At 66.4% G+C, this 42,778-nt stretch carries 42 protein-coding genes, 1 tRNA gene and 1 pseudogene; 20 read left to right on the plus strand and 24 right to left on the minus strand.

Annotation, left to right across the window (positions count from 1 at the left end):
• Nucleotides 1–273: 273 nt before the first annotated feature.
• The 3 genes from AC5P5R_RS20720 to AC5P5R_RS20730 all read right to left on the minus strand — a co-directional run bounded on the left by AC5P5R_RS20720 (nt 274) and on the right by AC5P5R_RS20730 (nt 2,701).
• On the minus strand, nt 274–1,005 hold the full coding sequence (locus AC5P5R_RS20720) for a hypothetical protein (protein ID WP_111118657.1): 732 nt from the start codon (nt 1,003–1,005) through the stop codon (nt 274–276).
• The gene (locus AC5P5R_RS20725) at nt 1,005–2,528 is read right to left on the minus strand and encodes a DUF6538 domain-containing protein (RefSeq protein ID WP_164281727.1); all 1,524 of its coding nucleotides are present in this window, start codon (nt 2,526–2,528) and stop codon (nt 1,005–1,007) included. The genes AC5P5R_RS20720 and AC5P5R_RS20725 overlap by 1 nt, the downstream gene beginning before the upstream one ends.
• Nucleotides 2,529–2,611: 83 nt before the next feature.
• Nucleotides 2,612–2,701: transfer RNA gene (locus AC5P5R_RS20730), tRNA-Ser, on the minus strand.
• Between the two features lie 124 nt (nt 2,702–2,825).
• Here AC5P5R_RS20730 and AC5P5R_RS20735 point away from each other — a divergent pair.
• Complete coding sequence (locus AC5P5R_RS20735; RefSeq protein ID WP_099484032.1) at nt 2,826–3,896, plus strand: DUF4241 domain-containing protein; 1,071 nt, start codon at nt 2,826–2,828, stop codon at nt 3,894–3,896.
• An 81-nt stretch (nt 3,897–3,977) separates the two neighbouring features.
• Here the strand turns inward: AC5P5R_RS20735 and AC5P5R_RS20740 are convergent, their stop codons facing one another.
• The gene (locus tag AC5P5R_RS20740; protein WP_005410175.1) at nt 3,978–4,970 is read right to left on the minus strand and encodes a LysR family transcriptional regulator; all 993 of its coding nucleotides are present in this window, start codon (nt 4,968–4,970) and stop codon (nt 3,978–3,980) included.
• Nucleotides 4,971–5,097: 127 nt separating this feature from the next.
• Here AC5P5R_RS20740 and AC5P5R_RS20745 point away from each other — a divergent pair, with 127 nt between their 5' ends.
• Both AC5P5R_RS20745 and AC5P5R_RS20750 read left to right on the plus strand, forming a co-directional pair.
• The gene (locus AC5P5R_RS20745; protein WP_049452196.1) at nt 5,098–5,685 is read left to right on the plus strand and encodes an FMN-dependent NADH-azoreductase; all 588 of its coding nucleotides are present in this window, start codon (nt 5,098–5,100) and stop codon (nt 5,683–5,685) included.
• 186 nt (nt 5,686–5,871) lie between these two features.
• Entirely contained in the window at nt 5,872–6,222 is a 351-nt protein-coding gene (locus AC5P5R_RS20750) for a ligand-binding protein SH3 (protein WP_100438710.1), read from the plus strand.
• A 91-nt stretch (nt 6,223–6,313) separates the two neighbouring features.
• Here the strand turns inward: AC5P5R_RS20750 and serS are convergent, their stop codons facing one another.
• The gene (gene serS / locus AC5P5R_RS20755) at nt 6,314–7,594 is read right to left on the minus strand and encodes a serine--tRNA ligase (protein WP_005410178.1); all 1,281 of its coding nucleotides are present in this window, start codon (nt 7,592–7,594) and stop codon (nt 6,314–6,316) included.
• A gap of 113 nt (nt 7,595–7,707) precedes the next feature.
• On the opposite strand from serS, the gene AC5P5R_RS20760 reads away from it, so the two are divergent.
• Both AC5P5R_RS20760 and AC5P5R_RS20765 read left to right on the plus strand, forming a co-directional pair.
• The gene (locus tag AC5P5R_RS20760) at nt 7,708–8,346 is read left to right on the plus strand and encodes an energy transducer TonB (protein ID WP_033835298.1); all 639 of its coding nucleotides are present in this window, start codon (nt 7,708–7,710) and stop codon (nt 8,344–8,346) included.
• Nucleotides 8,347–8,465: 119 nt separating this feature from the next.
• A complete protein-coding gene (locus AC5P5R_RS20765) occupies nt 8,466–9,038 on the plus strand; it encodes an energy transducer TonB (protein WP_033835299.1) in 573 nt (190 codons plus the stop codon).
• A 174-nt stretch (nt 9,039–9,212) separates the two neighbouring features.
• On the opposite strand, the gene aroA is transcribed toward AC5P5R_RS20765, so the two are convergent.
• From aroA to AC5P5R_RS20785, 4 genes are all read right to left on the minus strand, one after another.
• Entirely contained in the window at nt 9,213–10,520 is a 1,308-nt protein-coding gene (gene aroA, locus AC5P5R_RS20770; protein WP_100438711.1) for a 3-phosphoshikimate 1-carboxyvinyltransferase, read from the minus strand.
• 76 nt (nt 10,521–10,596) lie between these two features.
• Nucleotides 10,597–11,802 (minus strand): prephenate dehydratase, encoded by a 1,206-nt coding sequence (gene pheA, locus AC5P5R_RS20775; protein WP_005410182.1) that lies wholly within the window; start codon nt 11,800–11,802, stop codon nt 10,597–10,599.
• Nucleotides 11,803–11,853: 51 nt separating this feature from the next.
• Nucleotides 11,854–12,939 carry a 3-phosphoserine/phosphohydroxythreonine transaminase gene (gene serC, locus AC5P5R_RS20780; protein WP_100438712.1) on the minus strand — a complete coding sequence of 362 codons (1,086 nt, stop codon included), beginning with the start codon at nt 12,937–12,939 and terminating at the stop codon, nt 11,854–11,856.
• Between the two features lie 194 nt (nt 12,940–13,133).
• Nucleotides 13,134–13,940, minus strand: coding sequence for an FHA domain-containing protein (locus AC5P5R_RS20785; protein ID WP_005410184.1), 807 nt, complete (start codon nt 13,938–13,940; stop codon nt 13,134–13,136).
• 125 nt (nt 13,941–14,065) lie between these two features.
• Here AC5P5R_RS20785 and AC5P5R_RS20790 point away from each other — a divergent pair, with 125 nt between their 5' ends.
• The 3 genes from AC5P5R_RS20790 to AC5P5R_RS20800 all read left to right on the plus strand — a co-directional run bounded on the left by AC5P5R_RS20790 (nt 14,066) and on the right by AC5P5R_RS20800 (nt 16,161).
• Nucleotides 14,066–14,341: a polyhydroxyalkanoic acid system family protein gene (locus tag AC5P5R_RS20790; protein ID WP_005410185.1), complete on the plus strand. Its 276-nt coding sequence runs from the start codon at nt 14,066–14,068 to the stop codon at nt 14,339–14,341.
• 80 nt (nt 14,342–14,421) lie between these two features.
• On the plus strand, nt 14,422–14,913 hold the full coding sequence (locus tag AC5P5R_RS20795; protein ID WP_164281725.1) for a phasin family protein: 492 nt from the start codon (nt 14,422–14,424) through the stop codon (nt 14,911–14,913).
• A 237-nt stretch (nt 14,914–15,150) separates the two neighbouring features.
• Complete coding sequence (locus AC5P5R_RS20800) at nt 15,151–16,161, plus strand: restriction endonuclease (RefSeq protein ID WP_099479853.1); 1,011 nt, start codon at nt 15,151–15,153, stop codon at nt 16,159–16,161.
• A 146-nt stretch (nt 16,162–16,307) separates the two neighbouring features.
• Here the strand turns inward: AC5P5R_RS20800 and AC5P5R_RS20805 are convergent, their stop codons facing one another.
• The 4 genes and pseudogenes from AC5P5R_RS20805 to AC5P5R_RS20820 all read right to left on the minus strand — a co-directional run bounded on the left by AC5P5R_RS20805 (nt 16,308) and on the right by AC5P5R_RS20820 (nt 19,114).
• Nucleotides 16,308–16,700: a type II toxin-antitoxin system HicB family antitoxin gene (locus AC5P5R_RS20805; RefSeq protein WP_005410188.1), complete on the minus strand. Its 393-nt coding sequence runs from the start codon at nt 16,698–16,700 to the stop codon at nt 16,308–16,310.
• 123 nt (nt 16,701–16,823) lie between these two features.
• A pseudogene (locus tag AC5P5R_RS20810) lies at nt 16,824–16,892 on the minus strand (type II toxin-antitoxin system HicA family toxin); the annotation flags it as partial.
• A 94-nt stretch (nt 16,893–16,986) separates the two neighbouring features.
• Complete coding sequence (hutC, locus tag AC5P5R_RS20815; RefSeq protein ID WP_062607337.1) at nt 16,987–17,715, minus strand: histidine utilization transcriptional repressor HutC; 729 nt, start codon at nt 17,713–17,715, stop codon at nt 16,987–16,989.
• Nucleotides 17,716–17,743: 28 nt separating this feature from the next.
• Complete coding sequence (locus AC5P5R_RS20820; protein ID WP_100438724.1) at nt 17,744–19,114, minus strand: formimidoylglutamate deiminase; 1,371 nt, start codon at nt 19,112–19,114, stop codon at nt 17,744–17,746.
• 67 nt (nt 19,115–19,181) lie between these two features.
• Here AC5P5R_RS20820 and hutI point away from each other — a divergent pair, with 67 nt between their 5' ends.
• The 6 genes from hutI to AC5P5R_RS20850 all read left to right on the plus strand — a co-directional run bounded on the left by hutI (nt 19,182) and on the right by AC5P5R_RS20850 (nt 28,349).
• Nucleotides 19,182–20,405, plus strand: coding sequence for an imidazolonepropionase (gene hutI, locus AC5P5R_RS20825; protein WP_044571424.1), 1,224 nt, complete (start codon nt 19,182–19,184; stop codon nt 20,403–20,405).
• Entirely contained in the window at nt 20,402–21,943 is a 1,542-nt protein-coding gene (gene hutH / locus AC5P5R_RS20830) for a histidine ammonia-lyase (RefSeq protein ID WP_012480726.1), read from the plus strand. Before hutI ends, hutH begins: the two co-directional genes overlap by 4 nt.
• The gene (gene hutG / locus AC5P5R_RS20835; protein ID WP_012480727.1) at nt 21,940–22,794 is read left to right on the plus strand and encodes an N-formylglutamate deformylase; all 855 of its coding nucleotides are present in this window, start codon (nt 21,940–21,942) and stop codon (nt 22,792–22,794) included. The genes hutH and hutG overlap by 4 nt, the downstream gene beginning before the upstream one ends.
• The gene (gene hutU, locus AC5P5R_RS20840; protein WP_043034618.1) at nt 22,791–24,458 is read left to right on the plus strand and encodes a urocanate hydratase; all 1,668 of its coding nucleotides are present in this window, start codon (nt 22,791–22,793) and stop codon (nt 24,456–24,458) included. Before hutG ends, hutU begins: the two co-directional genes overlap by 4 nt.
• Before the next feature lie 149 nt (nt 24,459–24,607).
• Nucleotides 24,608–26,044, plus strand: coding sequence for a serine hydrolase domain-containing protein (locus AC5P5R_RS20845; protein ID WP_164281723.1), 1,437 nt, complete (start codon nt 24,608–24,610; stop codon nt 26,042–26,044).
• Nucleotides 26,045–26,237: 193 nt separating this feature from the next.
• Nucleotides 26,238–28,349 (plus strand): TonB-dependent receptor family protein, encoded by a 2,112-nt coding sequence (locus AC5P5R_RS20850; protein WP_100438726.1) that lies wholly within the window; start codon nt 26,238–26,240, stop codon nt 28,347–28,349.
• Between the two features lie 46 nt (nt 28,350–28,395).
• On the opposite strand, the gene AC5P5R_RS20855 is transcribed toward AC5P5R_RS20850, so the two are convergent.
• Genes AC5P5R_RS20855 through AC5P5R_RS20870 form a run of 4 tightly spaced genes read right to left on the minus strand, consistent with a single transcriptional unit; the run spans nt 28,396 to nt 30,849 of the window.
• Nucleotides 28,396–28,914 (minus strand): hypothetical protein, encoded by a 519-nt coding sequence (locus AC5P5R_RS20855; RefSeq protein WP_043034615.1) that lies wholly within the window; start codon nt 28,912–28,914, stop codon nt 28,396–28,398.
• Nucleotides 28,915–28,927: 13 nt separating this feature from the next.
• Entirely contained in the window at nt 28,928–29,800 is an 873-nt protein-coding gene (locus tag AC5P5R_RS20860) for a hypothetical protein (protein ID WP_100438727.1), read from the minus strand.
• The gene (locus AC5P5R_RS20865) at nt 29,800–30,645 is read right to left on the minus strand and encodes an energy transducer TonB (protein ID WP_164281722.1); all 846 of its coding nucleotides are present in this window, start codon (nt 30,643–30,645) and stop codon (nt 29,800–29,802) included. The genes AC5P5R_RS20860 and AC5P5R_RS20865 overlap by 1 nt, the downstream gene beginning before the upstream one ends.
• A 51-nt stretch (nt 30,646–30,696) precedes the next feature.
• Nucleotides 30,697–30,849: a hypothetical protein gene (locus tag AC5P5R_RS20870; protein ID WP_157803281.1), complete on the minus strand. Its 153-nt coding sequence runs from the start codon at nt 30,847–30,849 to the stop codon at nt 30,697–30,699.
• Between the two features lie 275 nt (nt 30,850–31,124).
• Between AC5P5R_RS20870 and AC5P5R_RS20875 the strand changes: the two genes are divergently transcribed.
• Nucleotides 31,125–31,436, plus strand: a complete 312-nt coding sequence (locus AC5P5R_RS20875; protein WP_223846431.1) for a hypothetical protein — start codon at nt 31,125–31,127, stop codon at nt 31,434–31,436.
• Between the two features lie 34 nt (nt 31,437–31,470).
• Here the strand turns inward: AC5P5R_RS20875 and AC5P5R_RS20880 are convergent, their stop codons facing one another.
• Nucleotides 31,471–32,046 (minus strand): TetR/AcrR family transcriptional regulator, encoded by a 576-nt coding sequence (locus AC5P5R_RS20880; RefSeq protein ID WP_065183680.1) that lies wholly within the window; start codon nt 32,044–32,046, stop codon nt 31,471–31,473.
• 69 nt (nt 32,047–32,115) lie between these two features.
• On the opposite strand from AC5P5R_RS20880, the gene AC5P5R_RS20885 reads away from it, so the two are divergent.
• The gene (locus AC5P5R_RS20885; protein ID WP_100438730.1) at nt 32,116–32,661 is read left to right on the plus strand and encodes a thioesterase family protein; all 546 of its coding nucleotides are present in this window, start codon (nt 32,116–32,118) and stop codon (nt 32,659–32,661) included.
• Between the two features lie 6 nt (nt 32,662–32,667).
• On the opposite strand, the gene AC5P5R_RS20890 is transcribed toward AC5P5R_RS20885, so the two are convergent.
• Nucleotides 32,668–33,801 (minus strand): agmatine deiminase family protein, encoded by a 1,134-nt coding sequence (locus AC5P5R_RS20890; protein ID WP_100438731.1) that lies wholly within the window; start codon nt 33,799–33,801, stop codon nt 32,668–32,670.
• A gap of 104 nt (nt 33,802–33,905) precedes the next feature.
• Here AC5P5R_RS20890 and AC5P5R_RS20895 point away from each other — a divergent pair, with 104 nt between their 5' ends.
• Nucleotides 33,906–34,790: a LysR family transcriptional regulator gene (locus AC5P5R_RS20895; RefSeq protein ID WP_005413886.1), complete on the plus strand. Its 885-nt coding sequence runs from the start codon at nt 33,906–33,908 to the stop codon at nt 34,788–34,790.
• Here the strand turns inward: AC5P5R_RS20895 and AC5P5R_RS20900 are convergent.
• Together AC5P5R_RS20900 and AC5P5R_RS20905 are read right to left on the minus strand one after the other, a co-directional pair.
• Nucleotides 34,765–35,553, minus strand: coding sequence for an SGNH/GDSL hydrolase family protein (locus tag AC5P5R_RS20900; RefSeq protein ID WP_100438732.1), 789 nt, complete (start codon nt 35,551–35,553; stop codon nt 34,765–34,767). The two genes, AC5P5R_RS20895 and AC5P5R_RS20900, sit on opposite strands and share 26 nt — an antisense overlap.
• Before the next feature lie 49 nt (nt 35,554–35,602).
• A complete protein-coding gene (locus AC5P5R_RS20905; RefSeq protein WP_049397597.1) occupies nt 35,603–36,568 on the minus strand; it encodes a DUF2268 domain-containing putative Zn-dependent protease in 966 nt (321 codons plus the stop codon).
• Nucleotides 36,569–36,706: 138 nt separating this feature from the next.
• Between AC5P5R_RS20905 and AC5P5R_RS20910 the strand changes: the two genes are divergently transcribed.
• Nucleotides 36,707–37,690 carry a hypothetical protein gene (locus AC5P5R_RS20910; RefSeq protein ID WP_043034683.1) on the plus strand — a complete coding sequence of 328 codons (984 nt, stop codon included), beginning with the start codon at nt 36,707–36,709 and terminating at the stop codon, nt 37,688–37,690.
• A 10-nt stretch (nt 37,691–37,700) separates the two neighbouring features.
• On the opposite strand, the gene AC5P5R_RS20915 is transcribed toward AC5P5R_RS20910, so the two are convergent.
• The 3 genes from AC5P5R_RS20915 to AC5P5R_RS20925 form a co-directional block, all read right to left on the minus strand.
• A complete protein-coding gene (locus AC5P5R_RS20915) occupies nt 37,701–38,021 on the minus strand; it encodes a hypothetical protein (protein ID WP_049459701.1) in 321 nt (106 codons plus the stop codon).
• A gap of 190 nt (nt 38,022–38,211) precedes the next feature.
• Nucleotides 38,212–40,674, minus strand: coding sequence for a S9 family peptidase (locus AC5P5R_RS20920; RefSeq protein WP_012480743.1), 2,463 nt, complete (start codon nt 40,672–40,674; stop codon nt 38,212–38,214).
• 167 nt (nt 40,675–40,841) lie between these two features.
• Complete coding sequence (locus AC5P5R_RS20925; protein ID WP_005413891.1) at nt 40,842–41,171, minus strand: hypothetical protein; 330 nt, start codon at nt 41,169–41,171, stop codon at nt 40,842–40,844.
• Between the two features lie 239 nt (nt 41,172–41,410).
• Here AC5P5R_RS20925 and AC5P5R_RS20930 point away from each other — a divergent pair, with 239 nt between their 5' ends.
• Together AC5P5R_RS20930 and AC5P5R_RS20935 are read left to right on the plus strand one after the other, a co-directional pair.
• Nucleotides 41,411–42,187 (plus strand): HipA family kinase, encoded by a 777-nt coding sequence (locus AC5P5R_RS20930; RefSeq protein ID WP_021202746.1) that lies wholly within the window; start codon nt 41,411–41,413, stop codon nt 42,185–42,187.
• The gene (locus AC5P5R_RS20935; protein ID WP_033835287.1) at nt 42,165–42,566 is read left to right on the plus strand and encodes a DUF3037 domain-containing protein; all 402 of its coding nucleotides are present in this window, start codon (nt 42,165–42,167) and stop codon (nt 42,564–42,566) included. The genes AC5P5R_RS20930 and AC5P5R_RS20935 overlap by 23 nt, the downstream gene beginning before the upstream one ends.
• Nucleotides 42,567–42,778: the final 212 nt, after the last annotated feature.

A 42,778-nucleotide genomic window follows, 5' to 3' on the forward strand; every position in this document is an offset into this window, starting at 1 on the left:
AGGCCCGAGCGACTCGGCCAACTCCACGGCTTGGTGCTTGAACTCATCGGTGTAGCTACGGCGGGTGATACGGGACATAAGGGACCTCCAAGTGCGATCAAAGTATCGCTTCTTGGCGTCCGCTGACGGGGGGCCAGATCACGTCCCCCCATAAATATCAAGGCCCATCTTGCTGCTCCATCGCTCCGACCACCGGGGCGTTGGAGTAATCATCCAAAGTGAGGGCTGCCATAGATACGGATATTGGAGGCCTCCAATTCCATTCAGTTGCCGTTAGAGGCGCCTAGCGCCCTGATGGGGCGTCTTTTGAGGCGCTGACTGCAGGTGCTCGTCCAATACTTGCCTACTAACCTGAGCGCGGGTGGTTTCCAACCGTTGCGCCAAATCGCGGAAGTAAGCCGCCTGTGCTTTTGCCATCTTGAAGAACGTGTCAGCCCAGGCGCGTTTGATGTCAGGCCTCAGCCAAGGCATGGCAAAGGCATCTGCAAACGTCCTGAAGATGACTTTACAGTTGTTCGCACGTCCAAGCTCCTGTATCTGTTGAAGGAGCGCATCGGAGATGTCTTTGCCGGACAGAGGCTCCACAATCACTCGCTGCGCTCCGGACGACTTGACCAGCAAGAAGGGCAACTTAGCTGTGAGCAAGGTATCGGGACTGGTTCCGCGTTCCGTCAGCGGCTTCCAGTAGCCCTCCCCCCTTAGCCAGTCGGCCCAGTCCATTAACCTGGATAGGGTAGTGGCCCTCTTGCGAGTCCCTTTGACCTCGAACAGATGACCCTTGGGAGGGTGCTGTTGGAGCAGTGTCTCCAACTGGCCAGTGCTGATGGCGAGAACACCGGCGGCTTCGTTGAAGGTCAGTTCAAGATCCAAGATGGGACGCCTCAGCCCGTGGCGACGCTGTTCTTTGACAGCCCTCTCCATACCTCCCACCGTCTGCGTCCCCGTGAGCTTTCCAAGAAACCGCTCGACCGCACGGCGGTAGGCATCCGCAGCACTGAGGGCCATTAGTTCCGCTCCCTCCCCTTACCACCGACCTTCGTAGAGCGTGCGGAGGTATTGCTGCTGCGCCGCCCGATCTTGCGTGCCGGCAGGGTCCGCAGCGCCTCCAGGTCGATCCCGTAATCAAGCACCCCCAGAGCTGGGGTTCCCCCGGCACCATTGAGCTTCTCACTCACCGTAAAAGGCCTGCTGTAAGTCGCGTGGTGTTCGTCGTCCAATTCGTGGCCGACGATTTGGGCTCGCATCTCAGAAGCAACACCGCTGCCCTGCATCTCCTGAATCACGGTCTTTCGGAGACTATGGAAACCGCGCTTTGCTTTCGGCCACCCTCCGCTGTGCTTTTGAAGGTAGTAGCTGAACGCCTTCGATATCCAGTTCCCCGCACCATTCTTCGCCTTACTGTCAGCCTGCGGAAACAATCGCCAGTCCCCGCTCTCCCTTCGTTCGGCGACGTAGTCCAAGAAACCGAGCTTGATCAGGTCGGGATGCAACGGGACGACCCGATTGGAAACATCGGTCTTCAACCGCTGATCCTCCCCCTCATCGGTAAACCGTATGCACGGGATTCGCTCCTCCTCCTTGACGTCGAGGGTGAACAGCTGCCCCACCTCACCCGCCCGGGCACCCGTATACAAGCCCAACAAAGCCGCCCAGCGCGCTCCCGTTGAAAGCTGCCTGAAGCTATCGGGCGCGAAGAGTTGATGGACCTGGTCCGAGGTAAAGGCCTGGAAGCCAAATTTCCGGCGCTTGCGCTTCTCCGCCATCGAGACGCTGACGTGACCTGCGGCGACATTGTCTCCCTTGAGCACATAGCCTGAAGCCATTGCCCAAGTGAAGAATCCTCTCTTACCTGCGAGGTAGCTCTGGCGATTGTTGAGCGTAGAGCGCGTTAACCCGCGCTTGGCCAAATGGTCGTAGAAGCGGGCCATCTCAGGCCGCGTGATGGTATGCAGCTCGCGCTCGGCGCCCAAGAACTCGATCAGCTCTGTCACGGGAAGCAGTTTGATGCCGACCGTTTTGACCTCAATGTCCTCGGCAGCGACTTTGTCCTGCCAGATTCGCTTCGCATCGATGAGGCTGATCGTCTCAGCTGGCAGGGGCTGCGCCGCCGCTGATTCCAACGGGTTTGGCCCAGCCGCCGCCGGAACTGCACCCGCATCACGGAAGTGGAACTTGCCGATTTCTTCCAGCGCCTCCATTGCTCGAGCATGGTCGGCCGCATCCGTGGTCCGAAGACGGAAGCCCGGCAAGTCAATTTCATAACGCCTGGAGCCGTTCTCCGCGACGCTGCGGAGAACATCCTCAACCGTGAGTCCCTTCTTGGTCATGCACCCATCCCTGATGGCATCGAATGCTTGAGCATAACGCTGCGCGATGGCCAAGGCAGCCACTCTTGCGCTATGCAGGTGGATGCCCAAGGGATGCTTGACGAAAGGTTTGCCGACGATGCCGCGCATGTCCGTCGGAACGCGCATGCGAAACTGGTAACGACCTGTGGAAGAGCGAGTGAGATAGCTTGGTAATCGCATCGGAGTTGTGCCCCGATTTGTGCCCCAAGCCGCCCTTCAAGCCCCTAAAAAATGTCGTTTAAAAACAAACACTTGCTAAGGTTTGGCGGAGAGAGTGGGATTCGAACCCACGGAAGGTTTGACCCTTCGCCGGTTTTCAAGACCGGTGCCTTAAACCGCTCGGCCATCTCTCCAATCGGGTCCCGGTCGCCCGGGCAGCGCCGTATTCTCGCACGTGAAGGCCATTTGCCCAAGACCACCCTTGCTCCCGCCCTTCGCATCCGGCACGGTGGGGCCTCCACTGCAATCGGATCCCCCATGGCCCACCTCGATCTGGCCAACCTGCGCACCACCCTGCTGGACGACACCCAGCTGGCCGCAATGGCCCTGCATCGCACCTTCGCCGGGCACCTGCCGGTCAGCAGCGGGCATCTGGTGGTCTGCGATCCGCTGGTCCAGGCCGAGGCGCCCGCGCTGGCCGACTACACCGCCCCGCTGGGCCGGCATCCGGTCGAAATCATCGTGCACAGCGGCCGCCCGGCGTTGGCCGTGGTCTGGTTCAAACCCCGCGAAGCCCTCACTGCGTCTGCCCTGCACTGGCAGATGGCGCGCTGGACCACGCAGGATCTGACCGGTCTGGATGAAGACAGCTTCATCGGCTATCCGGTCGACGCTGGCATCGGCTGCTTCATGGATACAGACACCCAGCGGGCGCTGCTGGCCCTGATCGAACAGGCCGATGGCGACGAAGACAACGCGTGGTCGGATGCGCTGATCGACCATGACGGCCTGGATGAAGGCGCCGAGTACCGCCCCTGGGGCGAGGACTCACCGCACGGCCTGGTCGTATTCACCAGCGGCTGGGGCGACGGCGTCTATCCGAGCTACTGGGGGCTGGATACGTCCGGCATTCCGGTCGCTCTGGTCACCGATTTCCTGTGCATCCAAGGCGGTGATGGGCGCGACGATCGCGAGATCGCCGACCAGGCCTATCGCGACAGCCTTCCGCCCGAAGAGGCTGAAGCGCTGGCACGGCTTGTAGCGGCCGTGAACCACGATGACCCGGATGCGCTGCGAGAGCTGCTGAAGGATGCGCCACAGCGCGCCAACCAGATTGAGCCCGGATGCGGTGGCACCGCCCTGTTCGAGGCGATCCGTCTGGACCGCCCAGAGGCGTTGCGGGTACTGCTGCAGGGCGGCGCCTTGCCGGCCATGCCCGAGCGCCTGCACATGAGCAAGGTGACCAGCTATCTGGACTACGCGCGCTTCCTGAAGAAGCCGCGCAGCGCGGAACTGATGGCGGTGCTGGAAGCGCCGGTCATTGCCGAGCCCACACCGGCCGCACCCCCGCGGCGCAGCTTCTGGGACCGGCTGTTCGGCCGGAACTGACCGGGGCCGGAAAGCAGCAACGCCGGGCATGGCCCGGCGCTACCGTTTCACAGATCGGCGGTGCAGTTGCGGGTAGGTACCTCAGCCCGCGTCCACCGCCAGCGCACCCAGTGCACTGGCCTTGATCCGCTCCTTGGCCTTTTCACAGGCGCCACCGCAATCCAGGCGCGAGGCCTCCAGCTGCGGCGGCAGGTGCTCGGCCAGGAAGTCGATGAACACGCGCACTGCCGGCAACAGGCCGCGGCGCGAGGCGAACACGGCGTGGCACACGCCCTGCGGCAGCGACCAGTCCGGCAGCACCACTTCCAGTTCGCCGTTGCGCACCGCATCGGCGCACACGGTCTCCGGCAGCATGGTGATGCCAAAACCGTCCTTCACCATGCTCTGCAGCAACGGGAAGTCGAAACCGGCTACGCGCGGCTGCAGGTCAACCCGGCGAACCTCGCCTTCCGGGCCGTGCAGCTCCCAGCGCTGGCGGGCTTCGTCTTCGCTGATGCTGAGGGTGACATGCTGGGTCAGCTCTTCCGGATCCTTCGGCCGGCCGGCGCGGTCCAGGTACTTCGGGCTGGCCACCAGCAGTTCCTGCACCTGGCCAAAGCTGCGCATCACCAGGCTGCCATCGTCGTCCAGGCGCGAACGCACGCGCAGGGCCACGTCGTAGCCTTCGTTGATGATGTCCACGCGACGATTGCTGATGTTCAGCTGCAGGCGCACCTTCGGGTACTGCTCGAGGAACTTGGGCAGCAGCTTGGGCAGCTGCATCTGCGCCAGCGACACCGGCACGCTGGCGCGCACCACGCCGCGCGGCTCCGCGCTGAGCCGGTCCACAACTTCGCGCGCGGCCTGGGCCTCGGCCAGCATCGTCTGCGCATGGCGGTGCACGCTGGTGCCGACATCGGTGACCGCGAAACGGCGCGTGGAGCGCTGCAGCAGACGCACGCCCAGGTCGGTTTCCAGCTGGCTGATGCGGCGGCTCAGTCGCGACTTGGGGATACCCAAGGCGCGCTCGGCAGCGGCGAAGCCGCCGTGGTCGACCACCATCGCGAAGTAGTACAGATCATTCAGGTCATGCATGCCCGAGTTCCATATCTAGAACAATACGTGGCATTCAATCACCTTTATTCCGCCTTTGCAACAACCTATCGTTCTCTCCGTCGGCGGGGCCACCCCGCCCCTTCCCTCCAGAACATAGGTGACTGCCATGAAGCTTCTGCATCTCGACGCCAGCGTGCTTGGCGACAATTCCGTCTCGCGCCAGCTGTCGGCCGCCGTGGTCGCCCGCTTCACGGGCCAGATCGATGGCCTGCAGGTCGATTATCGCGATCTTGACGCCAATCCGGTACCGCATCTGCGCAGCAGCTCGCTGGCCAAGACCGATGCCGCCGAGGCGACCGATGCTGAACAGGTGATGCAGCAGTTCCTGGAGGCTGACATCGTGGTGATCGGCGCGCCGATGTACAACTTCAGCATTCCTTCCACGCTGAAGGCCTGGATCGACCGCGTGGCCGTGGCCGGCCGCACCTTCAAGTACACCGAGAACGGCCCGGTGGGCCTGGCCGGTGGCAAGCGGGTGATCATCGCCAGCAGCCGCGGCGGCATCTACACCGACTCGCCGGCCGACTTCCAGGAGCCGTTCCTGCGCCAGGTGTTCGCCTTCATGGGCATCAACGAGGTCGAGTTCGTGCGCGCCGAGGGCATCGCCTACTCGCCGCAGCACCGTGAAGACGCCATTGCCGGTGCACTGGCAGCTCTGCCGTCGCACGAAGTGGTCGAAGCCGTCGCTGCATAAGCGTTCCAGCGTTCGGCGCCGCTCTCTCCTCGTCGAGGCGCTGAACGCGGGCCGTGGATCCCCTCCCCCATCCCGGCCCACCCTGGCGGCCCCGCTTTGCGGGGCCGTTTTTTTGCGTCAGTAGATCCACGCCATGCGTGGATTCGGTGCCATGCGCGGCGCTCACCAGCACGTTAGGCTGGGGCCATGAACTACATCGTGACCACTGCGCACCGCAGCGAATTTCCGCACCCGATCACCCTGCGCCGCGGCCAGACGCTGGTAGTGGGCGAACGCTATGAAGGCCCGGAGGGCTGGGATGACTGGTTCCTGTGCGAGGCCGAGGAGCAGCACCCCGGTTTCGTGCCGGCGCCGGTGATCGGTCGCGACGCGCAGGGTGGCGCGTTTGCCACGGAGGACTACTGCGCGCGGGAACTGGATGTGGATCCCGGACAGCTGCTGCGTGGGCAGCGCACGCTCAATGGCTGGGCGTGGTGCGTGCCGGAGGCCGGCGACCCGGGATGGGTGCCGGTGGAGAAGGTGCGGGTTGTGGAGTGATCGTGGGGTTCATCCACGCATGGCGTGGATACGGTGCCATGCAAGGCAAGCATGGCACCCACCAGAGCCGCAGCACCGCCCGATCAGGGAATCAGGCGATGGTTTCCAGGCCGCCCATGTACGGGCGCAGGGCTTCCGGCACGGTGATGCTGCCGTCGGCGTTCTGGTAGTTCTCCATCACCGCGATCATCGCGCGGCCGACGGCCACGCCCGAGCCGTTCAGCGTGTGCGCCAGCTCCGGCTTGCCGGTGGCCGGGTTGCGCCAGCGCGCCTGCATGCGGCGGGCCTGGAAATCACCACAGTTCGAGCAAGAGGAGATCTCGCGGTAGGTCTCCTGCGACGGCAGCCAGACTTCCAGGTCGTAGGTCTTCACCGCCGAGAAGCCCATGTCGCCGGTGCACAGCAGCACCTTGCGGTACGGCAGGCCCAGCTTTTCCAGCACCACTTCGGCGCAGCGGGTCATGCGCTGGTGTTCGGCATCGCTGTCTTCCGGGCGGCTGATCGAGACCAGCTCGACCTTCTCGAACTGGTGCTGGCGGATCATGCCGCGCACGTCGCGACCACCGCTGCCGGCCTCGGCACGGAAGCACATCGAGTGGGCGGTCATGCGCAACGGCAGGCGTTCGGCGTCCACGATCTCGTCGCGCACGATGTTGGTCAGCGGCACTTCCGAGGTCGGGATCAGGTAGCGCGTGGAATCGCCCACGGCCGTCTTGAACAGGTCGTCCTCGAACTTCGGCAGCTGGCTGGTGCCACGCAGCGAGTCAGCGTTGACCAGCAGCGGCACGTTGGTTTCCTCATAGCCGTGCTCGCCGGTGTGCAGGTCGACCATGAACTGGGCCAGCGCACGGTGCAGGCGCGCGATCGGGCCGCGCAGCACGGTGAAGCGCGAGCCGGACAGCTTGGCCGCGGTCTCGCCGTCCAGCCAGCCGTTGCGGGCGCCCAGTTCGACGTGGTCGAGCACCTTGAAATCGAACTGGCGCGGGGTTCCCCAGCGCGACTGCTCGACGTTGTCGTTCTCGTCGGCACCGGCCGGCACGTCATCGGCCGGCAGGTTCGGGATGCCCATCGAAATCGCTTCGATCTTCTCGCGCAGCTCGTCCAGCGCCACTTCCGAGGCCTTCAGCTCGTCGGCGAAGGCTGCGACCTCGGCCATGATGGCCGAGACGTCCTCGCCCTTGGCCTTGGCCTGGCCGATGGCTTTGGAACGGCTGTTGCGCAGGCTCTGCAGCTCCTGGGTCCGCACCTGGATGCGCTTGCGATCAGCCTCCAGGGACTCCAGGGCAGACACGTCGAGCTCGAAGCCGCGGCTGGTGCGCAGGCGTTCGGCGAGGTCGGCGGGCTGGTGGCGGAGCAGGGCTGGATCAAGCATGGCAGGTGTCGTGGTGGGTATCAGGGATGGGATTATCGCTTGTTATACGGATTTCTGCCGCCCGGTTCATTCCCGCCGTGGCAGAATCGAGCCATTCCGTACTGGTCCGGTCCATGTCTGCACCCCGCTCGTCGTCCGCCAAGTCGTTCACTGTGCATATCCCGCGCAACGCCCTGAAGATCGCCGGCATCGCCTTCGGCGTGGGCGTACTGCTGTTCGTGCTGGTCTGGCTGACCGGCCGCGACAAGGAGTTCTTCCGCGCCGATCCGGCTGCCCAGACCCCGCAGGAAACCGCCCAGATCGAGCCCCTGCCGGAACCGCTGGCCGCTGCCGCCGGTTCCAGCGACATGCCCGATGCCAAGCCGGCACCGGTGGAGGAAGAAGCGCCGAAGCTGGTGGAAACGGCCCCGCCGCCGCCCGCGCCCATGGCTGAAGCGGCCCCGGCTGCACCGGGCCCTGCGCCGGCGGCCACCGGCAACAGCCAGCCGATGCCGATTGCCGGACAGTCGCCGCCACCGTCCTATCCCGCCGCCGCCCTGCGCGCCGGTGAAACCGGTACGGTGGTGGTACGCGTGGACGTGGACGCCACCGGCTATCCGAACAACGCCACGGTGATCCAGCGCAGCGGTTCACGCGAGCTCGACCGTGCCGCCACCGACGCTGTGCGCCGCTGGCGCTTCACTCCGGCGCAAAGCAACGGCCAGGCCGTACCCGGCAGCATTGAAGTGCCGTTCGACTTCAAGACGCAGTAACTGAACACTTCCCGGCAGGCAAACTGAACCCTGCCGGTGGCGTTGACGCAACGCTGACACTTCCCGTCCGTAGCTCGGGCAACACTGCCCACGTCGTCCATTGACGGAAGGAGTTTGCGATGACCGCCACCACCCACGAAGACCTTCATTCGCCGCAGCTGCCGCAGGATTCAAGCGCGCAGCACAAGCCCACGTCGCCCTGGATGTGGATCGCGCTGATCGTGGCGATGTTTGCCGGCGCCTTGCTCTGGCTGCGTCATTCGAACCAGGAAGACGTGGCACCGGCGCCGGTCGGTGAGCGCATGCTGCCCGCCCCTGAACAGGCAGTGGTGACAGATGCAGCGGCCCCTGCCGCGCGCCAGGCAGCCCCGGCGACTGCTTCGCGGAAGGCCGCGCCGGTAGTGCGCAATCGTGAGGCCCGCCCGCTGGCCAGCAACCGCATGCCCACCTACCCCGCCGCAGCTCTGCGTAGTGGCGTGCAGGGCAGCGTGATTGCCAGCCTGAGTGTCGATACCCGCGGCAACGTCGCCAATGCCGCGATCGTTTCGCGCAGCGGCGAGCGCAGTCGCGATCTGGACCGCGCGGTGCTGAGCACTGTGCAGAACTGGAAGTTCCAGCCGGCGATGCACGAAGGCCGTGCCGTCGCCAGCGTGGTGCGGGTCCCGGTGGATTTCCGTACCGAGCAGCGTTGATCGCGGACGAGGGGTTCGTGATGTTTAGACGGAGGCTTCGGCCTCCGTCCTTTTATGCGGGAAAGCGTGCCAACCAAGGTTGGCACCTACCGGGAGATGTGTGCGTGCCAACCAAGGTCGGCACCTACCGGGCATTGCGATCCGCCTGGCAGGGCCCGGCGGACGCGGTGACGATCAGGCCAGGTTGAATCCGGCGCTGCGGGCCAGGCCGTCGAAGTCCGGGAAGGACGTGGCGACGTTGGCGATATCGTTGATGCGCACCTCGCCGTCACTGATCTGGCCGGCAATGGCGAACGCCATGGCGATGCGGTGGTCGCCGTGGCTTTCGATGGTGCCGCTGCCCAGGCGCACGCCACCATGCAGGGTGGCACCGTCGTCGGTTTCGTCCACCTGCATGCCCAGCGCGCGCAGGCCGGTGGCCATCGCCGCAAGGCGATCGGATTCCTTCACCCGCAGCTCGGCGGCACCGCTCACCACGGTCTGGCCTTCGGCGGCGGCGGCGGCCACGAACAGCGCGGGGAACTCGTCGATCATGTCCGGCACCAGTGCTTCCGGAATGCGTGCACCCTTCAGCGGGGCATAGCGCACCACCAGGTCCGCCACCGGTTCACCGCCCTGCTCGGCCGGATTCTCTTCGGTGATGTCGGCACCCATCAGGCGCAGCGCGTGCAGCAGGCCGGTGCGGCGCGGGTTCAGGCCGACCTGTTTCAGGCGCAGCTCGGAGCCCGGAATGATGCTGGCAGCCACCAGATAGAACGCCGCTGACGAGAAGTCGGCCGGCACCACGATATCCGTGGCACGAAGGCGTTGGCCGCCGCGCAGGCGCGCCTTGCCCGGCGAGAATTCGATGTCCACGCCGAACGCGGACAGCATGCGTTCGGTGTAGTCGCGGGTCGGGTGCGGCTCGACAACGCTGGTTTCGCCCTGTGCGTACAGGCCTGCCAGCAACACCGCCGACTTGATCTGCGCGCTGGCCACCGGCGAGGCGAAGTCGATGCCGTGCAGCGTCTGGCCGCCATGCACGTGCAGCGGCGGCGTGCCGTCATCCTGGGTGTCGATCTTCGCGCCCATCTGCGACAGCGGGCCGGTGACGCGGCGCATCGGTCGGCCGGACAGCGACTCGTCGCCAATCAGCGTGCAGTCGAACGCCTGGCCCGCCAGCAGGCCAGCCAGCAGGCGCATGCCGGTACCGGCGTTGCCGCAGTCCAGCGGCGCATCCGGCGCCTTCAGGCCGTCGATGCCGACGCCGTGCACGATGCGCTGCGACGCGCTGGGGGTTTCGATGCGCACGCCCAGCTGGCTGAAGATGCGCGCGGTAGCGCGGGTATCTTCGCCTTCCAGGAAACCTTCGATATGCGAGGTGCCATCGGCCAGCGCGGCGAACATCACCGAGCGGTGCGAGACCGACTTGTCGCCGGGAATGGTCAGGCTGCCCTGCAGCGGCTGGCCCTTGCGGGCGATCCAGTGTTGCGCGTTGCTCATCGTTCGATCATTCCGTAAACGCCGGCAGCGCCGGCGATGCATCAGGGAGCGGCGGCCAGGGCCGCCGCAGCAGCACTCAGGGCACGGCCACCGGATAGGAGCCCAGCACCTTGATCTGCGCCGAGTGCGCTTCCAGTTCGGCCAGGGCAGCCTGCATCGGCGCGTCGTCGATGTGGCCGGCCAGGTCGATGAAGAAGCCGTATTCCCACTTGCCGTGGTGCGACGGGCGCGACTCGATGCGGTTCATGCTGATGCCGTGGCGGGCGAACGGGCTGAGCACGTCGAACAGCGCACCGGGCTTGTCATGGATGAACACCAGCACCGAGGTGCGGTCGTGGCCGGAGGTCGGGAAGATGTTACGGCCCACCACCAGGAAGCGGGTGGTGTTGTCGGCATCGTTCTGGATCGGCTTGGTGACCACCTTCTTCAGGCCATACACGTGGCCGGCACTCTCGCCGCCGATGGCCGCTGCGTCGTCGGCGTTGCGCGCACGGCGCGCACCTTCGGCGTTGCTGGATACCGGAATCTTCTCGGCCTTCGGCAGGTTGGCGCGCAGCCACGCCGAGGTCTGCATGAACGACTGCGGGTGTGCGTAGATGCGCTCGATGTCCTCGATGCGGCCGCTGCGCGACATCAGGTACTGCTGCACGCGCAGTTCCACTTCGCCACAGATCTTCAGGTTGGAGGTCAGGAACATGTCCAGGGTGATCTGGATGGTGCCCTGCCCCGAATTTTCCACCGGCACCACACCGAAATCGGCGTTGCCCGCTTCCACTTCCTGGAACACTTCCTCGATGCTGGCCATCGGCAGGCCCAGCGCGGAGCGGCCGAAATGCTTGAGCACCGCCTGCTGGCTGAAGGTGCCTTCCGGGCCGAGGTAGCCGATCTTCAGCGGCTCCTGCTGCGCCAGGCAGGCCGACATGATCTCGCGGTAGACGTGCACCAGCAGCTCATCGCTGAGCGGGCCTTCATTGCGATCGACCACCATGCGCAGCACCTGCGCTTCGCGCTCGGGGCGGTAGTAGTCGACGGCAGCGGCCAGCTTGCCCTTGGCCTTGCCGACCTGGTGGGCGAAACGTGCGCGCTCGGCGATCAGGCTCTGGATGTCGCGGTCGATCTGGTCGATCTTCGAACGCACATCGGCCAGCGCCAGCGGCGCCAGGGTGGGCGCCGGGTTCGACGCAGCCTTGGACGTGCTCTTGCCCTTGGCCTTGGTGGAGGCGCTGTCCTTGGCCGGTTCGGCCTTCTTCGGCGCCTTCTTGCTGGATTTGCTGCTTGCCATCGGAATTCCCTGTTGCGGGGCACGCACCCGACGGTGCGCGCCGTTCATTGCTCAACCGTGACGCTGCTGGAAATCGGCCATGAAGGCGACCAGCGCCTCGGCCCCGGCCAGCGGCATGGCGTTGTACAGCGAAGCCCGGATGCCGCCGACCACCTTGTGACCCTTCAGCGCCAGCAGGCCAGCGGCCTTGGCTTCGGCGACGAAGCGGGCGTCGAGTTCGGCATCGGGCAGGAAGAACGGAATGTTCATGCGCGAACGGGCCGCATGTGCGACTTCATTGCGGTAGAAGCCGCCGGAGCCGTCGATGACGCCGTACACCAGCGCGGCCTTGGCGGCGTTGCGCTTGGCGAACTCGGTCACGCCGCCCTCGGCCAGCATCCACTTGAACACCAGGCCGGCCAGATACCAGTTCCAGGTCGGCGGGGTGTTGAGCATCGAATCGCGGGCGACGTGCGAGCGGTAATCGAAGATGTCCGCGCGCGGCTGGCCACTGCGCTCGAGCAGGTCGCGGCGGATGATCATCACCGCGATGCCGACCGGGCCCAGGTTCTTCTGCGCGCCGGCGTAGATCACGCCATAACGGCACACATCCAGCGGTTCGCTGGCGATGGACGAGCTGAAGTCGGCGATCAGCGGGACGTTGCCGGTATCGGGCACATCACGGAATTCGACGCCGTGGATGGTCTCGTTGGCGGTGATGTGCACGTAGGCGGCATCGCGCGACAGCTGCCAGTCGGCACGCGCCGGCAGCTCGCGGTAGCCGTGGGCCTCGCTGCTGGCGGCGATGTTGACGTCGACGTAGACCCCGGCCTGCTTGACCGCGGTCCTGCCCCAGTGACCACTGACCACGTAGTCGGCACGCTGGCCGGGGCTGGCGAAGTTGAGCGGGATCAGCGCCTGCTGGGTGGTGGCGCCACCGGACAGGAACAGCACCGCATAGTCGTCGGGGATGTCGAGCAGGCGACGCAGGTCGGCCTCGGCTTCGGCAGCCACGGACATGAATTCCGCGCCGCGATGGCTCATTTCCACGATCGAAGCGCCGGACCCGTGCCAGTCCAGCATTTCCGCCTGCGCCTGGCGCAGGACCGATTCCGGCAAGGTCGCAGGGCCGGCACTGAAGTTGAACGCGCGCGTCATGTCACACCTGTGGGGCAAGACCCCTAGTATGCCGCAGTGCACCAGCCTTGCGGCCTTGTGGCGCAAGGGAAATTTGGTTTCATTGGAATCCATTGGCGACGCGACCGGGTAGTGCCGGCCGCTGGCCGGCAACCTCATGGATTCAGGGCGGCGGTTGCCGGCCAGCGGCCGGCACTACCGTCACCGCGCGACCGTCAGCGCGCGCCGAACCAGAGCAGCAGGCTGAGCACTGCCGCCAGCAACAAGGCGCTGGCCAGCAGCCACGGCCAGCGCCGGACCCTGCGCGGCGTCACCGGCAGCACCGGCGCCTGTTCCGCGTCCTCGCCGGACTCGTCCTCGGCCGGCAACGGCCGCCGACGTGGATCATGCGGCACTTCCAGCACAAAACGATGCTGGCCATCGAACACCACCTGGTCGCCGGCCTGCAGCCAGCAGTGGCGCACGGCTACGCCGTTGACCCGGGTGCCGTCGGCACTGCCGAGGTCGCGCAGCAGCACACGATCACCGTGCACTTCCACGCGGGCGTGCTGTTCGGCGAAGGCCGGATCGTCGATGGCGATGTCGGCGTCGCTGCCGCGGCCGATCAACCGTGCCCGCGACAGCGTATAGCTGCGGCCATGATGCAGGCCGCCGACACCGCGCAGCAGGCGCTGCTGCTCATCGGTGCCATCGTCGTTCTTCGGCGCGGGTGCCTGCAGCAGGCTCTCGACCTCGCCCTGCAGCACCATCTCCACGCCGTCCACATAGACCGCATCGCCTGCACGCAGCAGCGCCATGCGGCGCACCGGCCGACCATTCACGTGGATGCCACGGATACCGTTGCCGACCTGCAGCCACAGGCCGCGATCGTCCATGCAGAACTGCGCCAGCAGCAGGGCGCCGTGGCCGGCGTCGCCGAGCCGCACGCTGCCGTTGGCCTGGCGCACGATGCGTTGCACCCCGGGCCGCAGCGGCTGGTCGGGCTGTTGTTGTTGACTGAAGTGAACAAGCAGGTTCTGCACGCGGCGCAGCCTAGCAGGTTGGCCGCCAACGAAGAAGAACCTGCGATGAGTGCTTGGCGCGACGGCCCTCGATGCGCACAATGCTCGCCCTCATTGATCATCCCCGCCCTGCGCCAGGAGCCTGCATGTCCACCATCGATGTCCGCCACGCCCACGCCCTGCCCGACGCACAGGCACGCGCCGCGATCGAACAGGTCGCCGCCAAGCTGTCCGAGCGCTTCGGCCTGAAGTCGTCCTGGGCCGCCGACGTGCTGAACTTCTCTGGCAGCGGCGTGGACGGTGCGATCGAACTGCAGCCGGGCGCCGTGCGCGTGACCGCCAAGCTGGGCTTCCTGCTGTCGGCGATGAAGGGCATGGTCGAGGGCGAGATCCAGCGCGTGCTGAAGGAAAAGCTGGGCTGAACCCCGGCGACGGCCGTCACGGCCGTGCAACGCCAGTGCGCGCTACTCTCGGGGCAGGCCCAACTCCCACGGGAAGTGCGATGAACCAGTACGAAAACGATGACCGCCGCAACGACGACGCCTCGTTCGGTGACCAGGCCGAGCGCTTCTCGCGCAAGCTGAGTGACTCGGCGCAGCAGGTCTGGCTGGCCGGCCTGGGCGCCCTGGGCCGTGCACAGGCCGAAGGCAGCCGCTTCTTCGACGGCCTGGTGAAGGAAGGCGAAGCCTGGGAGGCCCGCCGCCGTGAACGCCACGGCGAACAGGGCCCGGGCTGGCGCGACAACGTGGAATCCTCACTGGATGAGGCCCGCGAGAAGGCCTCTGGCACCTGGAACAAGGTCGAAAAGGCCTTCGATGACCAGGTGCAGGGCGTGCTCAAGCGCCTGCATGTCCCCACTGCGGACGAGGTGACCGCGCTGGAAGCCCGTATCGACGCCCTGCACGCGCGGCTGGCCAAGCTGGAAAACCGTGCGGCCTCGGGCCCCGATGCTCCCGCCCCGGGCAGCCATCAGTCGCCAGGCAGCGTGCCCTGACCGGCCATTGTTGCAATGCAATAAAATTTGATTGACAATCGCGAGCAACCCGCCAATCGCTTCGGCTGCCGTTTGTTCCCTCCCCTCACGGCTTCAGGATTGGCGGGTTTTTCGTGCTCGCCGTATGCCGATCTGAGCGTTCCATCACGCTTCCTGTCAGGAACGTCCTGACCCAGCCGGATAGTGCGACCTTTACACTGTCGTCTTCCGCATTCGCCCCTTCCGCGCACCTCCTGCATGCTCCCTTGGATCCTGGCCCTGCTGTCGGCCCTGCTTACCTGTTCCCTGGCTGTTGTCTATCTGTGGTGGATCAAGCGGCGGCAGAAGGAGATGCAACTCGGCCTGCAAGCGCTGGCCGGCATGCACTGGCGCGAGTTCTCGGTACTGGTCAAGCGCATGCTGCGCGAACAGCGCGGCCTGCGTGAACTGAATGACCCGGCGGAGGAGTCCCGCGAGCCAAGCAGCGACTTCCTGCTCAGCGACGGCCCCAACCAGTGGCTGGTGTCCTGCAAGCATGGCCTTGCCTACCGTATCGGCACCGCCGCAGTGAACGAGCTGGGGGCTGCTGCGCGCCTGGCCGGCGCCAAGGGCGGCGTGCTGCTGACCGAAGGCCGGATGGAACGCGACGGGCGCAGCGCTGCCGAGAAGCAGGCGGTCGAGGTGCTGGACGGTCCACGCCTGTGGCCGCTGCTGCAGCCCTACCTGCCGGCGGAAATCGAAACCCGTGTGCGCGCCAGCGCCCGCCATGAAGCCTTGCGCCGGATCGCCATTGCCGCGCTCGGCGCGGTCACGCTGGGCCTGCTGGTGGGATTGAGCCTGCAAGGCTTGCATGTGCAGGACACCGCGCCTGTTGCCGAGGTGGCGGACACCCCCGCGCCGGTTGCGCCTGCGGTTGAAGCGGCGCCCGAACCGGCGCCGGCCTCCGCCACCACGCCGCCGGCCGCTGCGCCTGCACCGGCCGCGCCCTCAGCCGACGCGCGCAGCAACCCCAACCCGGATGCCGCCACGCTGGAGCGCTTCCAGGCCGATCTTTCCCGCGCCTTGGCCGGCAAGCCCGGTATCGCCAGCGGGGTCTGGCTGACCCGCCAGACGCTGGCGATCAACCGCACGGGCGAGCTGGACGCGGTCTGGCCGCAGGTCTGCGAGGAAGTGCTGCACTACCCCGCCCTGCGCAACGTGCGCATCCAGCTCAACGCCCGCCCCGGCGTGGATGAGCCGGTGCGCTGGCGGCAGTGCGCCACGTACTGATGGGGCCGCATCCACGCGTGGCGTGGATCTACTGAACCCCGATGCGCGACCCCTTGGTAGATCCACGCCACGCGTGGATGCCTTTGCAGAGTTGAGCCACACGCGAACAGCAGCCGAGCATCGGCTCGGCTCCACATGGCGCCAGCTCAGCCCAATGCCGCGAGATGGGCGATGTAACTGGAGCGCGATTCACCCGCCGCTCTGGCCTGCGCATCCAGCCTCGCCAGGATCCGGCGTGGCAGGCTGATATTGACCCGCTCGATGGTATCGTCCAGCAGAGCCGGATCAATGCAGATGTACGCAAGAATCCAACGGATGTCCTTGGATGCCTCGGCGGCGATCTTCTGTGGCGCGGAAGGTGTCGGAATCGAGCGCCCCTCATCCAGGGCCGCATCAATCCAGGCGAGTGCAGCTTCCTCGGCAGCGCTGAGCGCATCATCAAGCGTATCGGCCGCCGAGAAGCACCCCGGCAGATCTGGAACGACCACACCCCACGCGGTGCGCTCATCGCCTGCCTCGATCAGGACTGGATATCGCATGGGCCCTCCTACGTCAGTCCTGCGAGCTTCCGCAACGCCTGCACCAGCCCTTTCCCCAGATCCTTCCTTTGGGTGAGGAAGGGTGATGATGTGAGGGTGCTGCGGGTGCACGAATACATGATGGGATCCGCGGATCCGGCGACAGATCCAACCTGCCGCTTCCAGATCCCGGATGAGGTCCCTGCTCTTCATGCAGGGACGATACACATCGTACACACGCCCCGACAGAGCTCAAGGCGACAGTCGTTCCGGCCCAGTAGATCCACGCCATGCGTGGATGGAATCCCTATCGCGCGCCCGGCGCGAAACGCGCCACCAGGTCCCAGGCATCCCCCAGGAACACCTGGCGCACGCGGGTGATCGGCTGTTCGCCACGCCAGGTCAGGCGTTCGATCACCAGGCAGGCGGTACCGGGCTTCACGTCCAGCAGCTTGGCGGTGGCGGTATCTGCCCCCCAGGCACTGATGCGGTGCTGGGCACGGGTCCACGACACGTTCTGCAGCAGCCAGCTGCCCGGCGCGGTAGTGCTGAAGTCGACCTCCAGTACCTCAGGCACGCCCACCGGGCTGATCAGGCGATGCTCCAGCGCCAGCGGGCGACCATCGGCCAGGTGCAGGCAGCGCATCGCCAGCAGGTTTTCCTGCCCGGCCAGCTCGACTTCACCGGCATTGCCGGCATCGGCAAGGCGCAGGTCGCGCTGCAGCAGGCGATAGGCGTACTGGTGGCCGCGCGAGCCAACCTCCATCGCGATATCGGGAATCTCCAGCGCCACCTGCTCCAGGTGCGGGGGCTGCCGCGCCACGAACGAACCGGCACGGCGACGGCGTTCGATCATGCCGCTCTCGGCCAGCGCGGTCAGCACCTTGTTCACCGTCATCCGCGAGCAGCCGTACTGCTCCATCAGCTCGTGTTCGTACGGAATCCGAAAGCCCGGCGCCCATTCTCCGCTGAGGATGCGGCTTTCCAGATCGCTGCGGATACGCTGGTTGAGCGTGGCGGACTTGCTGGCCTTCACGTAATGGGGTCTCGGTAGCGGGAGGCGATCAGCCCAGCACGCCACGCAGGGCGGCAGTAAAGGCGGTGGTGATCGCCTCGCGCTGCAGGTGGCGGCCCTCGGCCACGCATTGGCGGCCATGGCGCCAGACCGATCGCAGCGCGCCATTACGTGCGGCGAACACCCAGCTGTCAAGCCATGCGTCATCCTGTCGCGCCTGCAGCGCCGGGTGCCCGGCATCCAGTTCGACCAGGTCGGCACTGCCGCCGATCTGCAGGCCAGCGGCCACGCCCAGCGCCTGTGCACCACCGTGCAGTGCGCCTTCGAACAGGAAGCGGCCGGTACTGCGGGTGGCATCCGGGGCCAGCACGTTGCGACCGCGCAGGGTCAGGCGCTGGCCGTATTCGAGCAGGCGCAGTTCTTCGGCCGCATCGATCAGCACATTGGAATCGGAGCCGACACCGAAGCGCCCGCCCTCGCGCGCGAACGCCTGCATCGGGAACAGGCCGTCGCCCAGATTGGCTTCGGTGATCGGGCACAGGCCGGCCACGGCCTGGCTGGCCACGATGGCGGCGCGCTCATCGTCGGTGATGTGGGTGGCGTGCACCAGGCACCAGCGCGCATCCACCGGTGCATGGTCGTACAGCCACTGCACCGGACGCTGGCCGCTCCAGGCCAGGCAGGCCTCGACTTCACGCACCTGCTCGGCGATATGGATGTGCACCGGGCCGTCGGTCAGCGGCAGCAACGCACTCAATTCCTCGCCGGTGACTGCACGCAGGCTGTGCGGCGCGATGCCGAGCACCGCATCCGGCAGCGCGGCCAGTGCCGGCTTGGCGGCGTCCAGCAGCTGCGCGAAACCGTCCACATCGTGGATCAGGCGACGCTGCGCCGGATTCGGCGGCGCGCCACCGAAATCGGCATGTGCATAGAACACCGGCAGCAGGGTCAGGCCGATACCGGTCTGGTCGGCCGCCGCCGCGATCCGCGCACTCATCTCAGCGCGGTTGGCATAGGCGCGACCCTCGGCGTCGTGGTGCAGGTAATGGAATTCGCCGACGCGGGTGAAGCCGCTTTCCAGCATTTCCATGTAGGCCTGGGCGGCGATGGCCTGCACTGCGTCCGGGCGCAGATGGGCCAGGAAGCGGTACATCAGCTCACGCCAGCTCCAGAAGCTGTCACCGTCACCGCCGCCGATCTCGGTCAGCCCGGCCATGCCGCGCTGGAAGGCGTGGCTGTGCAGGTTGGGCAGGCCCGGCACCAGGATGTCGACGCGGGTGTCGCCGTGCTGGGCGCCCTGCCCCATATGGATCGCCGTGATGCGGCCGTCCTGCACCTGCAGGCGGACATCGCGGGCCCAGCCATCGGCCAGCAGGGCGTGGGCGGCATGGAAACAGTGTGGGGAACGCGAATCGGACATGGCTGGACAACCCGAAATGGACGCCTATATTGTATAGACATATAAGCACAGCCGCGTTGTGGATGCCATGCACGTCGATACCCTCTGGTCCAACGTCCACCTGATGACCCTCGATGGCGAGGGGCTGGGTGTCATCCGCGATGGCGTACTGGCCTGCGCTGGCGGCCGCATCGTCCATGTTGGCCCGGCCGGCAGCGACGCCCACCTGCAGCCGACCACCCGCATCGATGGCGAAGGCCGCTGGATCTCGCCCGGCCTGATCGACTGCCACACCCACCTGGTCTACGCCGGCAACCGCGCCAACGAATTCGAGCAGCGCCTGCAGGGCGTCAGCTATGCCGAGATCGCCCGTGCCGGCGGCGGCATCGTCTCCACCGTGCGCGCCACCCGTGCTGCCACCCCGGAACAGCTGGCCAGCGAAAGCCGGCCGCGCCTGCTGGCGATGCGTGCCGAAGGCGTGACCACGATCGAGATCAAGTCCGGCTACGGCCTGACCCTGCCCGACGAACGCAAGCAGCTGCAGGTAGCGCGTGCGCTGGGCGAGGAGTGCCGGGTCAACGTGGTGACCACATTCCTCGGCGCACACGCGATTCCGCCAGGCCGCGAGGCGCAGGAATACACCGACGAGGTGTGCAACGTGATGATTCCGGCCATCGCCGCCGAAGGCCTGGCCGAAGCGGTGGACGTATTCTGCGAGAACATCGCCTTCTCGCCGGCGCAGGCGCGGCAGGTCTTCGAAGCGGCGCGCGCCAACGGGCTGGCGGTGAAGATTCATGCCGAGCAGCTGAGCAACCAGCATGGCGCCGAACTGGCCGCCAGCTTCGGTGCCCTCTCGGCCGACCATATCGAACATCTGGACGATGCCGGCATCGCCGCGATGGCCGCCGCCGGCACCGTCGCCGTGCTGTTGCCCGGTGCCTTCTATTTCACCCGCGATACCACCCTGCCGCCGATCGCTGCGCTGCGTGCGGCCGGCGTGCCGCTGGCGCTGGCCACCGACAGCAATCCGGGCACTTCGCCGCTGACCAGCCCGCTGCTGGCGATGAACATGGGCGCCACCCTGTTCCGCCTGACCGTCGATGAGTGCATCGCCGGCTTCACCCGTGAAGCGGCGCGCGCGCTCGGACGCAGCGATCGCATCGGCCGCCTCGCCGTGGGCCTGGACTGCGACCTGGCGATCTGGGACATCGATGGCCCCGCCGACCTGGTCTATCGCATTGGATTCAACCCGCTGCACGCGCGCGTGGTGCGCGGACAGCCCGACCTGCCTGCCTCCTGGAGCAACACATGAGCAACACCCTGGTTCTTCGCCCCGGCCGTGTCACTCTCGCCCAGTGGCGGCAGGTCTATCGCGGTGCGCCGCTTGCACTGGACCCGGCCGCGCTGCCGGTGGTGCGCGCCAGTGCGGCGGCGGTGGCCGCCATCGTCGCCAAGGGCGCGCCGGTGTATGGCATCAATACCGGCTTCGGCAAGCTGGCCAGCGTGCGCATCGAGCGCGAAGATCTAGCCACCCTGCAGCGGAACATCGTGCTCTCGCATGCCGCTGGCGTGGGCGAGCCGATGCCGGCCAGCGTGGTGCGCCTGATGATGGCGCTGAAGCTGGTCAGCCTGGCGCAGGGGGCTTCGGGCATTCGCGAGGAAACCCTGCTACTGCTGGAAGCGATGCTGGTCAAGGGCGTGCTGCCGGTGGTGCCCGCACAGGGTTCGGTGGGTGCCTCGGGCGATCTGGCGCCGCTCTCGCACCTGGCCAGCGTGATGCTGGGCGTTGGCGAAGCCTTCATCGGTGACGAGCGCCTACCGGCAGCCGACGCACTGGCACGTGCCGGCCTGCAGCCGATCGAACTGGGCGCGAAGGAAGGCCTGGCGCTGCTCAACGGCACCCAGTTCTCCACCGCCTATGCGCTGGCGGGCCTGTTCGAGATCGAGACCGTGTTCCAGGCCGCACTGGTCACCGGCGCGCTGTCGGTGGAAGCTGCCAAGGGTTCCGACACGCCCTTCGACCCGCGCATACACGCGATCCGCGGCCAGCGCGGGCAGATCGCCACCGCCGCCACCCTGCGCGCGCTGATGCAGGGCTCGGACATCCGCGAGTCGCATCGCGACAACGACGTACGCGTGCAGGACCCGTACTGCCTGCGCTGCCAGCCGCAGGTGATGGGCGCGGCCCTGGACATCCTGCGCCAGGCCGCGACCACGCTGGAAATTGAAGCCAACGGCGTGTCCGACAATCCGCTGGTGTTCACCGACACCGGCGAAGCGCTGTCCGGTGGCAACTTCCACGCCGAGCCGGTGGCCTTCGCCGCCGACATGCTGGCGATGGCGGTGTGCGAGATCGGTTCGATCAGCGAGCGCCGCCTGGCGATGCTGGTGGACCCGGCCCTGTCCGGCCTGCCGGCGTTCCTGACCCCGCGCCCGGGCCTGAATTCCGGCTTCATGATTCCGCAGGTGACCGCCGCCGCGCTGGTCTCGGAAAACAAGCAGCGCGCCTACCCGGCCAGCGTTGATTCGATTCCGACCTCGGCCAACCAGGAAGACCATGTGTCGATGGCCGCGCATGGCGCGCGCCGGCTGATGCAGATGGCCGAGAACGCCGCCAACGTGATCGGCATCGAGCTGCTGGCCGCCGCGCAGGGCTGTGATTTCCATGCGCCGCTGCGCTCCAGCGCCGCGCTGGAAACGGTGCGCGCCACCCTGCGTGCGCAGGTGCCGACGCTCGAAGAAGACCGCTATTTCCACCCCGACATGGTGACCGCCACGAATCTTGTGCGCAGTGGCGCGCTGGCGCAGGGCCTGGGCGATCTGTTGCCGACTGTGGAACCGCAGGCATGACGACCCTTCCTGAATGGTTGACGGTGCACGAGGGCGATGCCCCCCTCATCGTCAGCTTCCCGCATACCGGCAGCGAGCTGCCGCACGACCTGATCGGCGACTACCACTCGCCGTGGCTGGCCCGCCGCGATGCCGACTGGTGGGTGCACGAGCTGTACGACTTCGTGCGCGGCATGGGCGCGACCACGGTGCGCTCGGCGATCTCGCGTTCGGTGATCGACCTCAACCGCGATCCCAGCGGCGTGTCGCTGTACCCGGGCCAGAACACCACCGGCCTGTGTCCGCTGACCACCTTCGACAACCAGCCGCTGTACCACGCCGGGCGCGAACCGGACGAAGCAGAAATCGCCCGTCGTCGCGACACGTATTTCCTGCCTTACCACGATGCGCTGGCTTCGCAGATCACGCGCCTGCGTGCACGCCACGGCACCGTGGTGGTGTACGACGCGCACTCGATCCGCTCGCATATCCCGCACCTGTTCGAGGGCGAACTGCCGCAGTTCAACCTGGGGACTGCCGGTCCGTCCGGCGCACCGGACACCTCCTGCGACAACGCCCTGAGCGACGTGGTGGAAAACCTGCTGAAGATCAGCGGCATGAGCCAGGTGCGCAACGGCCGCTTCAAGGGCGGCTGGATCACCCGCCACTACAGCAACATCGCCGGCGGCGTGCACAGCCTGCAGATGGAACTGGCCTGCCGCGGCTACATGCACGAACCCCTGCCGGACCAGGTGGACGAACACAGCTGGCCCACCCCGCTCGACCCCGACCACGCCGCACCACTGCGCCACACCCTGGCGCAGGTGCTCAACGCCTGCCTTGAATTCGCTACGAACCGGAGCGCCGCATGACCCGCAACGACCCGTCCCGCACCATCGCCGCGCCGACCGGCACCACGCTCAATGCCAAGAGCTGGCTGACCGAAGCACCGCTGCGCATGCTGATGAACAACCTGCACCCGGACGTGGCCGAGCGCCCGCAGGAACTGGTGGTGTATGGCGGCATCGGCCGCGCCGCACGCGACTGGGAAAGCTTCGACGCCATCGTCGAAACGCTCAAGCGCCTGGACGATGACCAGACCCTGCTGGTGCAATCGGGCAAGCCGGTGGGCGTGTTCCGCACCCACGCCGATGCACCGCGCGTGCTGATCGCCAATTCCAACCTGGTGCCGCGCTGGGCCAACTGGGACCACTTCAACGAGCTGGATAAGAAGGGCCTGGCCATGTACGGCCAGATGACCGCCGGCAGCTGGATCTACATCGGTGCGCAGGGCATCGTGCAGGGCACCTACGAGACCTTCGTGGAAATGGGGCGCCAGCATTTCGGCGGCGACCTGACCGGGAAGTGGCTGTTCACCGGTGGCCTCGGCGGCATGGGTGGTGCACAGCCGCTGGCTGCCGTGATGGCCGGTGCCTCCTGCCTGGCCGTCGAGTGCCGCAAGAGCAGCATCGACATGCGCCTGCGCACCGGCTACCTCGACACCTGGACCGACAATCTGGACGAAGCGCTGCGCCTGATCGATGAATCGTGCAAGGCCGGTACGCCGAAGTCGGTGGGCCTGCTCGGCAACGTTGCCGATGTGCTGGCCGAACTGCTCAAGCGCGGCGTGAAGCCGGACCTGCTGACCGACCAGACCTCCGCGCACGACCCGGTGAACGGCTACCTGCCGCAGGGCTGGACGGTCGAACAGTGGGATGAGAAGCGCGCTTCCGCCCCCAAGGAAGTGGAGAAGGCCGCGCGTGCATCGATGGCCAACCACATCCGCGCCATGCTCGGCTTCCATGCGCTGGGCGTACCGACCGTGGACTACGGCAACAACCTGCGGCAGATGGCGCTGGAAGAAGGCGTGGCCAATGCGTTCGATTTCCCGGGTTTCGTGCCGGCCTACATCCGCCCGTTGTTCTGCCGCGGCATCGGCCCGTTCCGTTGGGCGGCACTGAGTGGCGACCCGGAAGACATCGCCAAGACCGATGCCAAGGTGAAGGAACTGATTCCGGACAACCCGCACCTGCACCGCTGGCTGGACATGGCCGCCGAGAAGATCAAGTTCCAGGGCCTGCCGGCGCGCATCTGCTGGGTCGGCCTGGGTGATCGTGATCGACTTGGCCTGGCGTTCAACGAGATGGTCGCCAACGGCGAACTGAAGGCGCCGGTGGTGATCGGTCGCGACCACCTGGACAGTGGCAGCGTCGCCTCGCCGAACCGCGAAACCGAAGCGATGGCCGACGGCTCCGATGCGGTGTCCGACTGGCCGCTGCTGAACGCCCTGCTCAACACCGCCAGCGGCGCGACCTGGGTGTCGCTGCATCACGGTGGTGGCGTCGGCATGGGCTTCTCGCAGCACGCCGGCATGGTGATCGTCTGCGACGGCACCGAGGCAGCGGCCAAGCGGATTGGCCGCGTGCTGTGGAACGACCCGGCCACCGGCGTGATGCGCCATGCCGATGCGGGGTACGACATCGCGATCGACTGCGCGAAGGAAAAGGGGCTGGATCTGCCAGGGATTCTCGGCTGATCGCAGGGGTGCCGGCCAGCGGCCGGCACTACCGGAAACGTGTGGTAGTGCCGGCCGCTGGCCGGCTCTCCCTGATGCGGGAATCGGTGCCCTTGACCCGCTCTTCCGACGTGACCAACATGCGCCATCACCGCTGATGGATCACCGCGATGTACCGCACCCTGGCCGTTGCATTGCTCTGCACGCTGTTTGCGATCCCACCCGTTTCGGCGCTTGAAACTGCCGGCGATCTTTCCAAGCAGCTCAGCACCCAGCTGCAGACCAACCGCGAACGCTACGGCATCGCCGGCCAGGCGATACTGGTCGCCCACAACGGTCAGGTGCTGTACCAGGGCGCCAGCGGTGAACGTGATCCCGCTACCCATGCGCCCGCCACCGTCGAGACCATCTTCGCCGCGCAGTCGATGGCCAAGCTGCTGACCAGCACGCTGGTGATGCAGTTGGTCGACCAGGGCAAGGTGGATCTGGATGCACCGGCCAGCCGCTATGTGCCGGACCTGCCTGCAGCATGGCAGGCGATCCACGTGCGCGATTTCCTCAACCACAGCTCGGGTATCGGCGAGTACTACGATCGTGTCGACAACCGTTGGGTCAGCAAGGGCTACCCCGGTGTAGCCCCTGACCTTGGCGCTGCACTGAAGGTAGCCGGCGCGACACCGATGCAGTTCGCCACCGGCAGCCGCGTACAGTACATCCAGGCCAACTACCTGGTGCTGACCGCCTTGCTGGAAGCGCATTACCGCAAGCCCTACCCAGCCATCGCGCGCGAACGCATCCTGCAGCCATTGAAGATGGCCAGCACGTCATGGGCCATCGCCAGCGTGCCAGCCACGCGCGCGGCGGTGCCTTACATCGGCAAGGACGGCCAGCTGCAGCCGGCCAATGAAGATGCCTGGCCGGATTACGGCTGGGGCCATGCCGATCTGCAGACCAGCGTGGGCGACATGAACCGTTTCCTGCAGGCGCTGGCGAGCGGAAAGCTGGTGCGCACGGCGACCCTGGAAAAGCTCTGGCAGCCGCAGAAACTGAGCGGTGGCGGTAGCAATTTCTTCTCCACCGGTTGGGACACCACCCGAAGCGACGGCTACACCCAGGTCGGCCACGATGGTGGCACCCGTGTACGTGCGCGATTGGCCTACAAGGGCACGCTGGCCAGCGGCTACTGGGTGTTCGTGTACCTGACCAACGGCAGCGCCCGCAATGTCTGGTCCAGCACGCTGGTGGAGAGCATGATGGGGGTGGCCGCGCCCGGGGAGTTTCCGCATGCGGTGTTGTCCGAGCGGTTGATCGGCTATGCGCGGGATGACAGCACCGATGCGAAACCGCAGATGCGTAGCTGGCTGCGCGACAGCAATGGCGTTCCCACAGGTGAACTGGAACGTGCGATCAACGGTGATGGCTATGCCATCCGCGAGAGTCTGGGTGCCAGCAAGGCGCTGAAAGTGTTCGCGCTCAACGCCGAGTTGTATCCGGATTCGGCCAACGCGTGGGACAGCCTGGCCGAGTGCCATGCGGCATTGGGCGATAGGGAAGCGGCTGATCGGCTGTACGCGAAGGCCAAGGCGCTGGCGAAGCCCTCGCCCTAAACCCTGCTGCAGAGCCGAGCCCATGCTCGGCTGCTCTTCGTTGCGATCTCAGGAGACCCCCGCTGCGCGCGATAGCCGAGCATGGACTCGGCTCTACATGGATGTTGCGGGCGGCCATACGCCGCCGGTGGGTGACGTGACGCCGCCGAACTGTTAACTTGCGCGCCACTTTTGTGGTTTACAGCATTCCCGCATGTCGCTCTCGTCGTACCGCCCCACCCCCTCGCTGCTGTTCCTGGCCGTTTCCCTCGGCCTCTCTTCCACCGCCGCTGCGGCCCCACAGGCCACCACGCTGGATGCCGTGCAGGTCACCGCTGCCGCCGATGCCAGCGCGCAGGCGCGCGAGGCGCTGAAGCGCGTTCCCGGCGCCAGCAACCTGATCGACGTGGCCAAGGCCGACAGCCGACTGTCCACCAGCGCCGATGTGCTGGCCTACCAACCGGGCATCAGCGCGCAGTCGCCGGGCAATGAGGGCACCAAGATCTCGATCCGTGGCTCGGGCATCAACCGTGGCCCGGGCGCGCACGCCTCGGGCATTGCGGTGTCGATCGACGGCCTGCCACTGACCGGCCCGGGCGGCACGCCCTACGAGCTGCTGGAACCGCTGTGGCTGTCGCGCGTGGAAGTCCTGCGCGGCGCCAACGGCTTCGAGCGCGGTGCGTTGGCGCTGGGTGGTGCCATCGACTACGTCAGCCGTAGCGGTCGTGATTCGGCGGGTGTGCAGCTGCACTACGAAGCCGGCAGGCGTGGCTACCAGAAGCGCGGCATCAGCTGGGGCGGCGTCAGTGGTGATGTCGACTACTTCCTGGCCTACACCGATACCGAGTTCGACGGTTACCAGCGTCATGCGCGCGGCGACGGCAAGGGTGCGATGGCCAACATCGGCTGGCAGATCACGCCCGACCTGCAGACGCGCTTCTTCGTGCGCTATCGCGAAACCAATCATGAAACGCCCGGCCGCCTGACCCGCGACCAGATCCGCAACGATCCGCGTGCCGCGAATGCGGCCAACCTGGCCATCGATGCGCGTCGCCCGCAGCCGGGCAGCACCTGGGTGGGCAACGTCACCACGCTGCAGATCGATGAGGACTCCTCGTTCCAGGCCGGGCTGGTCTATCACAAGTACCCGATGGACTTGAACGAGAGCCTGTACCGGCAGCAGCTGGACTACGCCAACCTCAACGCCACGCTGGACTACCGCCGCCGCCACCGGCTGTTCGGCCTGGACAGCGAGACCACGGTCGGCCTGCGCGTCACCCACGATCTGGACGCCGATGTGCGCGAGTCGCTGCGCTTTGCCAGCAACGGCTATGCCGCGGGTACGCGCACGCGTGACTTCCGGCACCACGGCACCGACAGCACGCTGCACGTCAGCAATACCCTCACCTTCAATGACCGCCTGCGCATGCAGACCGGGCTGGCGCTGATCAAAACCCGCCGCGATGTGCAGGTGACCTGGCCGAGCAGCGGTGGCCGCCTGCGCGACCACGACTGGGACTATGCGCCGCGACTGGGCTTCACCTGGCAGCACAGCGCCCAGACCCAGTGGTTCGGCAACCTCAGCCGCTCGGTGGAGGCGCCGCACCCCTGGTCGATGATCTGGGGCTCGAACCAGTACTTCGGGCCGGGCAATGGCCCGTCTACCGGCCGCCAGCGCGCGCCGGTGCCGATGCAGAACCAGACCGCCACCACGCTGGAACTGGGTGCGCGCGGTGACGCGGCGCTGGGTCGCTGGGAACTGACCGGCTACTACGCGCACGTAAACCACGAACTGCTCAGCGTCGAACTGCAACCGGTGCCGAACCTGTTCATCGCCGAGAACAACGCCAGCCCCACCGTTCACCGCGGCATCGAGGCCGGATTGGACAGCACGCTGTGGCAGGCTGCACCGGGCCGCCTGTCGCTGCGCCAGGCGTATACCTTCAGCGATTTCCGCTATCGCCACGACGCGCGTTTCGGCAGCAACCGCCTGCCCGGCCTGCCGCGCCACGCCTACCAGGCCGAGCTGCGCTTCGATCATGCATCCGGCCTGTACGCCGCGCTCAATACCGAATACGCCTCGCGCATCGCCGTGGACTACGCCAACAGCTACTGGGCTGACAGCCATGTGATCTTCGGCAGCCGCATCGGCTACGACGCACCCGGTGGCCGCTGGCAGGCCTGGGCGGAGATGCGCAACCTCGGCAACCGCCACTACGCCGCCACGGTCACGCCGGGCTACGACGACGCCGGCAAGGATGTCGCGCGCTCGACCCCGGGCGATGGGCGTGGCGTCTATGCGGGCGTGCGCTGGCGCTTTGACTGATGACCGCAGGCGGCGCCGGGTGTGATCCGGCGCCGTCGTTCCAGGATCAGCCGATACGCCAGGCCGGCAGGCGCTCGCTGCGCTTCCAGATGGAAGGCGCGAAACCAATCAACGCCAGCGCCGCCAGCCACTTCGGTGAGGTGTTGAGCAGTGTCGAGGTAAGCGAACCATCGACAGGGGCGGCCATTTCCTGCCACGGGTTGTAGCCCAGGTAGACGACGCTGCCAGCCCACCACAGCAATGCCACACCGACACCCACCAGCAACAGAGCCAGCGTGCGGCAGGTCCAGCGCTGCGAGGTGGTGCCCCACTCGCGGGACGCCGCTACCAGCAGGCCCACCACCAGCAGCGACACCAGTGCAACCAGCCCGATATCGACCTTGTGCCCGATACGCTCGTAGGTGCAGGCGCGGCATCGCGCCTCTTCCGCGGCAGTGGCGGCTTCGGCGCCATCGGCCTCCCCGGCTGCGGGCTGCGCCAGTGCCGCAAACGGCATCAATACTGCCAGCAGCGTCACCATGATCCAACGAAACAACGTCCTGTTCCTGCGTGCAGCGACATCCATGCGCTCTTCCTCGTCAGTGGTTGTACGTCCAGGGCCGCAGTATGCGGCCGTCCCATACGCCGCCCAGACCCCGTTCCGGGGGTTCGGCCATCCAGCGTTCTTGTTCCCGATGCAGCACGACAAGCTCCCGGTAGACGAAATCGTCGGAACACGAATCCCAGGCGACCGCAATCATAGCCCACTGCCCATCGACGCTGAAAACAGGCCGGGTCAGATAGGCGACGTGGTCGTATGTCCGAGTCGGCCCATGCACCGTTGCCCCGCACCCTTGCTCCCGCAGCGCTCGAAGCCCCGCGCCGTCCATCCGCTGCGCACCGGCCAATGCGGCCGCAGGCACTGGCGTGGACCGGCGATTGACGGGAACCAGGTCCGCCTGCAGCTGCAACCGCAGCGCATGGATGTCCGGCGGCCACCGGTCGTCCAGCGGCAGGACCAGGTCGTCCACCTCCTGGCAGATGGAGGCACTGCTGCCCGGCCAGCAATAGGGCAAGGTCTGCTCCATCACGTAGATGTCCTCCCCCACCGGGTCGGTCAACTGCGGCTGTTCCTGCGGGCGCCATTGATCAACGCGCGTGGACGGTGTCTGCGGTGCGCTGGGCACCTCGCTCAGCGACGATGGCAGAACTGGCGTTGGCTGCGGCACTGGCGGGGGTGGAGGGGGGAATGGGGGGCTCTGCCGGATCGCCAGCGCCATCGCCTCCGCCTGCATCTGCGCTGTTCCCAGGTTGATCGGTAGCCGACCGATCTCCTGCTGCCACCTCGGGCGCAGGCTGCAGATCCCGGCCATGAGCGCCAAGGCCGACAGCGCCGCCGCCAGCGATGCAATGCGTCGCCAGGCGATCCGTTGTTGGCAGTCACGGTTTGGCTTGAACGAGGTATCTGTCATCACGACTCCGGCAACGCGGGCCACAGGCCCTGTCCAAAGCTCATATGGCGGACAGGCTCCACTCGAACACGCTCCCAGCCGCCCTTCCTGCGATGCAGAAGGTAGAGGACACGCATCGCCGTTCCTCCACTGCACAGATCCGAGGCGACCGATGCCATTGCCCAGTTCCCATCCAGGCTGAACACAGGACGCTGCAGATAGACAACGCCCAGATCCGGATGGCCCGGGCCACCCGTGCATCCCTCGATACCGCGCGCGCGCCGTTGCTGAAGCTCGTCCCACGTCATCCGTTGCGCCCGCACGTGTGCAAGCTCGAACGCGAGACCGGGTACCCGTGAAGCCCGGCGGTTCGCAACCTGCAGCATCGACTCCAGATGCTGCTGCAGTTGAAAGGACGCCGCACTGTCATCATCGCGCCACTCGACGACGCTGTGACGAACCTGGCAGACCGGGGCGGGATATCCTTCACCGCAGGAAGGCGCAGTCCATTCCATCACAGCGAATGGAATGTCGGGCTCCCAGCCGCGCGGCTCGAAGTGTGCTGGCGCGACGTCTTCCAACCGCACCGCTGCGGTCGCGAACCCACTGTTACCGGCCAGCATCGGGGAGGAGACTCCCTTCATTGGAGTCGGTGGAACCGGCGGCTTTCCTGGCGGTGTCGGTCGCAGGTCGATGAGCTCTGCCATCACTTCGGCCTGCATCCGTGCCGTTCCCAGATTGATCGGCGGCGGTCCGACTTCCCGCCGCCACTGCGGGCGCACGCTGGCCAGCAGCGCTACGACCGCAACCATCGATAGAACGACCGTTGTGGCCAGGACGCGTTTCCGTGCAATGCGCTGTCGCATGAAGATCCTGGAAAAAGTGAAGCACAGACGAAATCGCCCGGAATTGCAGTACTACCCGGCCAGCACTACCGCAATCGGGTAGCGCAGCGGCATTGCATCGACAGCGGCCGCCAACTGCAGACCCGAGGCATGGAAAACGGTGGCGCCGGTCAACGCGACGATCATGGCCACCGCGTGCGCGGCCAGCCGCACGCACGACTTCACTGCCGCGGCTCCTGGGCAACTTCAATGCACTGATGGAAAAATGGCGCGAGTTCTTCATGCCGCCGCCAGCGGGCGCGTGGCATTGCGGCCAGGGACCTCAGAAACCTGATACTGCATGCGGACATCCTTGCCGGGCACGCGTAGGCGGTGGTGGACGGATTCTAGCGCGATGGGGCCGTGGGTCCATCACCCACAGTCCGCACTGGCGCCGGCCTTGTACCCGCGCGCCGGCGGCTGGATTATGATTTTCCACCAGAAGAGCTATGCGCCACGGCATGCACGCCTCCCAGTTCACCCGCGCCACCGCGCTCGTGATGTTCGTTCCAATGATTGGCCTCGCCGGTTGGGGTTCGTGGTTTGGTAGCCGCTGCTTCAGCGATGGCTGCCTCGGCGTCCTGGTGGCATGGCTTGCCGCCGTGGCCACCTTTGCGGTGCAGGCGTTGCTGGTGCTCCCGACGCATGCCTGGGCCCTCAAGCGGCAGGGATGCCCCGCCTCCCGCAGCTACCTGCGTTGGCTTGGCGCGTCGGCCATCGCTGCCTTCCTGCCCATCGCGCTCGGCTGGGGCTACCTGATGATCTTCCGATGACCTGCTGCGCGTCTTCCGCACACGTATAGCCGGATCAAGGAGGCGCGGCCGCCTTCAGCAACTGCGCGGCCACCTGGTCGAACGGGGCGATGTCCTGCAGTGCGCGGCACATCGCCACGGCGCCTTCCACGCTGGCGATCACCAGGCTGGCCAGTCCATCCGCCGCCGCAGGTTCGTGGCCGTCGGCAATGAAGGCTGCGGCCAGATGCCCCTGCCAGCGCACGAACACCTCTGCGGCGGCCACGCGCGGTTGGCTGGTAACCGCCTCGACCGGCTCTTCGACGGCAGCGGCCAGCACCGGACAACCCGCGCGGAACCCGGAGCGCAGCAGGCGCTCGCGCCACATCGCCAGAAACTGCTGCAGGCCCTGCACGGCCCCGCCCTTCAACAACTCAACGAGGAGCGCCTCCACCTTGTCACCAGCCATGTGGGTGGCGCGCGCCAGCAGCTCCTGCTTGCCGCCGGGAAAGTGGTGATAGGTGGAGCCCAGCGGCGCCTCGGCCAGCTTGGTCACCTCACGGATGCTGGTGGCATTGAGACCCACGCGCGCCAGCATCTGTGCCGCAGCATCAATCACGCGTTGTGGCGCATCAGAGGGACGCGGGCTCACGACAAGCTCCTTGCCAGGACAGTCGTCATAGATTAGCGTACCGGCGATTCTATAACAGTCGTCATAACCATGAATCTCTGGTTCCGCCTGCTCCACCTGCTGCTGTGCAGCCTGTTCCGGCCGAAGGTGGAGGCGCCGTTCGGGGTCTCGCGGCTGCAGTTCCGGGTACTGCCCAACGATCTGGACAGCAACCTGCACATGACCAACGGCCGCTACTGGAACATCTTCGATCTGGGCCGGCTGGACCTGATCCTGCGCATGGGCCTGGGCCGGGTGGCGCTGCGCGAGAAGTGGGCACCGATCGTCGGCGCCGGCACCATCCAGTTCCGCCGCGAACTGAAGCCGTTCCAGCGCTTCACCCTGGAAACACGCCTGGTCGGCTGGATCGGCTCGCGCGGCATCATGGAGCAGCGCGTGCTGATCGGGCCCGAGCAGAAGATCGCCACCCGTGCGCTGCTGGTCACCGGCATCTACGACCGTCGCGCGCGCCAGTTCCTGGGCATGCCGAAGATGATGGAAGCGATCGGCGTGGTTGCCCCGCCGTCGCCGCCGCTCAGTGCAGCCGCCGAGGCGCTGCTGGCGGCCGATGCGGCGTTGAAGCAGGACGACGCCTGAGGCACCTCAGCCTACCTTCGGCATGTTCTTGGTCACGCAATGGATGCCGCCACCGCCACCGGCGATCGCATCGATGTCCACCTGTTCGATCACACGACCGGGATACATGTCTTCCAGTAGTTCACGGCAGTAGCCATCGGCTGCGTCGTCACCGAACTGCGGCGCGACCACCGCGCCGTTGATCGGCAGGTAGTTGATGTAGCCCATCGCCAGATCATCGTTGTCGCGGGTATGCACGTTGTCGCGCCCGTCCAGCGGCGGCGGCAGCGTGTGCACCTGCAGACGACGGCCATCGGCATCGGTGGCGCCGCGCAGAATCTCCAGGTGCTCGCGGGTCAGATCGTAGTCGTAGGACTCCGGATCGTCGTCCAGATTGGCGATCACCACGCCCGGACGCACGAAGCGCGCATAGAAATCCACGTGTGCGTCAGTGATGTCCTCGCCGGCGATGCCGGGCAGCCAGATCACCTTGCGCAGGCCGAGGTGGTGCATCAGCTCGGCCTCGATATCCGCGCGCGACCAGCCGGGATTGCGATTGCGGTTCACCCAGCAGCTTTCGGTGAGGATGGCCGTGCCATGGCCATCGACTTCGATGCCGCCACCCTCGCCCACCAGATCGCTTTCCAGCAGCGTGGCACCGGTCACCTGCGCCAGCCACGGCGCCACCGCACCATCGTTCCGTGCGCTCTGCTTGCCGCCCCAGCCGTTGAAGTTGAAATCAACCAGGCCCAGCCCGCCCTTGCCATCGGTGACGAAACAACCGCCGTAGTCGCGCACCCAGATGTCATCCAGCGGCACCTCGAGGAACTCGATGTTGTCGCGGCCGCAGCGATCCTGCGCCAGCTTCCGCTGCGCCGGGCGGCACAGCACGCTGACCGGCTGGTGGCGGGCGATGGTGCGGGCCAGCCGGGCCACAGCGGTGTTCACCGCATCGGCCTGCGCGCCCCAGACCCGAGGCTGCGCGGCGAAGGCCAGGAAAACGCGCTCCTGCGGGCCGTGCTCGTCCGGCATGCGCCAGACGCCCGCTGCTGGCCCCGCTGCGGATACGCGCGCGGGCAGCCCCGCCAGGCCGAGGGCGGCCAGGCCGCCAAGGCCAGCGGCGCCCGCCAGCTGGGTGAGGAAGTGACGACGGCTGCTCATGACGGGCTCCAGGGCCGGTGTGGGATGGACCTATGCTGCGCTTGCGTATCGATAAGCACAAACGATAGATTCAGCCACCAATTGAACAGTTTTACTTATCTGAAATGCTGAAGCATTGGCCACCGCTGAACGCGCTGCGTGGTTTCGAGGCCGCCGCCCGCCTGGGTAGTTTCCACAGGGCGGCCGAGGAACTGCATCTGACCCAGTCGGCCATCAGCCAGCAGATCCGGGGCCTGGAAGCCTCGCTGCAGCAGCCGTTGTTCTTCCGGCAGGGCCGCAGCGTCACCCTCACCGACGCCGGCATCGACCTGCTGGAAACCACCCAGTCCCTGCTGCGGCAGCTGGCCAGCGGCATCCGCCGGCTCGATCAGTACCGCAAGCCGAATCAACTGATCGTCAACACCAGTCCAGCCTTTGCCCGGCATTGGCTGGTGCCGCGCCTGGCCAGCTTCCACCGCCTGCATCCCGACGCCGACCTGTGGCTGCTGACCAGCGAGGAGGCACCGGATATGACCACGCAGACGCTGGACGTGGCGGTACGCGATGACCTCGACTCACAGGCGCAGTGCCAGCATCGCGTGCTGCTGCAGGATCGCCTCTTTCCGGCCTGCCATCCGGCCCTGCTCGCCACGCCGGTGCACGAACGCCTCACCCTGCATGGCGAGCGCGAAATGGACTGGAGCCAGTGGCAGGTACAGGGGGGCGCCGATGTCGGCCAGCGCCGCGAAGGCATGAACTTCTCCGAACCCGGGCAGCTGCTGGATGCTGCCTGCCAAGGGCTGGGTATCGCCCTGGTCAGCGAGCTGCTGGCGGCACGCGCCTGCGATCAGGGGCTGCTGCAGCCGCTGGATGAGGCACGCGTGCGCGGCCCGCGCTGGAGCTGGCTGGTGCATGAGGACAGCGCGGCCGATCCGCTGGTGATCAGTTTCTGTGAGTGGTTGCTGGCGAGTCTGCCCGCAGAAGCTACTTCTGCTGCAGCGCGCGCTTGACCGCCGCCTCGGCCAACGGCGCCATCACCGCATAGCCCTTCGCCGTGGGATGCACGCCATCCTCGGCCAGCTGCGCATCGAGTCCTCCGGCGGCATTGGCCATCGGCGTGTAGTAGTCCAGATAGACCACCTGCTTCGCATCGGCATAGCGCTTCAACGCCGTGTTCAATGCACGCACCTTGGGCGCTGGCGTTGTTCCCGGCAACCAGGGGTAATCGCTGACCGGCAGCACCGATGCCAGCACCACGGCGATGCCATGTGCACGCGCCAGGTCCACCATCGCGTGCAGGTTGTCCTCGATCATCGCCTGCGTGGACGGGCCGGTGTTGCCGGCAATGTCGTTGGTGCCGGCCAGGATCACCACCACCTGTGGCTTCAGTGCCAGCACGTCCTGCGGGAAGCGCACCAGCATCTGCGCCGTGGTCTGGCCGCTGATGCCGCGGTTGAGCCAGCCCTTGCCGGGGAAGAATCCAGCGCTGCCTTCCGCACCCCAGCCTTCGGTGATCGAGTCGCCGAAGAACACCACGCGCGGCTGGCCCGGCACGGCCGCAGGCAGTCGCGCGTTGGCATCACGATAGCGCTGCAACTCCGGAAAATCGGCCAGGCGCTGCTGCATGAAACGAACCTCGTCGGGGCGCAACTGGTCGATGGGCGTCTGCAGCAGCGGATTGACTGCGACGACTTCGGCGGCACCCAGCGGAGAAGCCAACGCGAGGCCCAACGTCACGACGGTTGCAGCGGCAAGCTCAACAGGTCCACGCATGCGGGTACTCCTGAAATCATCTTGCGCAGTCTAACGCCCTGCCCTGTGCTCAGCGTGCAGCCGTACGCGCCGCTACACCCGTGACTTTCGCCGGCATCCACATGCCCGGCGTCCAGCCGCTGGCGGCGAGGATCGTTTTCGGGTTGTCCTGCTGGATCAGCGCACGCACCGCATCACGCTTGTCCTTGGCCTGCAGGTAATAGGCCTTGGCGATGCGGTAACCCACCCAGTACCCCAGGTCGTAGGGTTCCTGCGAGCCCGGCTTGTAGTTGTACAGCCACGGCGACAGATCGGTGCTGTCCAGATCCAGCGCGAACGCGCTTTCGATATGCACTTCCCGGCCACGGGTCCAGGCCGCGTGACGCCCATTGCCGACGTTGCCGGAAATCAGCTCGGTGATGAATTCGGCGATGCCCTCGCCCAGCGAAACACGCAGCACTGTCGCGCGCGGGTCACCCGGCTCGAAGTCGATCAGGCCGGTCTGCTGGATGTGCACGTATTCGTGTGCGATCACATGCACGAAGCGATCCTGCACATTGGCATTCATGAAGTCGGCCGCGCACAGCGCTTCCAGACCAATGATCACGCCGCTTTTAGAGGTCAGCCCGACCGGCCGGCCGCGGCCCACCGCGATGGTCACCGGCGGGAACCGGGTCTGCGGGTAGATCGCCTGCAGGTTGGAAAACACCTGCGTCAGGCGTTGCTTCACCGCGGGCAGTTCGGCCAGGCAGTTTCGTCCCTGTGCATACAGCTCGGGCTGGCTGGCGATGGACTCGGCAATGCCTTCGGGAGTGACCCGGCGCGCCTTGGCCAGTTCGGCCAGGCCGGCCGAACCCTCGGCCAGGTATCCACGCAGCTGCGCAACGCTGGGCTTGCCGCCAGCGCTGTCATAAAGTGCATAGAAACGGCTGACATCCTCGGTGAGGATCTGCGGCCCTGCCGGTACCGCTGCGGTGGCCACGCCTACCGCCCCGGCATAGGCCAGGGCCAACAGGCCGCGCAGGATCATGAACATCGCTCCGTCCTTGGTGGAGTGCATGCGAAGCGCGCAATCTATCACTCCGCCCGGCCCACTGCAGCAGGCGGATGCGGGCGCACCGGCGCTGTGCCAGACTCGCTTCGGCACCTGCCATGGAAGATGGAGCACCGCACGATGATGATCGTTCCCGCGTATTGGGCCGAAGCCCGCCTGCAGGCCCGTTTCCGTGGCCGGCCGGTGGTCGTGCGCCGCTTCGGCTGGTCCGACGAAGGCCCTGCCGAGGCGCAGGTGCACGCCGATCGCCGCGCCAACGAAGCCCTCAATGCCATCCTCGCCGGGCAGGCGCTTCCTCGACGCGAAGTGCGCAGCAACTACGGCGTGGAGGGTGTGCCGATCCGCGAGCAGATCGTGCAGCGCGACGGCGACGTCATCATTACACGCAACAGCTACGGTGCGCTGTGCCTGAACACCCCGGACGTGCTGTTCGCCGACATCGATCATGCGCAGCCACCTGCCGGTTGCGTGATGCCTGCAATCATCGCCGCAGTGCTGCTGTTCGCTGGCGCCGTCATCGGCACTCTGATCTGGCACTGGCTGGTGGGACTGGTGCTGGGGGTGGCAGCGGTGCTGCTGGTCAACACGGCGATGCTGATGCAGCGCAAGCGGCGCCTGGCCGCGGCCGGTGGCGCCGAAGGCGTAGCCCTGCAGCGGGTCGCGGCCTTCAGCGAACAGCATCCGGACTGGCATCTGCGTACGTACCGCACGCCGGCTGGATTGCGCGTGCTGGCCATGCACGCCACGTTCCTGCCCGAAGACGAGCAGCTTCAGGCGTTCTTCAGAACGCTGGGCGCCGACACCCTGTACGCGCGCATGTGCCGGCTGCAGCACTGCTTCCGTGCGCGCCTGACACCAAAGCCGTGGCGCGTTGGCCTGAGGTACCGCATCCGTCCGCCGGTGGCCGCGTGGTCAGCCGAGCAGGCCAACAACCCGGATCGCCTGGCCTGGATTGCCGAGTACGAAAAGAAGAGTGCCGGCTTCGCCGCGTGCGCCTACCTGCGCAGTTTCGGTGATACCACGCGCATCCATGCCAAGGCCGAGCACGTGCGCGAACTGCACGACCGGTTGGCGCATGCGCAGGACCGCCTGCCGTTGGCGTGAGCTCGGGTGCTCAATCAGCGCTCTGCACGAACGGCTGCCCTGCCAGGGTAGTGCCCAGCCGCACCGCAATCTGCTGTTCACCCTTCTCGAAGGTCGCCGCGCACTGCTTCCCGCCCTTCTGGCACCCCACTTCCGGAAAGCCCTCCAGCGATTCCGGCGCGCCCTGCGCCGGCTTCACCTGCCATCCCGCAGCATCCAGCAGGCGCTTGGCCTTGGCGTAGGGCATGCCGGCGATGATCCCCAGCTGCGCCAGCTCGGTGGGCAGCGACTGGGCATGGGCGTTTGAAACCAGGACCAACGACAACGTTGCAGCAAGAACGATGGCTTTCATTGCACCGACCCGGGACGAACTCACAGGGCCAGCCTAGCCCATCTGCGTGGCACGCGAATGTGCCGGTAACACGTCGTTACCGAGTCTCCACAGTTGATTGCAGAGCACGTGCGGCTGGTTACAGCCGAGCGTGGGCTCGGCGCTACAGCAGGATGCAGGAAGGCCACCCGGAGGTGGCCTTCCTGTTCCTTCACTTGGCGTTCTTCACGTAGGTGTCGAACCAGTTCAGCATTTCCGACACCAGCTGCTCGTTCGACTCCAGCGCGGTGTACCAGTGCGGTTCGTTCGGCAGCATCACCAGGCGGGTGGTGCCGCCGTTGCCACGAATGGCCTGGTACAGCTTGCGCGACTGGAACGGCTCGGTGCCCGGGTTGGCGTCGTCCTCGCCGTGGACCAGCAGCAGCGGCAGCTTGATCTTGTCGGCATAGAAGAACGGCGAGGCCTTCAGGTACACGTCCTGCGCCTGCCAGACCGAGCGGCGTTCGTTCTGGAAGCCGAACGGGGTGAAGGTCTTGTTGTACGAACCACTGGTCGCCACGCCGGCCTTGAACAGCTTGGTGTGCGCGATCAGGTTGGCGGTCATCAGGCCACCGTGGCTGTGACCGGTCACGCCGATGCGGTTGCGGTCGACCACGCCCATGTCCACGGCCTTGTCCACCGCCGCCTTGGCGTCGGCTTCCAGCTGCTCCAGATAAGTGTCGTACGCGTTCTTCGGGTCCCCGACGATCGGGAACGAGGCGTTGTCGATGATCGCGTAGCCGGCCAGCAGCATCAGGCGGTACGGCTGCAGACGGGTGAAGGTCTGCTGCGAACCGGACACCTGGCCGGCCTGCGCGGCATTGGCGAAATCGGCCGGGTACGCATACAGGATCGCCGGCACGCGCTGGCCTTCCTTGTAGCCCGGCGGCGTGTACAGGGTGAACGACAGGTCCACGCCGTCGGCACGCTTGTAGGTCACCAGCTGCTTCTTGATCTGGCGCACCTCCGGGGTCGGGTCGACCAGCTTGGTCAGCGCGGTCGCGGTGGACGCGAACTGCGCCTCGCCGGTCTTCGCATCAGCCACTGCCTCACCCTGCTGGCGGATGAAGGCGTTCGGAGGATCGATCACCGACTGGTGCCAGGTCAGGTAGCGCCCCGGCGTGCTGCTGAAACCGAGGAACTGTTCGTAGGCGTCGGCACTGCTGCGGAACAGGCGCTCGCTCTTCAGGGTGCCCAGGTCCAGGCGGTCCAGGAACGGACGGTCGCCCTGCGGCGACGCGCCACGGCCGCTGAGGAACACATGGTTGCCCTCACGGCGCACCACCTGCGCGCCATTCGGCAAGCGGGTAAAGACCAGGTTGCCGGGGTTGCCATACAGCTCGTCGCTGGACATGTCCCACAGCAGGCGGCCTTCCTTCTTCGGCTGGTCCACATCGACGATGCGGGTCTGCATCCAGTGGCGGTTCTCGTCGTTCTCGTACTGGAACGCCACGGCCGGATCGGCGGTCCACGCGAAGCCCTCAAATCGCTGCGCGGTACGGGTGATTTCGGTCGGCTTGCCGTTGAACGGGGCCTTCAGCATCAGCACGCGGTCGCGGTGCGGCACGTTGACCTTCCAGTCGCCCTTGTCCAGTGCCTCGGCATAGACCAGGGTGGCCGGATCGGTGGCACGCCAGTCGAAGCCACGCGGGCCTTCCGGCACGCCATGCACCGGTACGCGGTCGGCCAGCGGCAGGCTGGCAATCGGCGTGGATTTGCCGCTGGCGATGTCCAGCACGGCCACGTCGTTGGCGAAGCGCTGGTAGGTCACCGCATGCGAGTACGGCGCCTTGATCGATTCGGTCAGCACGTGCACGCCATCGGGTGCGGCGCTGACTTCGTTGAACAGCGCCGGCTGCCCGACCGGACGCACGCTGTTGGCGGCGGTATCGACCACGGCCAGCTGCGAGGCACCGTAATAAGCGAACAGCTTCTCGTCATGCACGCTGGTCAGCGTGTCGCGGGCTTCGTAGGTGCTGCTCTCGCCACTGCTGCCCAGCGACTCCTGTGCATCCGGGCCGGTCGGTACGCCGCCGTTGGAAGGTGCCGGGCCCTGGTTGGCCGGTACGAGTTTCACCAGCAGGTTCTGGCTGCCGCCCAGCCACTGCACGGTGTAGCCGAAGATCGGGTTCAGCTGCACATTCGGCACCTGCTTCACCTGCCCGGTGGCCGCATCGCCCACCCACAGCTGCACGCTGGTATCAACCGCATTCTGGAAGGCGAAATGGCTGCCATCGGCCGACCACAGCGCGCCGGTGGCGCAGCCCTGCGGCAGGTTGACCTTGGTTTCCTTGCCGCTGCCGATGTCGACCAGGGTGAAGTCGGCCACGCAGGCCGGAATGCCGTAGCCACCGGGCGTGTCATGGCGGCTGCGGTTCTTCGGCTCCAGGCGCACGCCGGCCAGCTTCAGGTACGGCTGGGCGACGCGGCTGATCGACGGGTAGGTTTGCGCGGTGGTCAGCAGCAGGCGCTGGCCGCCCGGGGCCACGTTCGGCGCCGGCGGCGGCGGTGCCTTCAACACCTTGAGCAGGTGTTCCGGCGGCTTCGCGTAATCGGCAAGCGCCGGGCCAGCGGCCAGCAGGCCGACGGTGGCAACGGCAACCGCCGCTGCCAGAGAGGTTCGACGGATGAGCATCCTTATCCCCTGAGGTGTGAATGGGCGCCCGGAATCGGGCATGGACCCGAATCTAGCACCGCAGGGGTTGTCGTGAATGGGCCGGAAGGACTAGTGGCCGGATGGGGCAAAGTGCGGCTCCGGGAGGTGCCGGGGCACTGCCGGCACCTGCCAGGCATGGCCTGGCACTACTGCTGCGCGTGCAGGTCCCAGGTGGCCAGGTAGTCGGGGTCGACCACGATCATGCCGCTGGTGCGCATGCGGTACTCGCCGGGTTCGGCTGGTTGGTACTGGTCCAGCATCGGTGGCAGGTAGCGCTCGTGGCCATCATTCTCGTCGGCCAGCACCACGCCCTCGTCGGCGCTGATGCGCAACACCGTGCCGGCGTACTGCTCCAGCCCCTTTACCTGACCGTCGCCGCCATAGCGGGTAACCCCGACCAGTACGACCTTGCCGATCATTTCTTCCGCCTTGGCATCGTCCAAGGTCGGCAGAATGGGAGTGAATTCGTCGCTCATCGGTGCACCTCCGTAGCCTGCAGGACATCGTGGATGAGGTTTCCGCTTCGCAGTGCGCGTCGCTGGCAGCCGAGCAGGTACCCAGCCTGGAGCCTCTGCATCGAGAGTGCCAGTACGCCCATGAACCCAAGGGTTCCTGTAGCAGGATGCTGCCATCGCAGGCGGAAGGGACAGGTGAAGGCCGAAATCGGTCCTCGCCGGTCAGAGGGTTGCGCCTGCACCCACGCTAGAATGCACGCATGCGCACCGTACATGCCCTCCGCTACATCACGCCCTTGCGGGAAGGTGGCTCCCTGCCGGCCGTGGTCGAGACCGACGACGACGGCATGGCCGTGCTGAAGTTCCGTGGCGCCGGCCAGGGCCCGAAAGCGTTGATCGCCGAGCTGATCGCCGGCGAGATGGCACGCACGCTGGGCCTGCCGATTCCGGAAATCCTGTTCGTCGAGCTGGACCGCGAGTTCGCCCGCACCGAGCCCGACCCGGAAATCCAGGAGCTGATCCGCGCCAGCGAAGGCCTGAACCTGGGCCTGGACTACCTGCCCGGTGCGATCAATTACGATCCGGCGGCAATGCCGGTGGATGCCGACCTGGCCTCGCGCATCGTCTGGTTCGATGCGTTCACCAGCAATGTCGATCGCACCACGCGCAACCCGAACCTGATGGTGTGGCATCGAAAGCTGTACCTGATCGATCACGGTGCGGCCATGTACTTCCATCACGACTGGGCCAACGCCGGCGATGCCTGCGAAAAGCCGTTCGTGTTGATCCGCGACCATGTGCTGCTGTCGTTCGCCAGTCGCATCGCCGAGGTGGATGCCGAGCTGGCCGCGCGCCTGACCGATGCCGAGATCGAACGCATCGTCGGCCTGGTGCCGGACAGCTGGCTGGTCAACGAGCCGGCGTTCGACAGCCCCCAAGCCTACCGCCAGGGTTACATCGATTATCTCAAGCACCGCCTGAAAGTGCGTGCGGTGTTCGTGCAGGAGGCCATCCGTGCCCACGCTGCACACGTATGACTATGCGGTCATCCGCGTGGTACCGCGGGTGGAACGCGAGGAGTTCATCAACGTCGGGGTGATCGTCTCCTGCCCTGGCGCGCGCCATCTGGAAGCGGCCATCGAGATCGATCCTGCGCGCCTGCAGGCCTTCGCGCCGGCGCTGGACCAGGAGGCGCTACAACCGTGGCTGGATGCGATCGTGGCCATCTGCCGCGGTGACGCCAGCGCCGGACCCATCGCGCAGCTGCCCGCGCGTGCCCGCTTCCACTTCCTCACCGCCAAGCGCAGCTCGATCGTGCAGATGTCGAGCACGCATGTGGGCCGCACGGCGGACCCTGCGGGTGTGGTGGAACACTTGATGACGAAGATGGTGCGGGTGCCGGCACCTAACGCGTAGCGGCGACTGGTAGAGTCGACTGTTAGTCGATTAACGCACGCAGTGCGGGCTCTTCGGCGGCATTGATTAAGGCAGTCGACTAACTGTGATCTCTCTGTACGTTGTTCATCCGGGACATCTTTGGAAAATGGTGGTTACCACACCTCTCCAGACCCCAAAGAGCCCGGATGAACCACCATAAAAATGCCCGTTTGACCGTCCATAGTCGAGCA

It is taken from the genome of Stenotrophomonas sp. YJH_SMC_19, assembly GCF_059367915.1.

What these genes read in the sequence shown, in the direction of transcription:
- aroA (WP_100438711.1), bottom strand. Translation starts at nt 10,520, where the DNA reads ATGAGCAACGCGCAACACTGGATCGCCCGCAAGGGCCAGCCGCTGCAG.
- pheA (WP_005410182.1), bottom strand. Translation starts at nt 11,802, where the DNA reads ATGGCAAGCAGCAAATCCAGCAAGAAGGCGCCGAAGAAGGCCGAACCG.
- AC5P5R_RS20745 (WP_049452196.1), top strand. Translation starts at nt 5,098, where the DNA reads ATGAAGCTTCTGCATCTCGACGCCAGCGTGCTTGGCGACAATTCCGTC.
- AC5P5R_RS20750 (WP_100438710.1), top strand. Translation starts at nt 5,872, where the DNA reads ATGAACTACATCGTGACCACTGCGCACCGCAGCGAATTTCCGCACCCG.
- AC5P5R_RS20820 (WP_100438724.1), bottom strand. Translation starts at nt 19,114, where the DNA reads ATGTCCGATTCGCGTTCCCCACACTGTTTCCATGCCGCCCACGCCCTG.
- AC5P5R_RS20795 (WP_164281725.1), top strand. Translation starts at nt 14,422, where the DNA reads ATGAACCAGTACGAAAACGATGACCGCCGCAACGACGACGCCTCGTTC.
- AC5P5R_RS20860 (WP_100438727.1), bottom strand. Translation starts at nt 29,800, where the DNA reads ATGACAGATACCTCGTTCAAGCCAAACCGTGACTGCCAACAACGGATC.
- AC5P5R_RS20925 (WP_005413891.1), bottom strand. Translation starts at nt 41,171, where the DNA reads ATGAGCGACGAATTCACTCCCATTCTGCCGACCTTGGACGATGCCAAG.
- AC5P5R_RS20875 (WP_223846431.1), top strand. Translation starts at nt 31,125, where the DNA reads ATGCACGCCTCCCAGTTCACCCGCGCCACCGCGCTCGTGATGTTCGTT.
- AC5P5R_RS20895 (WP_005413886.1), top strand. Translation starts at nt 33,906, where the DNA reads ATGCTGAAGCATTGGCCACCGCTGAACGCGCTGCGTGGTTTCGAGGCC.
- hutU (WP_043034618.1), top strand. Translation starts at nt 22,791, where the DNA reads ATGACCCGCAACGACCCGTCCCGCACCATCGCCGCGCCGACCGGCACC.
- hutI (WP_044571424.1), top strand. Translation starts at nt 19,182, where the DNA reads ATGCACGTCGATACCCTCTGGTCCAACGTCCACCTGATGACCCTCGAT.
- AC5P5R_RS20735 (WP_099484032.1), top strand. Translation starts at nt 2,826, where the DNA reads ATGGCCCACCTCGATCTGGCCAACCTGCGCACCACCCTGCTGGACGAC.
- AC5P5R_RS20905 (WP_049397597.1), bottom strand. Translation starts at nt 36,568, where the DNA reads ATGTTCATGATCCTGCGCGGCCTGTTGGCCCTGGCCTATGCCGGGGCG.
- AC5P5R_RS20725 (WP_164281727.1), bottom strand. Translation starts at nt 2,528, where the DNA reads ATGCGATTACCAAGCTATCTCACTCGCTCTTCCACAGGTCGTTACCAG.
- AC5P5R_RS20900 (WP_100438732.1), bottom strand. Translation starts at nt 35,553, where the DNA reads ATGCGTGGACCTGTTGAGCTTGCCGCTGCAACCGTCGTGACGTTGGGC.
- serS (WP_005410178.1), bottom strand. Translation starts at nt 7,594, where the DNA reads ATGCTTGATCCAGCCCTGCTCCGCCACCAGCCCGCCGACCTCGCCGAA.
- hutH (WP_012480726.1), top strand. Translation starts at nt 20,402, where the DNA reads ATGAGCAACACCCTGGTTCTTCGCCCCGGCCGTGTCACTCTCGCCCAG.
- AC5P5R_RS20765 (WP_033835299.1), top strand. Translation starts at nt 8,466, where the DNA reads ATGACCGCCACCACCCACGAAGACCTTCATTCGCCGCAGCTGCCGCAG.
- AC5P5R_RS20740 (WP_005410175.1), bottom strand. Translation starts at nt 4,970, where the DNA reads ATGCATGACCTGAATGATCTGTACTACTTCGCGATGGTGGTCGACCAC.
- serC (WP_100438712.1), bottom strand. Translation starts at nt 12,939, where the DNA reads ATGACGCGCGCGTTCAACTTCAGTGCCGGCCCTGCGACCTTGCCGGAA.
- AC5P5R_RS20915 (WP_049459701.1), bottom strand. Translation starts at nt 38,021, where the DNA reads ATGAAAGCCATCGTTCTTGCTGCAACGTTGTCGTTGGTCCTGGTTTCA.
- AC5P5R_RS20865 (WP_164281722.1), bottom strand. Translation starts at nt 30,645, where the DNA reads ATGCGACAGCGCATTGCACGGAAACGCGTCCTGGCCACAACGGTCGTT.
- AC5P5R_RS20760 (WP_033835298.1), top strand. Translation starts at nt 7,708, where the DNA reads ATGTCTGCACCCCGCTCGTCGTCCGCCAAGTCGTTCACTGTGCATATC.
- AC5P5R_RS20890 (WP_100438731.1), bottom strand. Translation starts at nt 33,801, where the DNA reads ATGAGCAGCCGTCGTCACTTCCTCACCCAGCTGGCGGGCGCCGCTGGC.
- AC5P5R_RS20920 (WP_012480743.1), bottom strand. Translation starts at nt 40,674, where the DNA reads ATGCTCATCCGTCGAACCTCTCTGGCAGCGGCGGTTGCCGTTGCCACC.
- AC5P5R_RS20930 (WP_021202746.1), top strand. Translation starts at nt 41,411, where the DNA reads ATGCGCACCGTACATGCCCTCCGCTACATCACGCCCTTGCGGGAAGGT.
- AC5P5R_RS20850 (WP_100438726.1), top strand. Translation starts at nt 26,238, where the DNA reads ATGTCGCTCTCGTCGTACCGCCCCACCCCCTCGCTGCTGTTCCTGGCC.
- hutG (WP_012480727.1), top strand. Translation starts at nt 21,940, where the DNA reads ATGACGACCCTTCCTGAATGGTTGACGGTGCACGAGGGCGATGCCCCC.
- AC5P5R_RS20885 (WP_100438730.1), top strand. Translation starts at nt 32,116, where the DNA reads ATGAATCTCTGGTTCCGCCTGCTCCACCTGCTGCTGTGCAGCCTGTTC.
- AC5P5R_RS20720 (WP_111118657.1), bottom strand. Translation starts at nt 1,005, where the DNA reads ATGGCCCTCAGTGCTGCGGATGCCTACCGCCGTGCGGTCGAGCGGTTT.
- AC5P5R_RS20855 (WP_043034615.1), bottom strand. Translation starts at nt 28,914, where the DNA reads ATGGATGTCGCTGCACGCAGGAACAGGACGTTGTTTCGTTGGATCATG.
- AC5P5R_RS20800 (WP_099479853.1), top strand. Translation starts at nt 15,151, where the DNA reads ATGCTCCCTTGGATCCTGGCCCTGCTGTCGGCCCTGCTTACCTGTTCC.
- AC5P5R_RS20805 (WP_005410188.1), bottom strand. Translation starts at nt 16,700, where the DNA reads ATGCGATATCCAGTCCTGATCGAGGCAGGCGATGAGCGCACCGCGTGG.
- AC5P5R_RS20845 (WP_164281723.1), top strand. Translation starts at nt 24,608, where the DNA reads ATGTACCGCACCCTGGCCGTTGCATTGCTCTGCACGCTGTTTGCGATC.
- AC5P5R_RS20910 (WP_043034683.1), top strand. Translation starts at nt 36,707, where the DNA reads ATGATGATCGTTCCCGCGTATTGGGCCGAAGCCCGCCTGCAGGCCCGT.
- AC5P5R_RS20790 (WP_005410185.1), top strand. Translation starts at nt 14,066, where the DNA reads ATGTCCACCATCGATGTCCGCCACGCCCACGCCCTGCCCGACGCACAG.